Origin of the sequence: Bradyrhizobium sp. 45, assembly GCF_023073155.1 — a bacterium.
GTDB lineage: Bacteria > Pseudomonadota > Alphaproteobacteria > Rhizobiales > Xanthobacteraceae > Bradyrhizobium > Bradyrhizobium canariense_D.
In genome coordinates this window covers 1-54,984 of record NZ_JADPIX010000059.1, presented here as the reverse complement: position 1 = coordinate 54,984, position 54,984 = coordinate 1, and the positions used below count along the sequence as shown (strand labels likewise).

The window sequence follows — 54,984 nt, the reverse complement described above, 5'->3', positions numbered from 1 at the left end:
GGTACCGGCCGGAGCTGCGCGCAGGTAAACACGGCCCGCGCCATGACGGCCGGCGATGTCGTGATGCAGCGTGCGGCCCTCGCGCAACGACACGCGGGTCAGGTTGCGCTTGGCGGATTCGGTTGCCTTGCGGATCGCCTCGGGCACTTCGCGCGCCTTGCCGTGACCGAAGCCGGCGCGGCCCTTCTGGTCGCCGATCACGACCAGCGCTGCGAAACCGAAGCGCTTGCCGCCCTTGACGACCTTGGCGACGCGATTGATGTGGACGAGCTTGTCAACGAACTCGCTGTCGCGCTCTTCCCTGCGTTCACGTCCGCCGCCGCGTTGATCGCGTCCACCACGTTGTTCGCGTTCTGCCATGGTTTTTCCAGTCCTTCAGAGGCTTACGCCTCAATCCTCAAATTCTGTTAGAAGCTCAGCCCGCTTTCACGCGCCGCGTCGGCAAGAGCCTTGACGCGCCCGTGATAGAGATAGCTGCCGCGATCGAACACGACTTCCTTGACACCCTTCTCGGCGGCGCGCTCGGCCAGCAGCTTGCCGACCGCCTTCGCCGCATCGATGTCGGCGCCGGTCTTGCCGCCATCGCGCATCGACTTCTCGAGCGACGAGGCAGAGGCCAGCGTCTCGCCCTTCAGGTCGTCGATGACCTGGGCGTAGATGTGCTTGGACGAGCGGAACACCGACAGGCGCGGACGGCCGCCACCCGAGCGGCGCAGCTTCAGTCGTACACTGCGCTTGCGCCGGGCATTCGTAACCTTGGCTTTCGACATGACCGGCTCCGTTACTTCTTCTTGCCTTCCTTGCGGAAGATGAATTCGCCAACATACTTCACGCCCTTGCCCTTGTAGGGCTCCGGCGGACGATAGGAGCGAATCTCGGCGGCGACCTGGCCGACGCGCTGAATGTCGCTGCCGGTCACCGTGATCTCGGTCGGCTTCGGCACGGTGATCGTGATCCCCTCCGGGATCGCGTAGACCACATCGTGGCTGTAGCCGAGCGCGAGCTGCAGGTTCTTGCCCTGCAGCGCGGCGCGGTAACCGACGCCGGTGATTTCGAGCTTCTTCTCGAAACCCTTGGTGACACCCTCGACCAGATTCGCGACCTGGGCGCGAGCGGTCCCGTACAGGGCCCGCGCGCGGTTGGTCTCGACCCGCGGGTTCACCTTGACCTGGCCGTTGTCGAGCTTCACCTCGACGTCGTTATGGACGACGAACTGAAGCTGGCCCTTCGGCCCCTTCATCTTGACGGTCTGCCCGTCGACGGTCGCGGTCACACCCGACGGCACCGCTACCGGTCTTTTGCCAACACGTGACATGGATCAAAAATCCTTCTCAGAACACCGTGAAGAGAACTTCGCCGCCCACGTTCGCTTCACGCGCACTGTGGTCAGCCATGATTCCCTTCGGCGTCGACAACACCGAAATGCCGAGTCCGTTATTGACCCGCGGCAGGTTCTTCACCGAGGCGTACACGCGACGTCCGGGCTTGGAGACACGCTCGATCTCACGGATAACGGGCTCGCCGTCGAAATACTTCAGCTCGATCTCGATCTCGCTGCGGCCCGAGGAATGCTCGAGCGTCGCGTAACCGCGGATGTAGCCTTCGCTCTTCAGCACCTCGAGCACGTTCTCGCGCATCTTCGAGCCAGGCGTGGAGACCTTGTTCTTGGAGCGCATCTGCGCGTTACGGATGCGGGTGATCAGATCGCTGATTGGATCGTGCGTAGACATCTAAACGACCCTCCTTACCAGCTGGACTTCACGAGGCCCGGGACCATGCCCTTGGAGCCAAGGTCCCGCATTGCGATGCGGGACAGTTTGGTCAAGCGATAGTTCGAGCGCGAACGGCCCGACAGCTCGCAACGCAGACGGATGCGGGTCGCCGACGAGTTGCGCGGCATTTCCGCCAGCTTCAGGGTCGCAGCGAACCGCTCCTCCATCGGCAACGTCTTGTCGGCGATGATCGCCTTCAACCGCTCGCGCTTCGGGGCGGCGTTCTTCGTCATCCGCTTGCGCCGGTTGTTCTTCTCGATTGAACTCTTCTTTGCCATGCTTGGCTCCTGGGTATCCGCGTTTGAGAGGCTTTAGGTCAGCGTCTCACTGCCGGAACGGGAAATTGAATGCGGTCAACAAGGCCCTCGCCTCGTCGTCGGTCTTGGCCGTGGTGCAGACGGTGATGTCCATACCGCGGGATTCCGTGACCTTGTCGAAGTCGATCTCGGGGAAAATGATGTGTTCCTTGAGGCCGAGCGAGTAGTTGCCGCGGCCATCGAAGCTCTTCGGGTTCAAGCCGCGGAAGTCGCGGACGCGGGGCAGCGCGACCGTCACCAGACGATCGATGAACTCGTACATACGGGCCTTGCGCAGCGTGACCTTGCAGCCGATCGGCTGGTTCTCACGCAACTTGAAGGTCGCGATCGCGATCCGCGAATAGGTCACGATCGCCTTCTGGCCGGCGATCTGGGTCAATTCCGCAGCGGCGTTCTCGGCCTTCTTGCGGTCGTTGACGGAATCGCCAACGCCCATGTTCAGCACGACCTTGTCCAGGCGCGGAACCTGCATGACGTTCTCATAACCGAACTTCTCGGTCATTTCCGTCCGGATCTTCGCGTCGTATTCCGCGCGCAGGCGCGGTGTGTAAGCGGCCTCAGCCATCGATCTCAGCTCCCGAGCTCTTGGCGATGCGGACCTTCTTGCCGTCCGCCAGAATCTTGAATCCGACGCGGGTCGGCTTCCCGTCCTTGCCGACATACGCGATGTTGGACAGTTGGATCGGCGACTCTTTCGAGATGATGCCGCCCTCCTGGGCCTGCGTCTGCTTCTGGTGACGCTTGACCATGTTGATGCCGCGCACCAGCGCCGTACCGGCGTCGGGACGCACTTCGAACACCTCGCCGGTGCGGCCTTTGTCGCGGCCGGTCAGCACGACGACCTTGTCGCCCTTGCGGATCTTCGCAGCCATCACAGCACCTCCGGCGCGAGCGAGATGATCTTCATGTGGTTCTTGGCGCGCAGCTCGCGCGGCACGGGCCCGAAGATACGGGTACCGACCGGCTCGGACTGATTGTTGATCAGAACGGCGGCGTTGCGGTCGAAGCGGATGACCGAACCGTCGGCGCGGCGAATGTCCTTGCGGACGCGCACCACGACGGCCTTCATCACGTCGCCCTTCTTCACCTTGCCGCGCGGAATAGCTTCCTTGATCGAGACAACGATGATGTCGCCGATCGTGGCGTAGCGGCGCTTGGAGCCCCCGAGCACCTTGATACACATGACACGGCGTGCGCCAGAATTATCGGCCACGTCGAGGTTGGTCTGCATCTGAATCATTGATGCACCTCGTCCTCTTCTCTTTGCGCCAGCCCAGCCGGCGCTCAACATTAACCTGAAGTCAGTCGGCTAAAGCCAACAGATCAGGCGCTTTTCTTGTGTTCGCCCCGGATCACGACCCAGCGCTTCAACTTCGAAATCGGCTTCGATTCCTCGATCCACACCATGTCGCCCGGCTTGAACTCGTTGCTCTCGTCGTGCGCGTGGTAGTTCTTCGAACGGCGGATCGTCTTCTTGTAGATCGGGTGCGTAAAGCGGCGATCGACGCGCACCACGATGGTCTTGGCTTGCTTGTCGCTGACGACCACGCCCTGCAAAGTACGTTTCGGCATCTTCGTAAGCCTCTTACTTCTTCTTCGCGCGCGTCTGCGCGGCGACGGTCTTGATCCGGGCGATGTCACGGCGGGCTTCGCGCAGGCGCGAGGTGTTCTCGAGCTGCCCGGTGGCGCGCTGGAAGCGCAGGTTGAAGCGCTCCTTCTTCAGGTTCAGGATGGCGTCGTCCTGCTGATCGGGGCTCAACGCGCGGATGTCTTCGATTTTCATCTGGGCCATGGCCATTACTCCGCAATGCGCTCGACGAAGCGCGTCTTGATCGGCAGCTTGGCTGCCGCCAGGGTCAGCGCTTCACGCGCCGTCTGGGTGTTGACGCCGTCGATCTCGAACAGCACCCGGCCCGGCTTGACGCGCGCGACCCACAATTCCGGCGCGCCCTTGCCGGAACCCATGCGGACTTCGGCAGGCTTCTTCGACACGGGAACGTCGGGGAATATGCGGATCCAGACGCGGCCGGCGCGCTTCATGTGGCGGGTCAGCGCGCGGCGAGCGGCTTCGATCTGGCGCGCGGTGACGCGCTCAGGCTCGGTCGCCTTCAGACCGAACTGGCCGAACGCCAACGTCGCGCCCGAAGACGCAACGCCGTGGATACGGCCCTTATGCGCCTTCCGGAACTTCGTTTTCTTAGGTTGCATCATGGCTTCAAGCCCTCAAATTCTCTGTGCTGGCGTCAGGCTGCAGCGTTGTCCCGGCGCTGCCGGCCGCCGCGATCGCCGCCGCCACCAGTCTCACCTTCGGCCATTCTCTTGTCCTGGGCCATCGGATCGTGCTCGAGGATCTCGCCCTTGAAGATCCAGACCTTGACACCGCAGGTGCCGAAGGTCGTGAACGCGGTCGCAACCCCGTAGTCGATGTCTGCGCGCAGCGTGTGCAGCGGCACGCGACCTTCGCGGTACCACTCCATGCGCGCGATTTCCGCGCCGCCCAGACGTCCCGAGCAGTTGATGCGGATGCCTTCCGCACCGAGACGCATCGCTGACTGCACGGCGCGCTTCATGGCGCGGCGGAACGCCACGCGGCGCTCCAGCTGCTGCGCGATCGACTCGGCCACCAGCGTCGCATCGAGCTCCGGCTTGCGGATTTCGACGATGTTGATGACCACGTCGGACGCCGTGATGTCCGCGACCTTCTTGCGCAGCTTGTCGATGTCGGCGCCCTTCTTGCCGATCACCACGCCCGGACGAGCCGAGTGGATGGTGACGCGGCACTTCTTGTGCGGACGCTCGATCACGATGCGGGCAACGGCTGCCTGCTTGAGCTCCTTGTGCAGGATCTCACGAATCTTGACGTCCTCGTGCAGCAGCTTGCCGTATTCCTGCTTGCCGGCGTACCAGCGGGAATCCCAGGTCCGGTTGATGCCGAGACGCAGACCGATCGGATTGATCTTTTGACCCATCGTGTTCTCCTGCGTCCCTTAAGCCGCTGCTGCGGCTTCGACCTGACGAACGATGATCGTCAGCTGTGAAAATGGTTTGTAGACACGGCCCGAACGGCCACGGCCGCGGGCGGCAAAGCGCTTCATCACGAGGCCGTTGCCGACGAAGGCCTGCGCCACGACGAGATCGTCGACGTCGAGGTCGTGGTTGTTCTCGGCGTTGGCAATAGCCGATTCCAGGCACTTCTTCACGTCAACCGCGATCCGCTTGCGCGAAAACTGCAGGTCGGCGAGCGCAGCAGCCGCCTTCCGGCCGCGAATGAGCTGGGCGACCAGGTTGAGCTTCTGCGGGCTCACCCGCAGCATCCGGGCGACCGCCTTGGCCTCGTTCTCGGCGAGGCTCCGTTCGCGCTTAGGTTTGCTCATCGTTTAATCCTCAAGCCTTCTTGGCTTTCTTGTCCCCGGAGTGGCCATGGAAGGTGCGGGTCGGCGAGAACTCGCCGAACTTGTGACCGACCATTTCCTCGTTGACGGCCACCGGCACGTGCTTCTGACCGTTGTAGACGCCGAAGGTCAGGCCGACGAATTGCGGCAGGATCGTCGAGCGACGGCTCCAGATCTTGATGACGTCGTGACGGCCGGACGAGCGCGCGGCATCTGCCTTCTTGAGCAGAGAACCCTCGACGAACGGGCCTTTCCAGACTGAACGAACCATGTCCGGCGTTCCTTACTTCTTCCGCTTGTGGCGGCTTAGGAGAATGAATTTGTTGGTCGACTTGTTGGAGCGGGTCTTCTTGCCCTTGGTCGGCTTGCCCCACGGAGTAACCGGGTGGCGGCCGCCCGAGGTACGACCTTCACCACCGCCGTGCGGATGGTCGATCGGGTTCATCGAAACGCCGCGGTTGTGCGGCTTGCGGCCCAGCCAACGGTTGCGGCCGGCCTTGCCGATCGACGTGTTCATGTGATCCGGGTTCGACACCGCGCCGATCGTGCCGCGGCAACGGCCGTGCACCAGGCGCTGTTCGCCCGAGTTCAGGCGGATGATCACGTAGTCCTGGTCGCGACCGACGAGCTGGGCATAGGTGCCCGCGGAACGGGCGAGCTGGCCGCCCTTCCCGATCTTGACCTCGATGTTGTGGATGATCGTGCCGACCGGCATGTTGCCGAGCGGCATGACATTGCCCGGCTTCACGTCGACATAGTTGCCGGCGACGACGGAATCACCGACGGCCAAACGCTGCGGCGCCAGGATATAGGCCTGGGTGCCGTCTTCGTACTTGACCAACGCGATGAATGCGGTGCGGTTCGGATCGTACTCCAGCCGCTCGACCGTCGCGGGCGCATCGACCTTGTCGCGCTTGAAATCGACGGTACGCAACGTTCGCTTATGACCACCGCCGCGGAAGCGCACGGTGATGCGACCGGTGTTGTTACGGCCGCCGGAGGAGTGCTTGCCTTCGGTGAGCGCCTTGACCGGCTTGCCCTTGTAGAGGGCCGAACGATCGACCATGACCAGCTGGCGCTGGCCCGGCGTCGTGGGATTGAATGTCTTCAGTGCCATCGTCGTACGACCTTACAGACCGGTGGTCACGTCGATCCGGTGACCCTCTTCGAGAGTCACGATCGCGCGCTTGGAGTTCGACTGCGAGCCGAGATTGCCACGGAAGATCTTGGTCTTGCCCTTGCGGACCAGCGTGTTGACACTCTTGACCTTGACGTCGAACAGCTTCTCGATCGCTTCCTTGATCTGCGGCTTGGTCGCCTTCGCGGCCACCTTGAACAGCACCTTGTTGTGCTCCGAGGCGATCGTGGCCTTTTCGGTCACGACCGGCGACAGGATCACGTCGTAGTGGCGAGGCTCGATGTTCTTCGTCATTTGAAGCGCGCCTCCAGCGCATCGATGGCGGCCTTGGTCAGAACAAGCTTCCGACGGCGCAGGATGTCATAGACGTTGATGCCCTGGATCGGCAGCACGTCCATGTTCGGGATGTTGCGGGCCGCAGCGGCGAAGCCGTTGTTGAGCTCGGCGCCGTCGACGATCAGCGCGTTGGTCAAACCCAGACCGGAGAAATGACCGAGCAGCGCCTTGGTCTTGGCAGCTTCCAGCGCGGCCTTGTCGATCACGATGAGATCGCCGTCCTTGGCCTTGGCCGAGATCGCATGCTTGAGGGCGAGCGCACGGACCTTCTTCGGCAGGTCGGTGGCGTGCGAACGCACCACCGGACCGAAGGCACGGCCACCTCCGCGGAACTGCGGCACCCGGGCCGAGCCGTGACGAGCACCACCGGTACCCTTCTGCTTGTACATCTTCTTGCCGGTGCGCCAGATCTCGGCGCGGCCCTTGGCCTTGTGCGTACCGGCCTGGCGCTTGTTGAGCTGCCACTGCACGCAACGTGCAATGATGTCCTGGCGCGGCTCGAGGCCGAAAATGGTGTCGGAAAGCTGGACCGAGCCGGCTTCCTTACCTTCGAGGGTCGTGACCTTCAATTCCATCTCACGCCTCCTGCGCAGCCGGAGCAGCGTCCGCTTCGCCAGCAACCTTGAACTTGCCGGGCTTCGGAGCTTCCTTAGGCAGCGGCTTCTTGACGGCGTCGCGCACGCGGATCCAGCCGCCCTTGGAGCCGGGAACGGCGCCTTCGACGAGGATCAGACCGCGTTCGACATCGAGCTGGACGACCCGAAGGTTGAGCGTGGTGATGCGGTCGACGCCCATGTGACCGGGCATCTTCTTGTTCTTCCAGGTCTTGCCCGGGTCCTGACGGCCACCGGTCGAACCGATCGAACGGTGCGAGACCGAGACGCCGTGAGTGGCGCGCAGACCGCCGAAGTTCCAGCGCTTCATACCGCCGGCAAAACCCTTACCGACCGAAGTACCGGTGACGTCGACGAACTGACCGACGACAAAGTGGTCGGCCAGGATCTCGGCACCGACGGGGATCATCTGATCCGCGGAGACGCGGAATTCCTCGACCTGCCGCTTCGGCTCGACCTTCGCGACCGCGAACTGGCCGCGCTCCGCCTTGGGCATGTACACGGTCTTGCGGCTGCCAGAACCAAGCTGGAGCGCGACATAACCGTTTTTCTCTTCGGTGCGGTGGCCTACGACCTGGCAATTGCCGAGCTTCAGCACGGTCACGGGGATATGTTCGCCGGCCTCTGTAAAGACCCGCGTCATCCCGACCTTTTGTGCGATCACTCCGGAGCGCATCGGCGTGCTTCCTGTTCTTTCTGTCCGCTAGTGGCGAACGTGATCCAAAAATCTTAGAGCTTGATCTCGACGTCGACACCGGCGGCCAAGTCGAGCTTCATCAAAGCATCGACGGTCTGCGGGGTCGGATCGACGATGTCGAGCAGGCGCTTGTGAGTGCGCATCTCGAACTGCTCGCGGCTCTTCTTGTCGACGTGCGGCGAACGGTTGACGGTGAACTTCTCGATGCGGGTGGGCAGCGGAATGGGTCCGCGGACCTGCGCGCCGGTGCGCTTCGCCGTGTTCACGATCTCGCGGGTCGACGTATCGAGGATACGATGGTCGAACGCCTTGAGACGGATGCGAATGTTTTGGCCGTTCATTGCCGTGGTCTTTCTTCAATGGGGTGGCGAATAGCGAATAGCGAATGTCACATTCGCTATTCGCCGATCCCTATTCTCGTAATTACTCGATGATCGAGGCGACGACGCCGGCGCCGACGGTGCGGCCACCTTCGCGGATCGCGAAGCGGAGCTTCTCTTCCATCGCGATCGGCACGATCAGGTGCACTTCCATCGCGATGTTGTCGCCCGGCATCACCATCTCGGTGCCTTCCGGCAGATGCACGACACCGGTCACGTCGGTGGTGCGGAAGTAGAACTGCGGACGGTAGTTGGTGAAGAAGGGAGTGTGGCGGCCGCCCTCTTCCTTGGTGAGGATGTAGGCCTCAGCCTTGAACTTGGTGTGCGGCTTGACCGAACCCGGCTTGCACAGCACCTGGCCGCGCTCGACGTCCTCGCGCTTGGTACCGCGAAGCAGCGCACCGATGTTGTCGCCGGCCTGGCCTTGATCCAGCAGCTTGCGGAACATTTCGACACCGGTGACCGTGGTCTTCTGCGTGGCGCGCAGACCGACGATCTCGATTTCCTCGCCGACCTTGACGATACCGCGCTCGACACGGCCGGTCACGACGGTGCCGCGGCCCGAGATCGAGAACACGTCTTCAACCGGCATCAGGAACGGCAGATCGACCGGACGCTCCGGCTGCGGAATGTAAGCGTCGACCTGCTTCATCAGCTCGAGGATGGCGTCATGGCCGAGCGTCTTATCGGAATCTTCGAGGGCGGCAAGCGCCGAGCCCTTGATGATCGGGATGGTGTCGCCCGGGAATTCGTACTTCGAGAGCAGCTCGCGGACCTCGAGCTCGACGAGCTCGAGCAGTTCCGGATCGTCGACCATGTCGCACTTGTTGAGGAACACGACGAGCGCGGGAACGCCGACCTGGCGGGCGAGCAGGATGTGCTCGCGGGTCTGCGGCATCGGACCGTCGGCGGCCGACACGACCAGGATCGCACCGTCCATCTGGGCGGCGCCGGTGATCATGTTCTTCACGTAGTCGGCGTGGCCGGGGCAGTCGACGTGCGCGTAGTGGCGGTTCTTGGTCTCGTATTCGACGTGCGCCGTCGAGATCGTGATGCCGCGCGCCTTCTCTTCCGGCGCCTTGTCGATCTGGTCGTACGCGGTGAACGTCGCGCCGCCGGCTTCGGCGAGGACCTTGGTGATCGCCGCGGTCAGCGACGTCTTGCCATGGTCGACGTGACCGATGGTGCCGATGTTGCAGTGCGGCTTGTTACGTTCAAACTTTGCTTTGGCCATTTGACTCTCCGTTCAATCGTCAGTTCGAGACCGACGACAATCAGGCAAACTTCTTCTGGACTTCTGCCGACACGTTGGCCGGCGCTTCTGCGTAGTGGTCGAACTGCATGGTGAAGGTTGCGCGACCCTGGCTCATCGAGCGCAGGTTATTCACGTAACCGAACATGTTCATGAGCGGCACCATCGCGTTGATGACGTTGGCGTTGCCGCGCATGTCCTGACCCTGGATCTGACCGCGCCGCGAATTCAGGTCGCCGATGACGGAGCCGGTGTAATCTTCCGGGGTCACCACTTCGACCTTCATGATCGGCTCGAGCAGGACGGACTTGCCCTTCTGCAAGGCTTCGCGGAATGCAGCACGCGATGCGATTTCGAAGGCGAGCGCCGACGAATCGACGTCGTGATACTTGCCGTCGACGAGCTGAACCTTGACGTCGACCACGGGGAAGCCCGCGACCACGCCGGAACTCAGCACGCTGTTGATGCCCTTCTCGACGCCGGGGATGTATTCCTTCGGCACCGCACCGCCGACGACCTTGGACTCGAACTCGTAGCCCTTGCCGGGCTCGTTCGGCTCCACGATGATCGACACTTCCGCGAACTGTCCGGTACCGCCGGTCTGCTTCTTGTGGGTGTACTTGACTTCGGACCTCTTGGTGACGCGCTCACGGAACGCCACCTGCGGCGCGCCGATGTTGGCATCGACCTTGTAGGTGCGGCGGAGAATGTCGACCTTGATGTCGAGATGGAGCTCGCCCATGCCCTTGAGGATGGTCTGGCCGGACTCCTGATCGGTCGACACGCGGAAGGACGGATCCTCCGCGGCGAGCTTCGCCAGCGCCACGCCCAGCTTTTCCTGGTCGGCCTTGGACTTAGGCTCGATCGCGATCTCGATGACGGGCTCGGGGAATTCCATCTTTTCGAGGATCACCGCCTTGTCGGGATCGCACAGCGTGTCACCGGTGCGCGCTTCCTTCAGGCCAGCCAGTGCGACGATGTCGCCGGCATAGGCTTCCTTGATGTCTTCGCGGTTGTTCGCATGCATCAGCAACATGCGGCCGATGCGCTCCTTGCGGTCGCGCGTCGAATTGATGACGCCGGTGCCCGACAGCAGCGTGCCGGAATAGATGCGGCAGAAGGTGATGGTGCCGACGAACGGGTCGTCCATGATCTTGAAGGCCAACAGAGCCAGCGGCTCCTTATCGTCCGGCAGGCGAACGACCTCGTTGCCGTCTTCATCGACGCCCTTGATGGCGGGCACGTCAACCGGCGACGGCAGATAATCCACGACTGCGTCGAGCAGAGGCTGCACGCCCTTGTTCTTGAACGCCGAGCCGCACAATACCGGGAAGAACGCGCCAGTCAGCACGGCCTTGCGGATCAAGCGCTTCAACGTCGGCTCATCGGGCTCCTTGCCGTCGAGGTAAGCGGCGAGAACTTCGTCGTCGAGCTCGACGGCGGCTTCCAACAACTTCTCGCGATATTCCTTGGCCTTCTCGACCATGTCCTCGGGAATATCGATGTCCACGAACTTGGCGTCGAGCTTCTCTTCTTCCCAGACCACGCCCTTCATGCGAACGAGGTCGACCAGGCCCTTGAAGTTGTTCTCGGAGCCGATCGGAAGCTGGATCGCGATCGGCTTTGCGCCGAGGCGGTCGACGATGTCCTGCATGCACTTGTAGAAGTCAGCGCCGGTCTTATCCATCTTGTTGGCGAAGACGATGCGCGGAACTTTGTACTTGTCGCCCTGGCGCCAGACCGTCTCGGTCTGGGGCTCGACGCCCTGGTTCGAGTCGAGCACGCACACGGCGCCGTCGAGCACGCGCAGGCTGCGCTCGACTTCGATGGTGAAGTCGACGTGGCCGGGAGTGTCGATGATGTTGAGACGCTTGCCTTCCCAGAACGCGGTGGTCGCGGCCGACGTAATCGTAATGCCGCGCTCCTGCTCCTGCTCCATCCAGTCCATCGTCGCGGCACCTTCGTGCACTTCGCCGATTTTGTGGCTCTTGCCGGTGTAATAGAGAATGCGCTCGGTGGTCGTGGTCTTGCCGGCATCGATATGCGCCATGATACCGAAGTTGCGGTAATTCTCTATGGCATGAACGCGGGGCATGGAGTGTTCCTTAGATTCCGTGTGTCGCCGTTACCAGCGATAGTGCGAGAAGGCGCGGTTGGCTTCCGCCATCCGGTGCACGTCTTCGCGCTTCTTGACGGCGTTACCCCGGTTGTTCGACGCATCCAGGAGCTCCGCAGAGAGCCGCTCGGTCATCGTCTTCTCGTTGCGATCGCGCGCAGCCGAGATCAGCCAGCGAATGCCCAGCGCCTGACGGCGCACCGAGCGAACTTCGACCGGAACCTGATAGGTCGCGCCACCGACGCGGCGGGAGCGCACTTCAATCGTCGGCATGACGTTCTCGAGCGCCTGCTCGAACACGCCGAGCGGGTTCTGCTTTGTCTTGCTTTCAATGAGGCCGAACGCGCCGTAGACGATGCCTTCGGCGACCGACTTCTTTCCGGCGTACATTACCGAATTCATGAACTTCGTGACGATGATATTCCCGAACTTCGGATCGGGAAGGACTTCGCGCTTTTCGGCAGAATGGCGACGAGACATGGACCTGGTTCCCGCTTACTTCGGACGCTTGGCGCCGTACTTCGAACGGCGCTGCTTACGGTTCTTGACGCCCTGGGTATCCAGAACGCCGCGGAGGATGTGGTAGCGCACGCCGGGCAAGTCCTTGACGCGACCGCCGCGGATCATGACCACCGAGTGCTCCTGGAGGTTATGGCCCTCACCGGGGATGTAGCCGATCACCTCGAAGCCGTTGGTCAGGCGCACCTTGGCAACCTTACGAAGCGCCGAGTTCGGCTTCTTCGGGGTCGTGGTGTAAACGCGTGTGCAAACACCGCGCTTCTGCGGCGACTGCTGCAGCGCCGGCACCTTCTTGCGCGACTTCTGCACTTCCCGCGGTTGAGCGATCAGCTGGTTGATCGTCGGCATCCTGGCATTACCCTTTGTGTTCTGCCGCGGCCCGTCACCGGGTCCGCAAATTCTTTCGAGCTACCCGCCCGACGAGGCCGCCTTCCGCGGAACAATCCGCACAAAGCGAAATCGCGCCAACCACCCGTCAACGGGCGGAAAGCGCTTCGACGCCACAGAGGACCGCAGTAGTTGAACCGGTCAGCTTGAAGCTGCGGCCCGCGCACCGAGGTCATGCATCCGAATTCGATCTCGAGAGAACATGCTCAAGAGAACTAAAATCGCACTGGCATTGCCTAGCTATGATCGACAGCGTTTGAGCGGCATTCGTCGAGGTTGGTGCCTGTCTTGGTGATCCCAGGGGATCAAACAGGTGGCCCGTTCCGACGTTGGCGATGCTCACCGCCTGTCGTTAAGTGAGGGGGTTCTATAAGTGGGAGTCGGTCAAGTCAAGGCGAAACGTCAGTCAGAAGCGCTTCCCGCACCTGCCGAAATCGCTTCTTGGGCCGCTCGCTGCGCCTTCGTGAGATGGAAACGAAGAGCGCGTCGCGCCACCTCGAAACCTATTTATACCCGGGTTAAATATACTTTTATAACCATTGGCTAAGGCTTTCTTTCCTGTTGGAGCGCCAATGTGCCGCCTTGGGCAGAGATTAGCGCCATGCGGTACACCGACATTGCCATTATCGGCGGGGGATTGTCCGGCTCGACCGCCGCCGCGATGCTCGGCCGTAGCGGCATTTCGACCATCCTGATCGATCCGCATGAGAGCTATTCGGCGGACTTTCGGGTCGAAAAACTCAGCGGTCACGTGCAGGTTGGGCGATTCCTGCAGACGGGAATCGCCGAATCGGTGTTGCACCGCGCGACCTTTGTGGGTGAGAACTGGATCGCGCGCTTCGGCCGCCTTCTCGACAAGGCGCCGAGCCGGCAGTTCAACATCCTCTACGATTCCCTCGTCAACGCTGTCCGCGACGAAATTCCTGCCGGCGTCGAGCGCATCTGCGCCAAGGCTGTCTCGGTCGAGACGAGTGCGGAGCGGCAGAAGGTCACTCTCTCCAACGACGCGATGGTCTCCGCCCGGCTGGTCGTGCTCGCCAACGGACTCAATGTCGGCCTGCGCCACCAGCTGGGAATCGCCCGAAAAGTCGTCAGTGCCTGCCATTCGATTTCGATCGGGTTCGACGTGGTGCCCGCGGGACGGGACTCGTTCGACTTCCCTGCGCTGACCTATTTCTCGGAACGGCCGAGCGACCGCATCCCCTACCTCACGCTTTTTCCGATCGGGACGCGGATGCGCGCCAATCTGTTCGTCTATCGCAGCTTCGACGATCCCTGGCTGCGTGAGCTGCGCCGCGCGCCGGCCGAGACGTTGAACGCTGCGCTGCCACGGCTCAAGCACATCACCGGACCATTCGACATTCCCAGTGAGCTGAAAATCCGTCCGGTCGATCTCTATGTGAACGATGCCAGCGGCCAGCCGGGTCTCGTGCTGGTGGGCGATGCCTTCTCGACCTCCTGCCCGGCCGCCGGCACCGGGTGCGACAAGGTCTTCACCGACGTCGAGCGGCTCTGCAACGTCTATATCCCGCAGTGGCTGGCCTCCGACGGGATGGATACAAGCAAGATCGCCGCCTTCTACGCAGACCCGGTCAAGCGGGAGTGCGACGATTGGTCGGCCGCGAAGGCCTTCGATTTCCGCTCAGTCTCCATTGCGACAAGCCCTTATTGGACGGCGCAGCGCTGGGCACGCTTCATTGCCTGGTCGGTTCAGGGACTATTGCGGCCGCTTGGAGCAGCCTTCGATCTGGAGCCGAACTTCCTCGGTCACTCCTCCTCATCGTCCTCGTCGAGGTCGTCTTCATCCTCGTCGTCTTCGTCGCTGTCCTCGTCGACGTGAGCCGGCGCGCCATGCGGTTGGTGGATCTGGTCGTTCCACAGCTTGCGATAAGTGCCGTTCTTGGCGAGCAGCTCGGCATGTGAGCCGCGCTCGATCGCCCTGCCCCCTGAAATCACGATGATCTCGTCCATCTCGACCACCGAGGTCAGGCGGTGGGTTGACCAGATCATGGTGCGGCCCTTGGCGACCTTCAGCAGCGTGCGGTTGATCGCAGCTTCCGTGGTCTGGTCGAGCGCCGAAGTGGCTTCGTCGAGCAGCAGCACGGAAGGATTACGGATGACCGCGCGCGCGATCGCGATGCGCTGGCGCTGGCCGCCCGACAAGGTATCGCCGCGCTCGCCCACCGGCGTGTCGTATCGTTGCGGCAGGCTCATGATGTAACGGTGGATCTCGGCTTTCTTGGCCGCCTCCTCCACCTCCTCATCGGTCGCGCCCTCCTTGCCGAGCCGAATGTTCTCCCGGATCGACATGTTGAACAGCATATTCTCCTGGAACACCACCGCCATGCTCCGGCGCAGGGAGTCCAGCGTCACCTTGCGGACGTCGACGCCGTCGATGGTGACGCGCCCCTCGTCCGGCACATAGAGCCGCAGGATCAGATTCAGCAGCGTGCTCTTGCCGGAGCCGGACGGACCGACGATGGCAATGCGCTTGCCGACATTGAGCTTGAGGCTGAGATTGTCCAGCACTGGCGTCTGGCTGCCTTCGTACTGGAACGTCACGTGGTCGAAGGTGATGTCGTTGGTGATGCGGGGCAGATCGGGCGCGCCGGCACGATCGGCGCTGCGCGTGGGCTCGTCGAGCAACTCCTGCATATGACGGATCGCGGCTGCCGCGGAGATCGACACGGGGATGAAATGCATCACATGGGCGATGTTGTAGGACACCTCCCAGAACGCACTCTCGAAGGTGACGAAGGTGCCGATGGTAATCTGCCCCTTCGTCGCCAGATATGCGCCGATCGCGAGCACGACGAGATGCAAGAGCAGCACCGAGATGGTGACCGTCCGCTCCACCATGGTCGACAGGAACGCCGCCGAGGCCATCCTGTTTCGCGTCTCGTCGTTGCGGAATTTGAAGAAGCCGAACATCCGGCGTTGCAGGCTGAACGCCTTGATCACGGCCTGCGCCGCCACGTTCTCCTGCACCATGCCGAGCAGCGCAGATTCATTGAGCTTCTGCTCGTAATTCGCCTGGACAGCCTTCGGCGTCAGCATGCGGGGACCGATCAGCGTGATCGGGAACACCAGCAGCGCAACCGCCGCGAGCTGCCAGTTCAGGAACACCATCAGGATGATGCCCGCGATCAGCTCCAGGAACGGCAATGCCGCGCTGTTGGCGAAGGTCTTGACCGAACCCTCGAAGGCCGCGAGGTCGACTGAGAAGCGCGACAGGATCTCGCCGCGCTTGGTGCGGCCGAAATAGGCCGCCGGCAGGTCCTGGACGTGCTCGAACAGCCGTTTGCGGACGTCGGAAATGATGCACGCCGCGAGCCGCGCATCCCAGCGCTCGTACCAGACCGCGACGATCGAGGTGAATATGCCCGCGACCGCGAGCACGCCGAGGATCTTGTACAGCGCCTGAAAATCCTCCTCGCCGAGCGCGTCGTCGATCAGGTACTTCAGGCTGAGCGGCATGATGACGTTGAAGAGCGTCTCGACGAAGACGCCGAACGCCACGAAGGACAGCATCTGCTTGTAGTTGAACAGGAAGGGTTTGACGAAACCCAGGATGGTCGCGAGCGCGCCGGCGGCCTCGCGCGCGGTAAAGACGACGAGGTCCTCGTCCTCATCGTCGTCATCGAGCTCCAGCCCGCCATCCTCCTCGTCTTCATCGTCCTCGTCGTCTTCAAGGTCCGGCTTGGCGGTAGGGACAAGCTTGTCGTCGAGCTCGGCCGCCTCTTCCGCGGCGAGCTTCTGTTTGTCGGGCGGGAGGGGCTTGGACGCCATGAAACCAACCGATGCTGACGGCCGGCATGACCGCAGAGAAAGCAGGAAATAGCGCCAACCGCTACTGCATCGATTCTATGCGATCAAGATGAATTCGGCAAAACAATTGGCGAAGGCGCCCGCTTCAGGCGGCTAGTCGTCTTCCTCATCCTCGACCTTGTCGAAAAAGGAATAGCGCAAGGAATCGGCGTCGGCGTACCACTGGCCCGGTCCCTTGTTGGCGGCGAGCGTCGTCTCCCAGAGCGCGTCCGTGCAGTCCTTGCGGTGCATCGACAGCTCGAAGCCGTTGCCGAAGAACAGTTCGGACCATTCCCACCAGGTGCCGAGCTTCTTGACGCCGCGCAGAAGGTCGTAGCGGTCGATCAGTGCCGGCGCCATGTCCGAGGTGATCGAGCCGAACACGAGCCCGGTCTTGACCACACGGTTCAGCTCCCTGATCGCACGGACCACCTGCTTCGGGGAAACATGGCAGAGGCTGGTCTCGAACACGAAGTCGAACGCACCATCCTTGAACGGCATGTCGGTGATCGAACCGAGCTTGTTGTACTTCCTCAGCGCCTTCGGCGTTCTGGCGTGAATGGTGCGGTTGTTCTCGATACCGAAGGCATCGATGCCGCGATCACGTAGCGCGCCGACAAGCTCGCCGCTGGCCGAGCCCGCGATCAAGAGCTTCGTGCCTTTGGCCTTGCCCCAGACGATGCCGATCAGTTTTGTGAGATAGTCGGGATCCGTGAAGTGTTGCCACACCTCGCTGTAGGGGCCCTGGCCGCGATAATTGTCAAAATAGGCACGATCGATCTTGTCCGAGAGCGGCTTGTCGTCCTGGGAACGCTCGCGGCGCAAGCGCATCATCTCGGTCAAGATGATGTCGGTCGCCGCGTCCGAGGAATCGAGCAGGCCGTTCAGCGTCGAGTCGAACAGATAGTCGCCGACCACCACGATTCCGGGATGTTCCTTCGGCTCGGGCCGGTGGTTGGTCATGACGTCGCGCACGGGCAAGCCGCCCGGAATCGCGTTCACCGAGGACAGCCAGCGGTGGATCTTGCCTTCCATGAAATGCGCGCGTGCATCGCCGAGCGATGCCGGAAGCGATTTCAGCGCGGCATCGATCAGCTCCCGGTCGGAGAGATTCGCAAAGGCCAGCGCATCGGAGCCCGGAATCAGCCAGTTCAGCACGCCGTGCTTGCCCACATCATGGCGGGCGCCCTCGTTATAGACGCAGCAACCGCCAAAGGCTTCCGACATGAACCAGGCGCCGGCGATCTTGTCGCCCCAGAACGGCGTGTCGAACAGGATCGAGACACGCAAATAGTGCGCAGGACGGTCGAAGTACGCGACGTGCTTGACCATCGACTTGCGGAGCTGTTCGCCTTCCCAGCCGACGGTCCCAAGCCAGGAATGCGGCAGACAGACCAGCACAAGGTCGAAGTCGCGCGTCTCCGGCCCCTTGCCGTTCATCATCTTGAGTTGATAGCGGCCGGTCGGCGCCTTGCCGACCGTGAGGATTCGGTGATTGAGCTGGATGTCGGCATTGACCTCCGACTGGAGGCACTCGATGAGCTGCTCGTTGCCGTTCTGGATGGAATAGAGGCCGATATAGCCGTCGACATCCATCAGGTAGTTCTTGAGCGCGTTGAGCCCGTTGGTGTTGTGGCTCTCGGTCGCGAGGTCCGAGCGCGCCATCACCTTGAAGAATCGCTTTGCGGTCTCGTCCTCGACCTCCTCGTCGAGCACCTGTTCGGCGGTCTTGTAGGCCCAGGGATTCTCGTTGTCGTGCGCGCCGACACCCTCGTAGTACTCGATCGGCGTCATCGCCTCGGCGCAGCGCTTACGGAACGCCTCGATTGCGGCTGCGGTCTTGGCACCGTATTTGCGGCGCATGCCCGCGACGTCGTTGAGGAGCTCACCGCCGAACTGCACCTGCTCGGCATCCATCGGAATGGTCTGCAGGCCGAAATGCTGGATCAACTCGCGCAACGGATCCGGCCCGGTCATCGAGTAGTCGTAGATCTCGGCAACGCCGGCCTCGTACATCGCGGGCGCGGAATCGAATTTGCGCGTGACGATCTTGCCGCCGAGCCGGTCGGATGCCTCGTAGATGGTGACGCGGCAGAGGTCGCCAAGCTTGCGCTTCAGATACCAAGCGCTCATCAGCCCGCCGGGGCCGCCGCCTACGATTGCGAGATCAAGCATGAGAATTCCGTGGTCTCCGGCCCGCCCCCTTCACGGGACCACCGGTCTAAGCTCTCCTAGCAGAAGCGCTTTTGCGCCTGAAGGAAAGATGAACAAAGGTTGATCCTGCACCGCAACAGGGAAACAAAGCAGCAAAAAGGCCGGCTTTCGCCGGCCTTTTCAGTGTCCTCGGTATTCCTACGGATGAACGATCATTCCGCAGGTGGCAGCGCCATCGGCTCCACTTCCGGCGCCGGCGGCACGACCGCCGCCTGCTTCTCGCGCTCGTCGAGGATCATCTTGTCGCGCTTCACAGCGACTTCGCGGATCTTCGCCATGGAGGCGCCGGTGCCTGCCGGAATCAGCCGGCCGACGATGACGTTCTCCTTGAGGCCTTCGAGCGGATCGACCTTGCCGTTGACCGCCGCTTCCGTGAGGACTCGGGTGGTCTCCTGGAACGAGGCCGCCGAGAAGAAGGAGCGGGTCTGAAGGCTCGCCTTGGTGATGCCGAGCAGAACCGGCGTCCCCGTGGCGATCTTCTTGCCCTCTTCCTTGGCCTTCGCGTTGATCTGGTCGAACTCGATCTTGTCGATCTGCTCGCCCGAGATCATGTCCGTGTCGCCCTGGTCGGTGACTTCCACCTTCTGGAGCATCTGACGGACGATCACCTCGATGTGCTTATCGTTGATGAGCACGCCCTGGAGCCGATAGACCTCCTGGATCTCGTTGACCAGATAGGCCGCGAGTTCCTCGATGCCCTTGACCGCCAAAATGTCGTGCGGCGCCGGATTGCCTTCCACGATGAAGTCGCCCTTTTCGACGACGTCGCCGTCCTGAAGGTGGATGTGCTTGCCCTTCGGGATCAGGTACTCGCGCGCCTCTTCGGTCTTGTCCATCGGCTCGATCGAGATGCGACGCTTGTTCTTATAGTCGCGCCCAAACCGGATGGTGCCCGCGATTTCGGCGATGATCGCCGCATCCTTCGGACGCCGAGCCTCGAACAGTTCCGCCACCCGCGGCAGACCGCCGGTGATGTCGCGCGTCTTGGCGCTTTCGGTCGAGACACGGGCGAGAATGTCGCCCGCCTGGACCTTGGCGCCGACATCGACCGACAGAATGGCATCGACCGACAGCATGTAGCGGGCATCGCCGCCACGGGCGAGCTTGAGCACCTTGCCGTCCTTGCCCTTGATCACGATGGCGGGACGCAGGTCCCCGCCGCCGCGCATCGAGCGCCAGTCGATGACCACGCGCTTGGCAATACCGGTGGCCTCGTCGAGCGTTTCCGAGATCGACTGTCCCTCGACCAGATCCTCGAAGCCGATAGTACCTTCGACCTCGGTGAGGAGCGGACGGGTGTAGGGATCCCATTCCACGATACGCTGGCCACGCTTGACCATGTCGCCCTCGTCGACGTGCAGGCGCGAACCGTACTGAATACGGTGCGTCGCACGCTCGGTGCCGTCGGCATCGACGATCGCGATCACCATGTTGCGAACCATCGCGACCAGGTGGCCTTCGCTATTGCGGGCGATGGCCTTGTTCCTGATCACGATCTTGCCGTCGAAGTTGGATTCGACGAAAGATTGCTCGTTCAGCTGCGCCGCACCGCCGATGTGGAAGGTGCGCATGGTGAGCTGGGTGCCCGGCTCGCCGATCGACTGGGCCGCGATGACCCCGACCGCTTCGCCGTGGTTGACCGGCGTGCCGCGAGCGAGATCGCGGCCGTAGCACTTGCCGCAGATGCCGTTGACGAGCTCGCAGGTCAGCGCCGAGCGGATCTTCACCTCCTGGACGCCGCCCTGATGGATGGCATCCAGATGGCTCTCTTCCATCAGCGTACCGCGCTTGAAGATCACCTTGCCCGTGCTGTCACGCACGTCTTCGCAGGCCGTGCGTCCGAGGATGCGCGAGCCGAGCGAAGCGACCACGGTGCCGGCATCGACGATGGCGCGCATCTTGATGCCGAGCTTGGTGCCGCAATCGTCCTGCGTGATGATGCAATCCTGCGCGACGTCGACGAGACGACGGGTCAGATAGCCGGAGTTCGCGGTCTTCAACGCGGTGTCCGCGAGGCCCTTGCGGGCGCCGTGGGTCGAGTTGAAGTACTCGAGCACCGAGAGGCCTTCCTTGAAGTTCGAGATGATCGGCGTCTCGATGATCTCGCCCGACGGCTTGGCCATCAGGCCGCGCATGCCGGCGAGCTGGCGCATCTGGGCCGGCGAACCGCGGGCACCGGAGTGAGCCATCATGTAGATCGAGTTGATGTCGGCATCCGCCCCACTCGCCGTCTTCTTGGTCGAGGAGATCTCCTTCATCATCGCCTTGGCGATTTCTTCCGTGGCCTTCGACCAGGCGTCGACGACCTTGTTGTACTTCTCGCCATGGGTAATCAGACCGTCGTTGTACTGCTGCTCGAAATCCTTCGCCAGCGTACGGGTAGCGTCGACGATCTTCCACTTGGAGTGCGGCACGACCATGTCGTCCTTGCCGAACGAGATGCCGGCCTTGAACGCGTTGTAGAAGCCGAGCGCCATGATGCGGTCGCAGAAGATCACCGTCTCCTTCTGGCCGCAGTGGCGGTAGACCTGGTCGATGACGCCGGAGATCTCGCGCTTGGTCATCAGCTTGTTGATGATCTCGTACGGAACGCGCGGGTTCTTCGGCAGCAAATTGCCCAGCATGACGCGGCCGGCGGTGGTCTCGATCCAGCGCCTGGAGATCTTGCCGGTCTCGTCGATGCCTTCCCACCGGTACTTGATCTTGGTGTGGAGGTGGATGACCTTCGCGTGCAGCGCGTGCTCGAGCTCCGCCATCTCGCCGAAGATCTTGCCCTCGCCGGGCAGGCCTTCGCGCATGATGGAGACGTAGTAGAGACCGAGCACGATGTCCTGCGACGGCACGATGATCGGCTGGCCGTTCGCCGGATGCAGGATGTTGTTGGTCGACATCATCAGGACGCGCGCTTCCAGCTGCGCTTCCAGCGACAGCGGAACGTGCACGGCCATCTGGTCGCCGTCGAAGTCGGCGTTGAACGCGGCGCAGACCAGCGGGTGGAGCTGGATCGCCTTGCCCTCGATCAGCACGGGCTCGAACGCCTGGATGCCGAGGCGATGCAGCGTCGGTGCGCGGTTGAGCAGCACGGGATGCTCGCGGATGACCTCGTCCAGGATGTCCCAGACCTCGGGCCGCTCCTTCTCGACCAGCTTCTTGGCCTGCTTCACGGTGGTGGACAGGCCCTTGGCGTCAAGCCGCGAGTAGATGAACGGCTTGAACAGTTCGAGCGCCATCTTCTTCGGCAGACCGCACTGATGCAGGCGCAGCTCGGGACCGACCACGATCACCGAACGGCCCGAATAGTCGACGCGCTTGCCGAGCAGGTTCTGACGGAACCGGCCCTGCTTGCCCTTGAGCATGTCGGCGAGCGACTTCAGCGGACGCTTGTTGGCACCGGTGATGACGCGGCCACGGCGGCCGTTGTCGAACAGCGCGTCGACAGCCTCCTGAAGCATGCGCTTCTCGTTGCGGATGATGATGTCCGGCGCGCGCAGCTCCATCAGCCGCTTCAGGCGGTTGTTGCGGTTGATGACGCGGCGGTAGAGATCGTTGAGGTCCGAGGTCGCGAAGCGGCCGCCATCCAGCGGCACCAGCGGACGCAGGTCCGGCGGAATCACCGGAACCACCGTCATGATCATCCATTCCGGCTTGTTGCCGGAGTGGCGGAACGCTTCCACGATCTTCAGGCGCTTGGCGAGCTTCTTGTGCTTGATGTCGGAGTCGGTCTCCTGCATCTCCGCACGCAAGGTCAGCTCGAGCTTCTCGAGGTCCATGCCCTTGAGCAGCTCGCGAATCGCTTCCGCGCCGATCATGGCGGTAAAGGAATCCTGGCCGTATTCGTCCTGCGCCTTCAGATACTCGTCTTCCGACAAGAGCTGACGGTCCTTCAGCGCGGTGAGGCCCGGCTCGAGCACGACGTAATATTCGAAATAGAGGATCCGCTCGAGATCCTTCAACGTCATGTCGAGCAGGAGGCCGATGCGCGAGGGCAGCGACTTCAGGAACCAGATGTGGGCGACGGGGGCCGCGAGCTCGATATGGCCCATGCGCTCGCGCCGGACGCGCGACAGCGTGACCTCGACCGAGCACTTCTCGCAGATGATGCCCTTGTACTTCATGCGCTTGTACTTGCCGCACAAGCACTCGTAGTCCTTGATCGGCCCGAAGATGCGGGCGCAGAATAGGCCGTCGCGCTCGGGCTTGAAGGTACGGTAGTTGATGGTTTCCGGCTTCTTGATCTCGCCGTACGACCAGGACAGAATCTTCTCGGGGCTCGCGATCGAGATCCGGATCTGGTCGAAGACCTGAGCCGGCGTCGTCGGATTAAAGAGATTCATAATTTCTTGGTTCATCGTCTTCTCCTCGCGTGCCGGTCGCCTCCGGCAGCAAATTCGAAAATCACTATGCGGGGCGCCCTGCCCTCGCGATTCCAGGACTGGGCGCCGATGCCCGGCCATTCAGGCCGGGCATGAGGGTCGTATTACTCGGCCGCTTCCGCCGTCCCCGGTCCGACCTTGGAATTGTGCAGATCGACGTTGAGGCCGAGCGAGCGCATTTCCTTGACCAGCACGTTGAACGATTCCGGAATACCGGCCTCGAAGGTGTCGTCGCCACGCACGATCGCCTCGTACACCTTGGTACGGCCGGCGACGTCGTCCGACTTCACGGTCAGCATCTCCTGGAGCGTGTACGCCGCGCCGTAAGCCTCGAGCGCCCACACTTCCATTTCGCCGAAGCGCTGACCGCCGAACTGCGCCTTGCCGCCCAGCGGCTGCTGGGTAACGAGCGAGTACGGACCGATCGAACGCGCGTGGATCTTGTCGTCGACGAGATGGTGCAGCTTGAGCATGTAGATGTAGCCCACCGTCACCTTGCGGTCGAAGGCGTCGCCGGTGCGGCCGTCATAGACGGTCGACTGGCCCGAAGCGTCCAGACCGGCAAGCTTCAGCATCTCCTCGATGTCGGCTTCCTTGGCGCCGTCGAACACCGGCGTCGCGATCGGAACGCCGCGGCTCAGATTGTGGCCGAGCTCGATCAACTCGTTGTCGTTGAGCGACTTGATCGTCTCGTCCTCGCCGTAGACCTTCTTCAAGGTTTCCTTCAGCGGCCGGATGTCCTGCTTCGACAAATAGGCATCGACCGTCTGGCCGATACGCTTGCCGAGGCCGGCACAGGCCCAGCCGAGATGGGTCTCGAGGATCTGTCCGACGTTCATGCGCGATGGCACGCCGAGCGGATTGAGCACGATGTCGGCATGCGTACCGTCTTCGAGGAACGGCATGTCCTCGATCGGCACGATCTTCGACACCACGCCCTTGTTGCCGTGGCGGCCGGCCATCTTGTCGCCGGGCTGGATCTTGCGCTTCACCGCGACGAAGACCTTGACCATCTTCATCACGCCGGGCGGCAATTCGTCACCGCGCTGAAGCTTTTCGACCTTGTCGAGGAAGCGCTGTTCCAGCCCCTTCTTCGACTCGTCGTACTGCTTCCGCATGGCCTCGATCTCGGCCATCAGCTTGTCGTTCGGCGAAGCGAACAGCCACCACTGCGACTTCGGGTACTCCTCGAGCACCGCACGGGTGATCTTGGTGTCCTTCTTGAAGCCCTTCGGACCGGCGATGCCCTGCCGTCCTTCGAGCAGCTCGGCAAGACGGTTGTAGACGTTGCGGTCCAGGATCGCCTGCTCGTCGTCGCGGTCCTTGGCCAGACGCTCGATCTCTTCCCGCTCGATCGCCAGCGCACGCTCGTCCTTGTCGACGCCGTGCCGGTTGAACACGCGCACTTCGACGATGGTGCCCTGCACGCCCGGAGGAACGCGCAGCGAGGTGTCGCGGACGTCGGAAGCCTTCTCGCCGAAGATGGCGCGCAGGAGCTTTTCTTCCGGCGTCATCGGGCTTTCGCCCTTCGGCGTGATCTTGCCGACCAGGATGTCACCGGCGCGTACTTCCGCGCCGATGTACACGATGCCGGCTTCGTCGAGGTTCTTCAGCGCTTCTTCCGAGACGTTCGGAATGTCGCGGGTGATTTCCTCGGGTCCGAGCTTGGTGTCGCGGGCCATTACCTCGAATTCTTCGATATGAATTGAGGTAAACACGTCTTCCTTCACGATCCGCTCGGAGAGCAGGATCGAGTCTTCGAAGTTGTAGCCGTTCCACGGCATGAACGCGACGAGCACGTTCCGGCCGAGCGCGAGCTCGCCGAGATCGGTCGACGGACCGTCGGCGATGATGTCGCCCTTCTTGACAATGTCGCCGACCTTCACCAGCGGACGCTGGTTGATGCAGGTCGACTGGTTGGAGCGCTGGTACTTCATCAGCCGGTAGATATCGACGCCCGACTTGGTCGGATCGAGATCTTCCGTGGCGCGGATCACGACGCGGGTGGCGTCGATCTGGTCGATCACGCCCGAACGGCGCGCCGCGATCGCAGCACCCGAGTCACGCGCAACCACGCCTTCCATGCCGGTGCCGACGAACGGCGCTTCGGCGCGAACCAGCGGCACCGCCTGGCGCTGCATGTTCGAGCCCATCAGCGCGCGGTTGGCGTCGTCGTTCTCGAGGAACGGGATCAGCGCGGCCGCGACCGAAACGAGCTGCTTCGGCGACACGTCCATGTAGTCGACCTTGTCCGGGGTGACCGGCAAGACTTCGCCGGCGTGACGGCAGACCACGAGATCTTCGGTGAAGCGGCCCTTCGGATCGAGCGGCACGTTGGCCTGCGCGACCGTGTAGCGGCCCTCTTCCATCGCCGAGAGGTACACGACCTCGTCGGTGACGCGGCCGTCCTTGACCTTGCGGTAAGGCGTCTCGACGAAGCCGTACTTGTTCACGCGCGCGAAGGTCGCGAGCGAGTTGATCAGGCCGATGTTCGGACCTTCCGGCGTCTCGATCGGGCAGATGCGGCCGTAATGCGTCGGATGCACGTCGCGGACCTCGAAGCCGGCGCGCTCGCGGGTCAGACCGCCCGGTCCAAGTGCCGACAGGCGGCGCTTGTGGGTGATCTCCGACAGCGGGTTGGTCTGGTCCATGAACTGCGAGAGCTGCGAGGAGCCGAAGAACTCGCGCACGGCGGCGGCCGCCGGCTTGGCGTTGATCAGGTCCTGCGGCATGACCGTGTCGATGTCGACCGAAGACATGCGCTCCTTGATCGCGCGCTCCATGCGGAGCAAGCCGATGCGGTACTGGTTCTCCATGAGCTCGCCGACCGAACGCACACGGCGATTGCCGAGATGGTCGATGTCGTCGATCTCGCCCTTGCCGTCGCGCAAATCCACCAGCGTCTTGATGACGGAGAGGATGTCTTCCTTGCGGAGCGTGCGTTGGGTGTCGGGCGCATCGAGGTCGAGGCGCATGTTCATCTTGACGCGACCGACCGCCGAGAGGTCGTAGCGCTCGGCGTCGAAGAACAGTGACTGGAACATTGCCTGCGCCGAATCCAGCGTCGGCGGCTCGCCGGGACGCATCACGCGGTAGATGTCGAACAGCGCGTCCTCGCGCGTCATGTTCTTGTCGGCCGCGAGGGTGTTGCGGATGTAGGCGCCGACATTGACGTGGTCGATGTCGAGCAGCGGCAGCTCCTTGTAGCCGTGCTCGTTGAGAACCTTGATCGACTTGTCGGTGATCTCTTCACCGGCTTCCGCGTGGATCTCGCCGGTCTTGGGATTGACGAGGTCCTCGGCGATGTAGTTGCCGACGAGCTCAGCATCCGAGAGGCGCAGCGCCTTCAGCCCCTTCTCCTGCATCTGACGCGCACCGCGCACGGTGAGCTTCTTGCCGGCTTCGAGCACGACCTTGCCGGTATCGGCGTCGATCAGGTCGTTGATGGTCGAGTAGCCGCGGAAACGATTGGCGTCGAACGGAACGCGCCAGCCTTCCTTGATCCGCTTGTACTGGATCTTCTTGTAGAAGGTGCTGAGGATCGCCTCGCCGTCGAGACCAAGCGCGAACATCAGCGACGTCACCGGAAGCTTGCGGCGACGGTCGATACGCGCATAGACGATGTCCTTGGCGTCGAACTCGATGTCGAGCCAGGAGCCGCGATATGGGATCACGCGAGCGGCGAACAGCAGCTTGCCCGACGAATGGGTCTTGCCCTTGTCGTGGTCGAAGAACACGCCCGGCGAACGGTGCATCTGCGAGACGATGACGCGCTCGGTGCCGTTGACGATGAAGGTGCCGTTCATCGTCATGAGCGGGATGTCGCCCATGTAGACGTCCTGCTCCTTGATGTCCTTGACCGACTTCGCGCCGGTTTCCTCGTCGATATCGAACACGATGAGGCGTAGCGTCACCTTGAGGGGGGCCGCGAAGGTCATGCCGCGCTGGCGGCACTCGTCGACGTCGTATTTCGGCGGCTCGAACTCGTAGCGGACGAATTCCAGCATCGAGGTGCCCGAGAAGTCGGAGATCGGGAACACCGAGCGGAACACCGCCTGCAAGCCCTCGTCCGATCGACCGCCCTGGGGCTCGTCGACCATCAGGAACTGGTCATAGGACGCCTTCTGAACCTCGATGAGGTTCGGCATCTCGGCGACTTCCTTGATGTGTCCGAAGAACTTGCGAACGCGTTTGCGACCGGTGAATGTCTGCTGCGCCATCGTGGCCTCTCATTTTCGTCGCCCGATTTGGGCGCGCCCTCCGGAACGCGGCGACCGCCGCTCCCCGGGTTGAATTTTTCGAACCCGTCTTGGGGGCCGGAGACTCAGTTTCAGGTAGGAATGTCCTGAATCTGTTCTTCAGACCTTCAAAACGCAAAACGACGCGCGGGGCGCAGGAGCGCGCCCGCCCGTCACAACCAACCTCTTCACGGACTGCAAAAGCCCGAAATAGCTTGCTCTCCCAACGGCTTACAGGGAATGCGGCATCCCTGCCCACCGCGCTTTCGTGCTGCCGACCCGATATGGGGCGACATTAGTGCAGATTCGAGGGACAAACCCTCAAATCCCCACACTTTTTCGTGTTCGGCCTGCGTCGGGTCGTTCCGTCGCACGCCTTTTGCATCTGGCCCGCCCTTTCAGGGAGCGGACCGAGACCCCGGTTGCGATGATGCTCACCGGGATCTCGTGTCAGTAAGCGCTGCTTACTTGAGCTCGACCTTCGCGCCAGCCTTCTCGAGCTGGGCCTTGAGCTTCTCGGCTTCGTCCTTGTTCACGCCTTCCTTGACAGGCTTCGGCGCGCCCTCGACGAGGTCCTTTGCTTCCTTCAGGCCCAGGCCGGTGATGGCGCGGACTTCCTTGATGACCTCGATCTTCTTGTCGCCGGCAGCGGCAAGAACGACCGTGAACTCGGTTTTCTCTTCGGCCGGAGCGGCGGCAGCGCCACCACCAGCCGGGCCGGCCACGGCGACAGCCGCGGCAGCCGAAACGCCCCACTTCTCTTCGAGGAGCTTCGCGAGTTCGGCAGCTTCGAGCACGGTGAGGCTCGAGAGGTCGTCAACGATCTTCTGCAGGTCAGCCATTGTTCAGTTTCCTTGAATGTAAGTCTGGTTCGGGTTTGAGTTTTGCGAAGGGCGTCAGGCCGCTTCGCTCTTTGAGGCATAAGCCTGAATGACACGCGCGAGCTTGCCCGCGGGCGCGTTGGCGAGCTGAGCGATCTTGGTCGCCGGGGCCACAAGCAGGCCGACGATCTTGGCGCGCAGTTCGTCAAGCGACGGCAGCGAGGCAAGTGCCTTCACGCCGTCGACATTCAGGACGGTCGTTCCCATCGAGCCGCCAATGATGACGAACTTTTCGTTCGCCTTGGCGAATTCGACGGCGACCTTTGGCGCCGCTACCGGATCGTCCGAAGTGGCGATCACGGTCGGTCCCTTCAGCATGGGGCCGATGGCAACGACGTCAGTGCCTTCAAGAGCAATTTTGGCGAGACGGTTCTTCGAGACCTTCACCGAGGCGCCAGCCTGCTTCATCTGCGAGCGCAGCTTCTGCATCTGGGCAACGGTCAGGCCGGAATATTGGGCAACGACCGCGACGCTCGTGGTCTTGAAGACCCCATTGAGCTGTTCGACCGCTTCCTTTTTTGCCGCTCGTTCCACAGCAAGCTCTTTCCGGTTGGCGGTCATCGCGAAAGCGGGACCGCCGGGTTGCACCCATCGTCCCGCCCAAACCTGAACCTCAGGGCCAAACCCATCGGACACGCCGGGCAAGACGACAATTCAAAGCCTGCCCTCCGAGAGCCCGTTAGAGCCCACGGCGTGTCGAGGTCCGAACCAAACCCATTCCGCAACCGACCCTAAGGTGGCCACGAAGTGAAATCCGGTCTTCACCCGTCTATGCAGGCCATGCGATTAAGCCGTTGAGAAATCGGAATTCCCCGCGGGCGCCTGCAGTCTTGGACAGGACAAGGTCAGCCGGCGAACCGCCCGACCTCTGCCCGCACCCCACACCCGACGGTTTTCCCTCCCTTTCCAGCAAATCCTCACGGACGCCCTGAAAAGGAATGATCTCCATCGCTTGTTTTCGGAATGCGTGCACGAACGCGCCAGCCGAGGCCGGCACGTCCGGAAGCGGTTCTTTAACCGCTCGGGGCCTGCTTGCCAAGAGCAAAATTCACACCAGTTCCAATCCGTTGCCGCTCGCGCTTAACCATGGCCGAAAAGGGCCGGTTTCCGCTCATTTGACCGCGTAAGGCAACTTCTTGCCCTCGAAAAACGCGGTCAGGTTCGCCAGCACGCAGTTCTGCATGGCGACGTGCGATTCCAGGGTGTGGCCGCCAATATGGGGGGAGAACACGACGTTGGGCAGTGCCGTCAGCGCGTCAGGAGCGTGCGGTTCCTTGTCATAGACATCGAGACCGGCTCCAGCGATGGTCTTCTGGGTGAGCGCCAGCACCAGGGCTTTCTCATCGATCACCGAGCCGCGGGAGATGTTGACGACATAGCCGTCCGCCCCGAGGCGCTTGAGGATATCGGCGCTGACGGCATGCTGGGTCTCGGCTCCTGCCCGGACCGCGATCATCAGCACGCTGCACCAGTCGGCCAGCGCCTCCAAGGTCGGGAAATATTGATAGGGCAGATCGTACCTGCTGCGGCTGAAATAGCCGATCTCGCTCTCGAAGGACGCGCAGCGCGCTGCGATCTTGCGGCCGATCTCGCCCATGCCGTAGACCCCGATGCGGCGGCCCGGCATCCCGGCCTGCGGGCGCATCATCGGCGAGGGCTTTGACGCGGCCCAATCGCCGCTTCGGACGTACTGGTCGGCCACCAGGATTCGCCGCGTCGCCGCGAGCATCAGGGTCATCGCGATGTCGGCGACGGAGGCCGCATTGGCACCCGGGCTATGTCCGACCGCAATATTGCGGGCAGCAGCGGCCTTCAGGTCAACACCGTCATAGCCGGTGCCGTAGCAGACGATGGCACCGAGCTTGGGAAACAGGTCCATCGCCTCCGCGCCCAGCGGCGTTCCGCCGGCGGTGAGCACTGCACGGATATCGCCGAGCGCGTCGGCCGAAAACATCTCCCGCGCCGGCTTGCCGCCGGTGTCGAGCAGCTCGAACCGCTCGGCGAAGCGCGCCATCATCGTCTTGGGAAAGCGCGAGTAGATCAGGACCTTGTCAGTCATTGTTCTTGTTTCCGGTGAACGCCGTCACAAACGACGAGGGGCGGAATCGGTTGCCCAATTCCGCCCCTCGCCTCATGTCATTTGCAAACCTTAGCCGAGAATGGTGCCCGGCTCGACCTTCACGCCGGGGCCCATCGACGAGGACACCGCAACGCGCTGGATGTAGGTGCCCTTGGAACCGGCCGGCTTGGCCTTGGAGACAGCGTCAGCCAAGGCCTTGATGTTTTCGACCAGTTTTTCCTCGGTGAACGAGGCCTTGCCGACGCCAGCCTGCAGGATGCCGGCCTTCTCGACGCGGAACTCGACCGAGCCGCCCTTGGCGCCCTTCACGGCGCCGGTGACGTCCATGGTCACGGTGCCGATCTTCGGGTTCGGCATCAGGCCGCGCGGGCCCAGCACCTTACCGAGACGACCGACCAGCGGCATCATGTCGGGGGTCGCAATACAACGATCGAAATCGATCGTGCCGTTCTGCACCTTCTCGACCAGGTCCTCGGCGCCGACGACGTCGGCTCCGGCAGCCTTGGCCTCGTCGGCCTTGGCGCCGCGGGCGAACACGCCGACGCGGAGCGTACGGCCGGTGCCGTTCGGCAGGGTCACAACGCCGCGGACCATCTGGTCGGCGTGACGCGGATCGACGCCGAGATTGATCGCGACCTCGATGGTCTCGTCGAACTTCGCTTTCGCGCGTTCCTTGACCATCTTGATGGCGTCTGCGAGCGGGTAAAGCTTTTCGCGATCAATACCTTCGCGGGCTTTGTTCAAACGTTTTCCGATTGCCATGACCGCTTACCCTGCCACTTCCAGACCCATCGAGCGGGCAGAGCCCTCGACCATCTTCATGGCCGCTTCGATGGAATCGCAATTGAGATCCTTCATCTTCTTCTCGGCGATCTCGCGCACCTGCGCTTTGGTCACCGCACCCGCCTTGTCACGGCCCGGCGCCTTGGAGCCGGACTGGATCTTGGCAGCCTGCTTGAGGAAGAAGGACATCGGCGGCGTCTTCATCTCGAACGTGAAGGAACGATCGGCGTAGATCGTAATCACGACGGGAATCGGGGTGTTTTTCTCTTCCTTCTGGGTCTGGGCGTTGAACGCCTTGCAGAACTCCATGATGTTGAGACCGCGCTGACCGAGCGCGGGACCGATCGGGGGCGAAGGATTCGCCGCACCGGCCGGGACCTGAAGCTTCAGGTATCCGGTCACTTTCTTTGCCATGTATCACTCCTGTTGGGCCGGCCTGGGCCGGCGGTTTCAGGTTCGTGGTCTGGGTCGGAGGCGGCTGGCGACCGCCCTCTCCCTCCCACGGCCTCTTGTTACGCGAGACCGAAGCCTCACGCCTACCCGATCAGACCTTCTCGACCTGACCGAATTCCAGTTCGACCGGCGTGGCGCGGCCGAAGATCGACACCGCGACCTTCACGCGCGAGCGCGCCTCGTCGATTTCCTCGACCACACCCGAGAACGAGGCAAACGGGCCATCGGCCACGCGCACGTTCTCGCCGATCTCGAACGACACCGACGCCTTCGGCCGTTCCACGCCCTCCTGCACCTGGTGCAGAATGCGCATGGCCTCGGCTTCCGAGATCGGCATCGGCTTGTTTTCCGCGCCGAGGAAGCCGGTCACCTTCGGCGTGTTCTTGATCAGATGAAACGCCTCGTCGGTCAGCTTCATCTTCACCAGCACGTAGCCCGGGAAGAACTTGCGCTCGGCGTCGATCTTGCGGCCGCGGCGCACTTCCGTGACCTTCTCGGTCGGAACCAGCACCAGCTCGAACAGCTCCTCGAGCCCGCGCTGCTTGGCCTGCTCGCGGATCGATTCGGCGACCTTCTTCTCGAAGTTCGAATAGGCGTGGACGATGTACCAGCGCTTGTCAGACAATTGAGCCGTTGCTGTTGCCATCAGTGAATGCCCAGAAGGAAGGTGATGAGGACGCGGATGATCTGGTCGGCGGCGAAGAAGAAGATCGAGGCCACGGCGACCATGACGAACACCATGATGGTGGTGATCGTGGTCTCGCGGCGGGTCGGCCAGGTGACCTTGGCGGTCTCCGAGCGGACTTCCTGCAAGAACTTGAACGGGCTGACTGCCATCGTTTGATGTCCAACGTCCGTCGACAGACGCGAATGAATTTCAGGGATCCGAACAGCCGCCGTTGGCCCAGCCCTCTGTCGAAGGATGAGCCGGAAATCGGGCTCGATTGTTCGGGGATTCAAAGCCGCGCCGGAAATCCGCGTCTAACGGGCCGGCTGCGAGTGCGCGGTATCTACTTCGGATGGGACCAAAGGTCAAGATAGAGAGGGCCCGCGCGCCCAAAACGACCTCCGCGGGCGAACGACCAGAGATCAGGCCGATCAAGGGCTTATCTGCCGCCTGCAAAGCGCAGTCCCAGCGCCTCAGCCGGTTCCTCGCAGAACGAGACCACCGGGGCCCCCTCACCTGCAGCCCCTTTTGGCGACCCCCTCAAGGTCAGTCGGCCCGATCGATCGTCGAAATGCTCGGCAACGGCACAACGAACTTTCCGCCCTCGGCGAAATAGCCGCCTCCAGTCGGCCGCAGGGTCGCGGCATGGCTGAGGACAAGCTCTTCAACTAATACGAACGTCAGGACGTCTTGCCGACGTTCGGGAATTTCAATTCCGCCGCCGAACTGCCGGGCACGATGCGAGCCGGCTACGACACGTGTTCAGCCATATCATCAACCTCGCGCGCTACGTGCTCGGATCGCCGCCGGCAGTCGCCGAAAGCAACATCGAGAGCTCGGGCGCGGCGACCGTGACACTCGACTCGACGGCGTCGCCTGCGCGCTGCAGCTCGCGAATGGATCCAAAGGCGTCTGGCGCGAGGGGCTGAGCAACGCGTTCGAGCTGGGCGCGCTGACCATCGAATTGCCACCGCCTTTTGCCGAGCAGGAGGCGGAGGTCGTTCTCCATCAGCAAGGACAACCCACGGAATTGTCTCGCGGCAAGGTTGGGCGTTTCGGCGTCAGGCCGAGGCATTCGTCGCCGATATCGTGGAGCAGAGGACGCCGTGGCTTCCGGCGCAGATTCCGTGGCCGACATCGCCCTTCGGAGGCGATCTGGAAACGGCAGATCATCGCCTAGGGCTGCGCCATCCAGCAATATCCAGCCGACGGCTAATCGCCCACATCCCAGTTAAGTGTTTGATTGGTTGGCAGGAGTGGCAGGGCTCGAACCTGCGACCCCCGGTTTTGGAGACCGGTGCTCTACCAATTGAGCTACACTCCTACGGACCCTGCGTTGCCGCGCGGATCAGGCCGCTTTGAAGCACAAGGGGCGGCCGGATTGCAAGGCCGGATTGCAAGGGTGAAGCGCGCTGGCTTCGCTTGTTTGTGCCGCGCCTTCTGGGCCACAGTCCGCTCCGAACAATAATAAGCACCGGGAGTACCCATGACTGCCCAAGCGTCCGCGACAGCCGCCCCTCGCCCCTCGATCGCCGCGAAGACCCCGCCTCTGCCGGAATCCCGCCCCGAGACGCTCGGGCTGTCGCGCCCTCGCCTCGAGACCATGTCGGACGCCTTCAAGCGCGAGATCGACAAGGGAACCGTGCCGGGCGTCACCGTGCTGGTGGCACGGCACGGTCAGGTCGGATGGTTTGAGGCGCTCGGGAAACAGAGCCCGACGGGCGCGGCGCCGATGGCGCATGATTCGATCTTCCGCATTTTCTCGATGACCAAGCCGATCGTGTCGGTCGGCGTCATGACGCTGGTCGAGGACGGCCACCTGCTCCTTGCCGACCCCGTCGCGAAATTCATCCCGGAGTTCGCCAACCAGAAGGTCGGCGTGGTCAGCGGCGGCAAGCTGGAACTGGTTCCGCCGAAGCGCCCGATGACGGTGCAGGACCTGCTCCGCCACACCTCCGGCCTGACCTACGAGCACCAGGGCGACGGCCCCGTGCACAAGATCTATCAGGACTCGCGGGTGCGCAGCCGCAAGATCACCAATGCCGAGCACGCCGCCCTGGTCGCGAGCTTCCCGCTGGTCTGTCACCCCGGCGACGAGTTCAACTACAGCCGCTCCACCGACATCCTCGGGCGCATCATCGAGGTCGTCAGCGGCAAGTCGCTCGGCACGTACCTCACCGAGCGCATTCTCACGCCCTTGCAGATGGCCGAGACCGGCTTTGCGACAGCGGAGGTCAATGCCAACAGGCTCGCCGAGCCATTCGCGGCCGATCCCTGGACCGGCGACAAGGTCGCGCTGTTCAACATGCTCGAGCAGCCCATCATGGAGTCCGGCGGCGGCGGCCTCGTCTCCACCACGATGGACTATGCCCGCTTCGCGCTGATGCTGCGCAATGGCGGCACGCTCGACGGCAACAGGATCATCGGCCGCAAGACGCTGGAGCTGATGGCCTCCGATCATCTCGGCCCGAACGTCGTGACCAACGGCACGCTGCTGTCGCCTGGCCATGGTTTCGGCCTCGGGTTCGCGGTGCGGCGTGAAGCCGGCATCGCGCCCTTCCCCGGCAGCGTCGGCCAGTTTTTCTGGAGCGGCATCGCGGGGACGTTCTTCTGGATCGATCCGAAGGAGGATCTGTTCGTCGTGTTCATGAGCCAGGGCCCGGGGCAGCGCGATCATACGCGTACGCTGGTGCGGGATCTGGTGTACGCGGCGGTGGATTGAGGCGGCGCCGCTATGCGCGGCGCTGCATCACATTTTCGCTGTCATGCCCCGGCTTGACCGGGGCATCCAGTACTCCGGGGCGGATGTGGCGAGAGCGAGCTCTCCAACGAAGGCCGCGGAGTACTGGATCGCCCGCCTTCACGGGCGATGACACCTATTGGGGCCTCAACTGATCGTCGCGCCGCCGTCGATCACCATGGTCTGGCCGGTCATGAAGTCGCCGGCCTTCGAGCCCAGGAACACCGCGGCGCCCGCGATCTCGTCGGGGATGCCGATGCGCAGCAGCGGCGAACGCGCAGTCGAGGCTTTCAGGTTCTCCGGATTGTCCCACAACGCTTTCGCGAAATCGGTCTTGATCAGGCCGGGCGCGATGCAGTTCACGCGGATATTGTGCGGGCCATATTCGCAGGCCAAATTGCGCGCGAGCTGCATGTCGGCGGCTTTCGAGATCGCGTAGGCGCCGAGGATGGTCGAGCCTTTCAGGCCGCCGATCGAGGAGACGATGATGATCGAGCCATCCTTGCGCTCGATCATCTGCGGCACCACCATCGAGATCAGCCAGTTGTTGGCGACGATGTTGTTGTCCAGGATCTTCCTGAACTGATCGTCCGAGATGCCGGCGAGCGGGCCGTAATACGGGTTCGACGCGGCGTTGCAGACCAGCACGTCGATCTTGCCGAAGGCGCGGTTGCTCTCGTCGATGAGGTTCTGCAGATTTTCCTTCGACGAGATGTTGGCGGCGATCGCCACCGCCGTGCCCTTGCCGAACTTGTCGTTGATCCTCTTGGCGACCTGGTCGCAAACGTCGGCCTTGCGCGAGGAGATCACCACCTTGGCGCCGTGCTCGGCCATGCGCTCGGCGATCGCAAGCCCAATGCCGCGCGTCGAACCAGTGATGACGGCGACTTTCCCCTTCATGTCGAACAAGGTCATGTTTCTCTCCCAGAGTACGTTTTGATTGCTTGAAGCTTACGCCGCGTCCGCGCGACCGGGCAATTGCTCAGGCGAGCTTCTTGACTTCCGGTCCCGCGGGTTGATGCATCGCCGCATGCGCATCGTCCGCGATCCACGGCTGCTGGTTCACCATCGGCAGCCGCCAGACATTGCGTTCGGGGCTTGCGAAATAGTCGAGCCGCGTCACAGAGCAATTGTCGATATCGAACGCGAGCCCTCGCTCCGGCTGATTGTCGAGCGCCAGCCCCAGCGCTGCCTTGATGGTGCCGCCATGTGCGACCGCGATCACGTCCTGCCCGGCGGCCTCATTGTTGATCCGCTCGATGGTGCGGCGGGTGCGGTTGTAGAGGTCCATGAAGCTTTCGCCGCCGGGTGCAGGCTCGTTGATGTCGGCAAACCAGCTCGAGCCGACGGGACGGCTGGCGATGAACTCGGCGCGGTTCATGCCCTGCCAACGGCCGAGGTTTTGTTCGGCGAGGTCCGCCTCCCATTTCATCGATGCAGGCCTCGGGAATCCGGCCGCCCAGATCGCTTCGGCGGTCTGATGGGTGCGCATCAGATTGCTCGAATACCAGACCGCCTTGCGTGGCAGCACCTTGGCAACAGCATTGAAGACGTAGGTATCGCTGGTGTCGCAGGCGAGATCGGACTGACCGTAGATGTTGCCACCGTCATTGCGCACGGGCGCGTGACGGACCCACCACCAGCGTGTCGTGACCACTTTGGGCTTGTCTGCACCTGCCATCGAAACCCTTCCATCCCGTCTGATGTCGCTGTACGTCAGTAGCGAACGTGTCTCAAGACACTTTACCGTTTGAAATCTTGTTTGAAATTCCGTCGCGCGGCAAGCGTCGCGCGCGAACCAAAGGGAGAAACCGCATGGGCCGTCTGCAAGGCAAATCCGTCATCATCACCGGTGCCGGCAGCGGCATCGGCCGCGCGGCCGCGCTGCTGTTCACCAGGGAAGGCGCCAAGCTAATCGCGGTCGATCGCAGCGAGGCGGTGAAGGAGACGGTCGACGAGGTGAAGAAGGCCGGCGGTGTCGCGGAAGCCATGATGGCGGATGCGGGCTCCGAAAAGGACGTCATGGCCGTGATCGACAAGGCGGTGAAGACGCACGGCCGGCTCGACGTGATCTGGGCCAATGCCGGCGTCTCCGGCGGACTCGTTCCGCTCGGCGAGCAGACCGTCGAGCAATGGCAGGAAGTCTTGCGCATCAACCTGATCGGGCCGTTTCTCGCGGTGAAGCATGCGATGCCGCACATGGTGAAGCAGCAGTCCGGCGCGATCGTGCTCACCGCGTCCGTCGCGGGCCTCAAGGCCGGCGCCAGCGGACATCCCTATGCCGCGAGCAAGGCCGGCGTCATCTCCCTGGTGCAGACCACCGCCTATTCGCTCACCGGCACCGGTGTGCGCATCAACGCGGTGTGCCCGGGCCTGATCGAGACCGGCATGACCAAGCCGATCTTCGACCGCGCCAAGGAGCGCGGCACCGCCGACAAGATCGGCCAGCTCAATCCGCTCAAGCGCCCCGGCCAGCCGCACGAGCTCGCCGCGATGGGACTGTTCTTGGCCAGCGACGAGGCGTCGTACGTCAATGGCCAGGCCTTCCCGGTGGACGGCGGACTGACGGCGTCGATGCCGTATACGGGGAAGCCGGTTTAGTTCACGCACTCTCGCGTCCCGGAGGCGCTGCAGCTTTCTCACGCTGCTGCGCTGCGTCCGGGGCACGAGACAGAAGTTTTGGCGCGCAACTGCTTCAGCATCGTCATTGCGAGCACAGCGAAGCCATCCAGAGTCTTTCCGCGGCGTCAGCCTGGATTGCTTCGCTGTGCTCGCAATGACGGAGTCTGTGCTCGCAATGACGGAGTCTGTGGGTGGCAGGGTCGCGCTTCCATTCGCATTCCCGTTCGCAGACACACCTTCGCCCTCTCGCGGCTTGTTCGCCCGAGCTTTGCTTGGTCGCCTCACCCTCGAATGAAAGAGGGCGCAGGGAAGACCGGGCGCCGGCTGGCACCCGCGGTCCACTGTGCGAAGTTGCAGTAAAAAATCTGCACAGCGGCATACAGGTGAAGCCAAAACGTCCGGCCTTCGCTGCGCAGCGGTTTTACGGCTTATGCCGTGCTCTCCCCGGGGAGCGATGCACTATTGCGCCCGTCGCCTCATGGATGGCTGATGCGCGAACCCGGTCGGGCCGCCACATCACCACAAGACTTGACGCACAGACCCCGGGCGTCAGGACGACACGGTTTTGCCGTACGCTGTCAGCACCGGTCGTGTGCGCGACGCCTTCGCTCACGGTTGCCCGCCCTGCGAAACCATTCGCGCCGGTGTGGCCCAGCGTCCGCCGCTGTCCGGCCCGCGTTCGTGACGATCGCGATACGCCCCTCTTCCTTGGGCCGGGTTACGGCGACACATACGCCGTTTCCGAATTTCGGTAAAGTGGAATATTTTCAGCGGCGGGCGTTGACCTGCCGCTCGCGTGTTTTGCCCGTCGGCCAATGCAAGGGCTTGTAGCCCGGATGAGCGAAGCGACATCCGGGATTCCGACCACGAGCTGTCCCGGGTATCGCTTCGCTCACCCGGGCTACCGGTCTGTGTTGATTTGCTCTACCACAGCCGACGTTGGTATGGTTCGTGCAAGCACTTCAGCTTCCATCCCCCTGACAAGAACGTGACAATGCCAAGCTCAAGACCCGACCGTATTCGCAAGCTGCTCGCCGACCTCGTCGGCTTCGACACGATCAGCGATCGCTCCAACCTGCCCCTGATCGCGCATATCGAGAGCTATCTCGCCGCACACGGCGTCAAGAGTGAGCGCATCGTCGACGAGACCGGACAGAAAGCCGCGCTATGGGTCACCATTGGACCCGAGGACCGCCCCGGCCTGGTGCTGTCGGGACATACCGACGTGGTGCCTGTGGTCGGCCAGGACTGGAGCCACGATCCCTTCAAGCTGATCGAGCGCGACGGCAAGCTTTACGGCCGCGGCACCACCGACATGAAGGGATTCGTCGCGGTGTGCCTTGCCATGGTGCCGGAGATGCTGGAGGCGAAGCTGACAACGCCGATTCATCTCGCCATCTCCTATGACGAGGAGATCGGTTGCGTCGGCGTGCGGCCGATGCTGCGCGAGCTCGCGAAGAAACGGATCAAGCCGCTCGGCGCCTTCATCGGCGAGCCGACCGAGATGAAGGTCATCATCGGCCACAAGGGCAAGCACGGCGTGCGCGCCACGTTCCAGGGCCTCGCCCGCCACTCCTCGATCGCACCCGAGGGCGTCAACGCGATCGAATACGCCGCCGAGCTGATCGTCGAAATCCGCCGCCGCGCGTTGCAACTCGCAAGCACGAAAGCAACGAACAGCCTCTACGATGTCCCTCACTCGACGCTGCTCACCAGCATCGTGCATGGCGGCGCCGCGCTCAACATCGTGCCCGATACCTGCACGGTGGATTTCGAATGCCGCGGCATCGGCATAACCGAATCCAGGGAGGTGACGGATGCGATCGTCGCCTGGGCCAAGACCGAGATCGAGCCGGCGATGAGGGCGCGACACCCGGAGTGCGGCATCGACTTCGAAGAGATCCTCGATTATCCCGCCCTCGACACCGCCGCCGACGCCACCATCGTCACGCTGGCCAAGAGCCTCGCGGGGCGCAACGACCACGCCAAGGTCGCCTTCGGCACCGAGGCGAGCCTGTTCGCCAGCATGACCGATATCCCGTCAGTGGTGATCGGGCCCGGGTCGATCGCGCAGGCGCATACGCCGGACGAGTTCGTGGAGATGGCGGAGCTGGAGAAATGCGCAGGCTTCGTGGAGAAGCTGATCGCGCATTGCGTGAAGGGGTAAGGTGTTTCCGCGTCATTGCGAGGAGCTCTTGCGACGAAGCAATCCAGACTGCCACCGTGCGAAGATTCTGGATTGCTTCGCTTCGCTCGCAATGACGAGCGTCTGGAGACACCCGTAGTCCGCATGAGCATAGCGGCGACATGCGGGGCCGCTGTCCCGGATATCGCTGCGCTCATCCGGGCTACGAATGAGCGGTGCGCCTCATCGCTCCTGCAAAGCCAGCCGCACGCCGACGGCGCAGTAGATGGTCCCGACCACCTTGCCCTGCCATTTCACGACGGCTGGATGGCGGCGTAGCAAATTGCCGAGACGGCCGGCGCCGACGGCGAACACCACCGTGCTAAGGAGGCCGAGCAACACGAACACAGCACCGAGCAGCGCGAGCTGCAGCGTCGTCGAACCATGCTCGGGCCGGACGAACTGCGGCAGGAACGCGAGGAAGAACAGCGCGGTCTTCGGATTCAGCACCTCGGTCAGCACGGCCTGCCGGAATGCCCGCGCTGCGCTGATCGCGGGCGCACCGCCATTCACCTCGATCGGCGTCTTGTCGAGCATGGCGCGAATGCCGAGATAGATCAGAAAGCCCGCGCCCGCGTATTTGACGACGCTGAACAGGAGTGCCGAAGTCGCGATGATCGCAGAGAGGCCGACGATCGCCATGGTGGTGTGGACCACGTCACCAGCCGCAATTCCCGCGCCCGTCGCGATGCCGACCCTGGTTCCCGAGCTCGCGGCGCGCGCCATGGTGAGGAGTGTCGCCGGTCCGGGAATGAAGACGAAGCCGAGGACGATGAGGATGTAGGTGATGAGGGTGGTGTGATCAATCATGCGGGCATCTCTCTCGTCATTCTGTCCCGTGTCCAGACACGAGAGGAACGCAAGCAAAGGCGCGGCCGTCAGCCGCGCCTTCGGATTCCTTAAACCGCGCCCGCCTTCTGCGCGTACTCCCAAGACGCCTTCGACAGCGGAACGGTGCGCTTGGCTGACTCCAGCGCCTTGGCATTCGCCGCGGTGCCGTCGCGGACCCGGCCGGCGATGCCTTGCGTGATGCCGGCGAGACGGAACAGGTTGTAGGCGAAATACCAGTTGAGGTCAGGCACCGTCATCTTGGTGACGTTGCAATAGATCTGCGCGGCCTCCTCCACGCTCGGGATGTTGAGCGCCTTGAGGTCGGCGCCGTCCAGGCCGGGCATGACCCACTGCATCAGCAGATAGGTGAAGTCGGCCATGGGATCGCCGAGCGTCGACAATTCCCAATCGAGCACGGCCTGCACGCGTGGTTCCGTCGCGTGGAAAATCATGTTGTCGAGGCGATAGTCGCCGTGGACGATCGAGACGCGCGCCTGCTCCGGCACGGTCTTCGGCAACCATTCGGCGACCTTCTCGAACTCCGGAATGGTCTGGGTCTCGGACGCGCGGTACTGCTTGGTCCAGCGGTCGATCTGCCGGGCAAAGTAGTTGCCGGGTTTGCCGAAGTCGCCAAGACCGATCGCGACGGGATCGAACATGTGGAGTTTTGCCAGCGTCTCGATCTTGCTGGTGAAGATCTTTCGACGATCATCCCGCGTCTGGCTCGGCAGCGTCGGATCCCAGAACACCCGGCCGTCTTCCATCGACATGATGTAGAAGGCCGAACCGATGATGCTGTCGTCCTGGCACAGCGCATAGGCCTTCGCGACCGGAAAGCCCTGCTTTCCCAGCGCCGCGATCACGCGATATTCGCGATCGACCGCGTGCGCCGACGGCAACAATTTGCCGAACGGTTTTCGGCGCATCACATAGGAGCGGTTCGGCGTGTCGAGCCGATAGGTCGGGTTGGACTGGCCGCCCTTGAACTGGAGCACGACCAGCGGTCCCTCATAACCCTCGACGTTCTCGCGCAGCCAGGCTTCGAGCCGCATCTCGTCGATGCGATGACGCTCCTCGACCGGTTTGGTGCCCGAGAACTCTTCGTCTTTCCTGACGCCGTCAGCCACGATGACGCTCCCTCTTCAGTCCGAACATGATCCTAATCGGTAACCCCCAGCGCACTTGCGTCAAGCGGTCATCCGATCACGGATCATGCCCTGTCGTTTCTTCAAATCGGGAGCGCCAGCGTGCTCTCCCGCTTAATGACTGGAAGAGTTTGCATACTTCCGAACCTCGAGCCTGGCAATGGCGCGATTGTGCACCTCGTCCGGGCCGTCGGCGAGACGGAGCGTGCGGATGTGGGCGTAGTCCTTGGCGAGGCCGGCTTCGTCCGAGACGCCTGCACCGCCGAAGGCCTGGATCGCCTCGTCGATGATCTTCAGCGCCATGTTGGGGGCTGCGACCTTGATCATGGCGATCTCGGCCTGCGCGGTCTTGTTGCCGACCTTGTCCATCATGTCGGCGGCCTTGAGGCACAACAACCGCGTCATCTCGATGTTGGTGCGGGCCTCGCCGATGCGCTGCTCCCACACCGAATGCTCGACGATCCGCTTGCCGAAGGCAGTGCGCGAGGTAAGCCGCTTCACCATTTTCTCCAGCGCCTCCTCGGCCTTGCCGATGGTGCGCATGCAGTGATGGATACGGCCGGGACCGAGGCGGCCCTGCGCGATCTCGAAGCCGCGGCCTTCGCCGAGCAGGATGTTCTCCTTCGGCACCCGCACGTTCTCGAGCAGCACCTGGGCGTGGCCGTGCGGCGCGTCGTCGAAGCCGAACACGGGCAGCATCTTCTCGACCTTGATGCCGGGGGTGTCGAGCGGAACCAGGATCTGCGACTGCTGCTGGTGCTTGGCCGCCTTGAAGTCGGTCTTGCCCATCAGGATCGCGATCTTGCAGCGGGGATCGCCGACGCCGGACGACCACCATTTGCGGCCGTTGATGACGTAGTGGTCGCCGTCGCGCACAATGCTGGTCTCGATGTTGGTGGCGTCAGACGAGGCCACGGCCGGCTCCGTCATCAGGAAGGCGGAGCGGATTTCGCCGTCCATCAGCGGACGCAGCCATTTGCGCTTCTGCTCCTTGGAGCCGTAGCGCATGAATACTTCCATGTTGCCGGTGTCGGGCGCGGAACAATTGAAGACTTCCGAAGCCCAGGAGATGTGGCCCATCTGCTCGGAGAGCAGCGCGTATTCGAGATTGGTCAGTCCCGCGCCGCGGAATTCGTCGTCCTCATGCTCGTTGGGCGGCATGAACATGTTCCAGAGGCCTTCGGCTTTCGCCTTCTTCTTGAGATCCTCGAGCACCGGGATCACCTTCCAGCGTTCGCCGCTGCGATCCTGCTCATCATAGACCGGCACCGCCGGGCGCACGTGCTTGGCCATGAAGGACTGCACGCGGTCGAGCCATTCCTTCTGCTTCGGCGACAGATCGAAATCCATGGGACGCTCCTCGTCTTTGCCAACTCGTTTGGCGAACTTGTTTTGCGCCGGACTGTCCACCCGCATTGTGCGACCCGCAAGTGCGAATGCGCGGCTTGCGGATGCTCCGGAACCCATTCGCGCGTTTGCGAACGAGTCCCGATTGCGGATTGACTTTCCCGGCCTTCAAACGATAGTTTCATACAACCGTTTGAATTGCAACTCCCTCCCCGAGGGGCTCCCATGGCCAGCGATCATACCCGGACTGCCATTCTCGCCGCCGCCGAACGGCTCTATGCCGATCGCGGGTTCGGCGACGTGACGTTGCGCGACATCGTCGCTGAGGCCAATGTCAACCTCGCGGCGGTGAACTATCATTTCGGCTCGAAGGACGAGTTGATCGCGGAGCTGTTCGTGACACGCTCGATCGCCACCAATCGCGAGCGTCTGCGCGAATTGAAGGCGGCGGAAGAACAAGGCGGCGGCCGCGCGCCGATCGAGGTAATCCTGCATGCCTTGGTCGGCCCGACGCTGCGCGGCTGCCTCGGTCCCGAGAACCAGCGCTCGAGCGCGGCGCGCTTCATGATCCGCGCTTCGATCGAATCCGTGCCGCCGATCCGCCGCATCAAGAATCGCGAGATCGACCATTTGCGCAAATTCGCCGGCGCGATGCGAAGGTCCCTGCCCGACCGCAGCGACGTCGATATTTACTGGGGCCTGAACTTCGCGCTCGCCATGGCGCACCACACCATCCGCGAGAGCGAGCGGCTGACGAAACTGTCGGAGGGCAAATGCGACCTCGACGATGTCGAGGACGTGGTCGCGCGCGTCGTCAGCGTGGCGACGATGGCGCTGACGGCGGGACGGACGGAGGCGAAGGCGCCGTCAAAAATGGCGGCGCGCTAACCTTCACATCATCGCGATGCAGTCGATCTCGACGTCGAAGGGGCCGAACCATTCCGGCGTACAGACGAAGATCCGCGCCGGCGGATCGTGCGGGAAATAGCGCGCATAGACGTTGTTGAACGCGGCGAAGTGCTTGGTCGAGGTGCAGTAGACGTTGCACTTCATGACGTTGTCGAGGCTCGCGCCCGCCGTCTCAAGGCACAGCTTCATCTGCTCCATGATCAGCTCGCTCTGCCGTTCGATCGGCACGTCCGCGATCTCGCCCGTCTCGGGGTCGAATGGCGGCAGGCCGGCGACGAAGATCATGTTGCCGGCGCGCGTGACCGGCGAGACCGGCGCCTGCCGACGATCGAGGAAAGTCGAGATCGGTTCGACGCGGAGCGCTTCGCGTTTCATTTCGAGATTCATGGGCGGCCACCTTCGGTCCAAGCGAGATGACGGCTTGCTACAGCATGTTGCAGCCGTCATGCTTCGCTTCTGATCGAAGTTTGGTCGCCGAGCCGCCTAGGCGTGCTGCGGCATCTCCTCGGCCTCTTCCTTGGCGAGCAGCAGCAGCATCTCGATGCCCATGTCGCCTTCCTGCGGCGAGCGGATGAACTTTATTTCGTCGGCGCTTTGCCGCAACGCGGCAATGATCGCGACGGCCTGGTTGGCCGTTGCCGCCTCGGTCGCCAGAATTGCCTTCTGGTTCTTGGCCTGAAACCCGATCGTGTAGGACATGCGTTCCCTCCCGGACTGAGTGGACCGATCGAATCTGAGTCGCGCGCGGAGCGGAAGCCTGTGTGAGTACGGACCGGAATTATCTGGGGATTGCCCGCAAGGTTCGCGCAAGGCCGCAGGAGCGTCATGTTGACGTCCCTTTTTATCCAGTGGCGATCAGGCCAAACCGCGCGCGCCGCTTCGCCGAAGCTAGATAATCCCCTGCTGCTTCAGCGCCTCGATCTTGCCGGCATCGTAGCCGAGCTTGCCGGCGAGCACCTCCTGGGTGTGCTCACCGAGCAGCGGCGGGGCGCGGTAATCCTTGATCGGGGTTTCCGAGAGCGTCAGCGCGTTGCGGATCAGCGAGAGATCGGGCTGGAAGGGATGATCGACCTTCACCCGCATGCCGCGCGACTGGACGTGCGGATCGGAAAACACCTGCTCGAAATTGTTGATCGGGCCGGAGGGCACGCCGGCCTCCTCCAATCTGTCCAGCCAATAGGCCACCGGCTGCTTCAGGAACAGGCCGGCGAAGATCGCCATGATCTCCTTGCCGTGCACGACGCGGTCGTTGTTCCTGACGAAACGCTTGTCGCTCGCGAGTTCGGGCGCGCCGAGCACGGCGCAGGTGCGCTGGAACTGGCCGTCATTGCCGACCACCAGCATCAGCTCGCCGTCGGTGCAGCGGAACACGCCGGCCGGCATGCCGCCATTGCCCCAGGTGCCGCGGCGCGGCGGCGTCTTGCCGTTGACGAGGTAGATCTGCAGCCAGTGCGACAACGACGCGATGACGGTGTCGAACAGGCAGACGTCGATATGCTGCCCCACGCCATCATTGGCGTCGCGATGATAGAGCGCCGAGAGAATCCCGATCGAGGTGTTCATGCCGGTCATGTAGTCGACGATCGACGGGCCGACCTTCATCGGGCCCTCGCCGGGCTCGCCGTCGATATGGCCGGTGACGCTCATCAGGCCGCCCATCGCCTGCAGGATGGCGTCGTAGCCGGCGCGCGGCGCATAGGGGCCGGTCTGGCCGAAGCCGGTCACCGAGCAGTAGATAATGCCGGGATTGATCGCCTTGATGGTCTCGTAGTCGAGGCCGTAGCGCTTGAGATCGCCGACCTTGTAGTTCTCCATGAAGACGTCGACATCCTTGGCGAGCTCGCGGATAATCGCCTGCCCCTCGGGCTTGGCGATGTTGACCGTGACCGACTTCTTGTTGCGGTTGGCGCAGAGGTAGAATGAATTGTTGTTGTTGGCCTTGCCCTCGGGGTCAGTCAGGTAAGGCGGGCCGAAGGCGCGCGCGTCGTCACCGGTGCCCGGCCGCTCGATCTTGATAACCTCCGCGCCCAAATCGCCCAGCATCTGGGCCGACAGAGGCCCGGCAAGCACGCGGGTGAGGTCAAGGATCTTGATGCCTGAGAGCGGCAGGGCCGACATGTCGAATTCCTCCGGGAACTGGATCTTGGCGCGGCGGCGAGATCGCAGGCCGCGCTTCCTGCGGATACACTATTTTGGCGATCCGAGCACTGCACTGTGGGCATACGGCCATCCCCCAGCCCGCCCGGCGCAGGTCACCGCGCGGTGAATTTCCGCATGGCGAATATTCTCAGGTTGCAGCCGCTGCAGCCACCTGCGGCCGGCGGCGGCCGAGCAGGACCAGGATCAGCACCGTGGCGCAGGAGCAGACGAAGGTGAGACCGAGCGCGCCGCGGCTGCCGAACTGGGTGAGCAGGCCGACAAGGAGCGGCGGCGAGACCGCGGAGGCGAGATTGAGCGGCAACGCGATCATCGACATCGCCTTGGCGAACTCGGTCTGATCGTAGAACACGAGCGGGATCGTTGCCCGCGCCACCGCCATCGCGCCGCTGCCGGCGCCGTAGAGCAGGATGAAGGCCGCAACCGCCCAGGTCGCGCCCTCGCTCGTCATCAGCAGCAGCATGGCGATCGGCAGCGCCGTGCCGGCGACGAGCCCGGTCGTGATTCCATCCCACCGCCCTCCGCCGAGAAAATCGAGTCCGCGGGCGCTGACCTGGATCACGCCCAGCATCGAGCCAAACGCAAGCGCCTGCGCCGGGGGAAGCCCCTCCGCCCGGAGCAACTCGATCATGATGGCGCCGATGCCAAAATTGACGAAGGCATTCAGCGTGATCGCGGCAACGACGAGGCTGAAGGTGCTCCTGGGAATCGCAGGCGGCGGCGAAGATTTCACCGGCTCGCCGCCACGATCACCGACGATTTTCCGGCGCGGTGCAAAGAATGCATAGAGCGGAAGGTTGATGACGACCATCATGGCTGCATAGACGAGGCACGTCCCGCGCCAGCCGAGCAAACCGCTGAGGAACGACGTCGTCGGCCAGAAGATGCTGCTCGACAGGCCCGTCACCAGCATCAGCGCGCCGATGGCATTCTTGGCCTGCCGCCCGGCGACCTCGTTCAGCATGATATAGGCGCCGGTCGAAAGCGTGGCGCTGCCGGCGATGCCAAGGACGATCCAGGCCGCGAAATACAGCATCGGCTCGCGCGCGAGGGACAGCAGGATGAAGCCCGGCACGGTGAGGACCGTGCCTGAGATCATGACCTTTCGTGCGCCGTGCCGCGCAAACGACCTGGCGAGCCAGGGCGCGCATAGCCCCATCGACACATAGAGGACGGACGTCCCGGCGAACACCGCCGGCAGGCTCATGCCGAGATCGGCCGCGAGATCGCGTCCGACGATGGCGGGAAGACCTATCGTACCCCACCCGACAAGCTGGGAGACCGCAAGCACCAGCAGGACCCCGATGAGCCTGCTGTCAGATTTCAAGAACCGCATTCCAATCGTCGCCTGCCCGGCAGGCGCCGATCACGCCTGTGACACCTGTCTTACCCCCGGACTTAGCGCAGGGAAACGCCGGCCGTCGAATGGCAGCAGGCGGCCGGGAGCATGTCAGGTGGCGGCAGGAGCGCCCTACCCCGCGAGCCCGAGCAGGGATCGCGCCTCGGCCGCAGTCGCCACGCGCCGGCCGTGACGCGCGACAGCCTCACCGGCGACGGCCACGAGCTCGGCGTTGCTGGCCGCGAGGCGCGCCTTGTCGATCCTGATATTGTCCTCGAGGCCGGTGCGGACCGCATCGGCGCCCCGCGCGAGCGCCCAGCCCATGACCTCGGCCTGGTGGCGTCCGATCCCCGCTGCCGTCCATGTCGCCTCCGGGATCAGCCGCCTGAGCTCTCCCAGCAAGATGTCGAGGACATGCTCGTCCGCGGGCATGGCGTTCTTGACGCCCATGACGAACTGCACGTGCGGACGCTGGTCGATCAGCCCCGCCTCGATCAGGCGGCGGGCGCCATGCAGATGCGACAAATCGAAGATCTCGATTTCCGGCCGGATGCCATTCGCCTTCATCCCGGTGGCGAGGGTCTCGACCAGCGCGGCGCTGTTCTCGTAGACGATGGTCGGAAAGTTCACCGATCCCGTGGACAGCGAGGCCATGTCCGGCTTCAGGTAGAGCGACGATCCGCGCGCCGAGGGATCGCGGCCCCGCCCTCCGGTCGAGAACTGAACGATCATGTCCGGACAGTGCTTCTTGATCCCCGCCTGCACCAGGGCGAAACGCTCGGGATCGGAGGACGGCGTCTCGTCATCGTTGCGAACATGGATATGGGCGAGCGTGGCACCGGCTTCAAAGGCCTGGTGCGTCGACTCGATCTGCTCGGACGGCAGAATCGGGACCGCGGGATTGTCCTTCTTGCGCGGAACGGAGCCGGTGATTGCGACGGCAATGACGACGGGGTTCATCTTGCAACCTCATATTGATTGCGCTCGCGCGCACCAAATTCGAATCGGCGGCCTGACTATGCAGTGAGGCCCTGCCGCCGCGAACATCATCGATCGCGGCGGCAGTTGCCTCTACCATACCCGTCAGGTCCGAACCGTGGCAGCCCCGCTCACCGCATCGCCGGCGCGCTGACGGTCATAATCTGCCCGCAGCATTGGAACGGCATTGGGATTGCCGAGATCGTCGATCCTGATCCGATAGGTTTCCCGCGCGGTCAGGGCGGCCAGCGCGGCGATGACCGTGATAGCGAAGGCAATCGCCCCCACCGTCAACGGAATGTTGGTCGAGCCGGGAGGCGCGACGGTCGCAAACAGGGCGGGCAGCAATGCGGTGATGGTGGTTCCGATGTTCTGCGATATCGCCATCGCCGAGACGCGGGTGCGGGTCGGAAACAGCTCCGGGTAAAAGCTCGGGAAGATCGCGTTGTAGCCCTGATAGACGACGCCCCACATCAAGAGCGACACCAATATTGCCAGCGGCACATTCCTGATGCTGATGGCATAGAGATAGCAAAAGGCGAGCAAGCCGGAGAGAAGCGCGCCGACGATGATCGGGGGCTTGCGGCCGACCTTGTCGGAGAGATTGCCGACGAAGGGAATGACGAACACGGCCAGCATGTTTCCGAGCACGGGGATCCAGAGATAGACGTCCTTGGCAAAACCGATCCCGTAGGCCGGCTGCACCGCATAGGCCGCGCCGAAGATGGTCGCAACGACAGGAATGACATTCATCAGCGCCATGCAGATGACCCTGAGCATGTCGCGCCAGCTCAGCTTGATGGCCTGGACGATGGGCGCGCGCGGCGTTTCTCCCCGTTCGCCCTCGCGGGCAAAAGCAGGGGTCTCGTCGACTTCGCGACGAATGATGTAGCCCGCGACGATGACGAAGAAGCTGAGCAGGAAGGGAATCCGCCAGCCCCAGCTGTTGAAGGCGTCGGTCGGCATATAGGCCGCCAACGGCAGGAAGATTGCTGCGGCGAGGATCTGTCCGGCCTGCACCCCCTGAAGGGCGAAGCTGGCATAGAAGCCCCGTCGGCCGAACGGCGCGTGCTCCAGGATCATCGAGCTTGCGCCCGAGATTTCGCCGGCAACGGCAAATCCCTGCACGAGGCGCAGAATGACGAGCAGAATTGGCGCCAGGATGCCAACCTGCTGGTAGGTCGGCAGGATACCCACGGCCATCGTCGAGATGCCCATCAGGAACATGCAGACGATGAGAACCGTCTTGCGGCCATGGGTGTCGCCCCAGTGCCCGAGGACGAACGCGCCAATCGGCCGGGCCACATACCCGACGCCATAGGTCGCCAACGAGGCGACGATCGCGACGGTGGGATTCTCCGACGGGAAGAAGATTTGCGGGAAAATCAGTGACGCGGCGGTCGCGTAGATGAAGAAGTCATAATATTCGAGAGCCGACCCGATCCAGCCGCTGGCAGCGGCTTTCCTGGACTGACTCATCTGATGGATCGCGGTCATCTCAAGATTCCTCCCTTGGGTTTTGCTGACGTCCCGTTGACGGGCTTCGCTCAAAATTGGGCAGCACTCTCCGGCCGCTCTGCGGAGTTTCGCGAGCGCTTGTCATTGCCGATGGGTGTCTGCTTGGTGGCGACGATAAGCTTTCGCCGGGCTAACACAATTACCCAGTTATTCGACAAACCTAACATGATGTTATTTTGTACGGAGAGCCCACGTTCCGGCGAACACCGCCGGCAGGCTCATGCCGAGATCAACCGCGAGATCGCGTCCGGCGATGGTGGGGTGGGAGGTGGTTGACATTGGACCATTGCATGGTCCATTTTATGAAAACTGAGGAAGGACAATGAGATGCGGGTCTCCGTTACCGACGCAAAAGGACAATTGACCGATCTTGTCCGCCGCGCAGAGGCCGGCGACGAGGTGATCCTGACGCGACATGGGCATCCCGCGGTACGGCTCGTCCCGGTCAAGCTTTCGCCGGACCGCGCCACCCGCCGGACCGCGCTTGAGGCGGCGCGAAGGACCGGCGGGGCGAAAGCTATTCCCGGACCGAGCGCCGCGCGCAGTCAGGACTTTCTTTTCGGCGATGATGGACTGCCGGAATGATCGCAGTCGATACCTCCGCGCTGATGGCGATCGTGCTCGACGAACCCCAAGCCGATGCTTGCATCACCGCGCTGGACACCGCCGACGAAATCCTGATCTCGGCGGCCTCCGTTGCAGAAAGCCTGATCGTCGCGGCACGGCGGGGCGTCGACGAAGAGATGAACAAGCTGATTAACGATCTCGGTTTGAACGTGATCTCGGTGACCCTAGCTTCGGCCGAACGCGTGGCGCAAATCTACTCGCGTTGGGGCAAAGGCATTCGTCCTGCCGGTCTCAACTTTGGTGACTGCTTCGCCTACGATGTCGCCAAGGAGCATGGCTGCGCACTTCTTTATGTCGGCGACGACTTTGCCAAGACGGATATCGTTGCGGCGGCGTAAGTCGACGGCCGGGCGCCGACTTACCGGCCGAACAGAAAAGCCGCGGGGCAGCCGTCAGGCCGTGTGACCGGGATCGACGTGCTTCGGCGTTTTCTTGTCGCGTTGGGGTGTCATCTTGGCCGGATCCGGCGCACCCGGCACGCCGCGCGGCCCGAGCTGGTCTCGCTGAATGTCGTCTTCAGAGCGGGAGGGTTCAATGCCGTTCGGTTCACGGGGCTTGGTCATCGCAGCCTCCTGAAGTGTTCTGCTCGGAGTGTCCCATCAAATTCCCAGCGCGTTCTCGCCGGCTTCCCGGCCGGGCACGCTGACATGGACTTCGTGTCCCTCGCGAAGCGCCAGCGAGGCGGCAGCCACCGCCGATTCGAAGGCCGCTTCCTTGGTGGAGTATCTGTTCTTGACGTCGCCGTCATGCAGCACGCCCCATTCGTCCTGCACCGGCACGATCGTGTATTGAGCAAGGCCCATGGTGTAACTCCTCGAGATCTATCTATCGCTGCGTGAGCTGCGGGTGCGCCGCCGTCACGCGCCACACCGTGTTGCCGCTGTCATCGGCGACCAGCAGCGCGCCGGTCTTGTCGATGGCGACGCCGACGGGCCGCCCGCGCGCCTGGTTGTCGCTGTTGAGGAAGCCGGTGACGACGTCCTGCGGCGGACCGCTCGGCCTGCCATCCGTGAATGGCACGAACACCACCTTGTAGCCGTTCAAGACCTGCCTGTTCCAACTGCCGTGCTCGCCGACGAAGGCGCCGCCGCGATAGGCCGCCGGCAAACTCGCGCTCGTGTTGAAGGCCATGCCGAGCGGCGCGACATGCGAGCTCAGCGCATAGTCAGGCACGATCGCCTTGGCGACGAGATCAGGACGCTCCGGCTTGACGCGAGGATCGACGTGCTGGCCGTAATAGCTGTAGGGCCAGCCATAGAAGCCGCCGTCCCTCACCGACGTCATGTAGTCCGGCACGAGATCGGGACCGAGTTCGTCGCGCTCGTTCACCACCGTCCACAGCGTCCCGGTCTGCGGCTCGAAGCTGAGGCCGTTCGGGTTGCGCAAGCCGCTCGCGAAGATGCGCCAGCGGCCGCTGGCACGGTCGATCTCGAGGATCGCGGCGCGATTGTGCTCGGCCTCCATGCCGTTCTCGGTGATGTTGCTGTTGGAGCCGACGCCGGCATAGAGCTTTGAACCGTCGGGGCTCGCGACCAGGCTCTTGGTCCAGTGATGATCGATTGGTCCGCCCGGCAGCGGCGTCAGCACCGTGCCCGGCGCGGTGATCTTCGTATCACCCTCCGTGTAGGGATATCTGACGATCGCATCGGTGTTGGCGACATAGAGATCGTTGCCGACCAGCGCGACGCCGAACGGCGAGTTGAGATGGTCGAGGAAGACGCTCTGCACGTCCGGCACGCCGTCGCCGTTGCTGTCGCGCAGCAGCGTGATGCGGTTGCTCGCGCCGGTGTCGCCGCCTGATGTCGCCCAGGACTCGATGTATCCCATCACGATTTCCTTGGGCCGCTTGATCGGAGCGCCCTTCGGCGCCTTGGATTCCACCACCAGCACGTCGCCGTTGGGCAGCACGTAGAGGAATCGGGGGTGCTGCAAGCCGGTCGCGAAGGCCTTGGCCTGCAAGCCCTGCGCGACGGCCGGGGTCTCGTCCTTTTTCCAGCCGACGATACGGGCGATGTGCATCGGCGGCAGCAGGTATTGCTGGATGTCGGGCAGCGTCGGGTTGGCGCCGGTTTGCGCCTTCGGATCGCCACTGCCGTCATTGCAGCCGGCGAGACACAGCAGCGAGGCACACAACAGCACCCGAACGATTGCGGAGTTCATCGCGCAACTCCTACACCGTGGCGATACACCATCGCCCAGCCGAGCCAGCCGGTGACCGGCAGGATCAATACGGTGATGGCTGAAAGAATGAGCCCGGTCGGCCACACCGAGGTCCAGGCATCGCGCGTATGGATCAACGCATTGACGATCGCCAGGACCAACGCCACCGCGTTGCCGATCAGATGCGGCCAGGCCGGCGGTTGCGCCCGCACCAGACGGTTGCCGAGAAAATCGGTCAGGCCCGCGATCGCCGCCAGTACGCCGAAGATGACGCCGACGACCAGAAGCCAGGCGGAAAAATCCGCCCACATGATCTCGGCACTGACGACATAGGCGATATCGGTCAACAGCGCTCCGATGAAACAAGCGATCGGTATCGGCACCAGCATCGGATGAATCGGATGGCCCGCGATCTGCGCGGTTGAGCGCACACGCAAATTGTCTTGCACGGTTGGCCTCTTGTCAGATCGCCACCCGCCCCGGTAGAAAACACCCGCTTTCCACGAAGGTTCCGGATGGTCGACCACGGCGCCGCCGCTGTGCCTCAACAATGCTGCGGCGTGCGAGCACTTACCAGGAACCCCTTGCCGCTCCGAGCCTTGATCCCGGCATTGAGATGAACCTGCCCTTCAGGAGACCGCGGAGTGGACCAGCCTGGCGACGGCGCCTCCTTCAATCCAGCCTCAAAGCTCGACGGCGTCTCGCGGCGCCAGACGAAACAGATCGAATCCCAGAGCCGGCCTAGCGCAGCGCTGATCCATGAGACAATCCGCGCCGAGGGTGAGCAGGAACTGGAACGGCGATGGTGGGCCATCGTGCTGTCCGGCCTCGCCGCCGGCCTTTCGATGGGATTGTCCCTGATTGTCCAGGGCGAGTTTCACGCGCTGATTTCCGACGAGGCCACCCGACGGCTGGTGGCTCCGCTCGGCTACACGGTCGGTTTCCTGGTCGTGGTGCTGGGACGGCAGCAGCTCTTCACCGAGAACACCCTGACGCCGATGCTGCCGCTGTTGCACAACAGGGATCTCGGCACGCTTGGGAGCGTGATCAAGCTTTGGGGCCTGGTCCTCGCCTCCAACATCGCAGGAACCTGGGCCGTTGGATCCGTGCTCGCGCACACCAGCATCTTCGAACCCCGCATCGTGGGCGCCTTCGTCGATCTCAGCCGCCACACCATCGAGGGTACGTTCGCGACGACCCTTGTCCGGGCGATCTTTGCCGGCTGGCTGATCGCCTTGATGGCGTGGCTACTGCCTGCCGTGAAGGGATCGCGCCCGCACCTCGTCGTCGTGATGACCTATGTGGTCGCGCTCGGCCAGTTCGCGCACATCATCGCGGGCTCGGTCGAGTGCGCCTTCCTGGTGCAGAGCGGCCTGGCGTCGCTCTCGCAATATGCCTCGGACTTCTTCGTACCGACACTCCTCGGCAATATTCTGGGCGGAACGACCCTCGTGGCCCTGCTGAACTACGGACAGGTCGCCCCCGAAATCCGCGACCACAGGGAGTAAAGAGCCTGCACAAAAGCTGCCGCCTCGACAGGAACGATGGGCCCGAGCCGAGCTTGCCTCGGCAAATCAACGCGCGCCGACGAGCAGGATCAATCATGAGCACCGATACCAAGAGCCCATTCGACAAGGACCCGGCCGAAGGATCACGCGACATCATCGATCGTGAATTGCAGCGTGCCGAAGATACCGCCAACAACAAGGTCGATCATCTCCCCGGCGTGAAGGTCAGCGGGCAGCCCCAGGGCGGCGCAGTCGATCGTGCCCGGAAGCAGCGCGAGGAGAAGGACAGCAAACAGGAATAGAGCCGCTCTGCCGACCCGAAACGCACCCGGTTATCGCAAGGCCGCCCGCTCCAAGCTCCAGCCGTCACCGGGACCGACTTGACGGTCAAAGTCGGTCAATCGTAAGCGCGAATTTCCCTGCACCTTTTGCTTTTGAGTGCTCTGATGCATGAGGTGTCCACCAAAATAGGTGGACACCTTGTGATGGCAGACGATGATCA

The 54,984-nt window shown here is 63.0% G+C and carries 59 protein-coding genes and 1 tRNA gene (1 of these 60 only partly in view); 9 read left to right on the top strand and 51 right to left on the bottom strand.

Annotated features, from left to right (window positions below):
* The 23 genes from rpsE to rpsL form a co-directional block, all read right to left on the bottom strand.
* On the bottom strand, positions 1 to 360 hold the 5' portion of the coding sequence (gene rpsE / locus IVB42_RS10260) for a 30S ribosomal protein S5 (RefSeq protein ID WP_007603037.1). The gene continues 228 nt to the left of window position 1, outside the view; 360 of the gene's 588 nt are visible here — the first part of the coding sequence; it begins with the start codon at positions 358 to 360; its stop codon lies off the left edge, out of view.
* Between the two features lie 47 nt (positions 361 to 407).
* Positions 408 to 770: a 50S ribosomal protein L18 gene (rplR, locus tag IVB42_RS10255; RefSeq protein WP_007603036.1), complete on the bottom strand. Its 363-nt coding sequence runs from the start codon at positions 768 to 770 to the stop codon at positions 408 to 410.
* A gap of 11 nt (positions 771 to 781) precedes the next feature.
* Positions 782 to 1,315 (bottom strand): 50S ribosomal protein L6, encoded by a 534-nt coding sequence (rplF, locus tag IVB42_RS10250; RefSeq protein WP_007603035.1) that lies wholly within the window; start codon positions 1,313 to 1,315, stop codon positions 782 to 784.
* A gap of 16 nt (positions 1,316 to 1,331) precedes the next feature.
* On the bottom strand, positions 1,332 to 1,730 hold the full coding sequence (gene rpsH / locus IVB42_RS10245; protein ID WP_007603034.1) for a 30S ribosomal protein S8: 399 nt from the start codon (positions 1,728 to 1,730) through the stop codon (positions 1,332 to 1,334).
* A gap of 14 nt (positions 1,731 to 1,744) precedes the next feature.
* A complete protein-coding gene (gene rpsN, locus IVB42_RS10240; protein ID WP_007611604.1) occupies positions 1,745 to 2,050 on the bottom strand; it encodes a 30S ribosomal protein S14 in 306 nt (101 codons plus the stop codon).
* A gap of 46 nt (positions 2,051 to 2,096) precedes the next feature.
* The gene (rplE, locus tag IVB42_RS10235; protein ID WP_007603032.1) at positions 2,097 to 2,654 is read right to left on the bottom strand and encodes a 50S ribosomal protein L5; all 558 of its coding nucleotides are present in this window, start codon (positions 2,652 to 2,654) and stop codon (positions 2,097 to 2,099) included.
* On the bottom strand, positions 2,647 to 2,961 hold the full coding sequence (gene rplX / locus IVB42_RS10230; protein ID WP_007603031.1) for a 50S ribosomal protein L24: 315 nt from the start codon (positions 2,959 to 2,961) through the stop codon (positions 2,647 to 2,649). Before rplX ends, rplE begins: the two co-directional genes overlap by 8 nt.
* On the bottom strand, positions 2,961 to 3,329 hold the full coding sequence (gene rplN, locus IVB42_RS10225; RefSeq protein ID WP_007603030.1) for a 50S ribosomal protein L14: 369 nt from the start codon (positions 3,327 to 3,329) through the stop codon (positions 2,961 to 2,963). The genes rplX and rplN overlap by 1 nt, the downstream gene beginning before the upstream one ends.
* An 83-nt stretch (positions 3,330 to 3,412) precedes the next feature.
* Positions 3,413 to 3,661 (bottom strand): 30S ribosomal protein S17, encoded by a 249-nt coding sequence (gene rpsQ, locus IVB42_RS10220; RefSeq protein WP_007603028.1) that lies wholly within the window; start codon positions 3,659 to 3,661, stop codon positions 3,413 to 3,415.
* 13 nt (positions 3,662 to 3,674) lie between these two features.
* The gene (gene rpmC, locus IVB42_RS10215; protein ID WP_007603026.1) at positions 3,675 to 3,881 is read right to left on the bottom strand and encodes a 50S ribosomal protein L29; all 207 of its coding nucleotides are present in this window, start codon (positions 3,879 to 3,881) and stop codon (positions 3,675 to 3,677) included.
* A gap of 5 nt (positions 3,882 to 3,886) precedes the next feature.
* Positions 3,887 to 4,300, bottom strand: coding sequence for a 50S ribosomal protein L16 (rplP, locus tag IVB42_RS10210; RefSeq protein ID WP_007603024.1), 414 nt, complete (start codon positions 4,298 to 4,300; stop codon positions 3,887 to 3,889).
* 32 nt (positions 4,301 to 4,332) lie between these two features.
* Entirely contained in the window at positions 4,333 to 5,058 is a 726-nt protein-coding gene (gene rpsC, locus IVB42_RS10205; RefSeq protein WP_007603023.1) for a 30S ribosomal protein S3, read from the bottom strand.
* An 18-nt stretch (positions 5,059 to 5,076) separates the two neighbouring features.
* Positions 5,077 to 5,463, bottom strand: a complete 387-nt coding sequence (rplV, locus tag IVB42_RS10200; protein ID WP_007603022.1) for a 50S ribosomal protein L22 — start codon at positions 5,461 to 5,463, stop codon at positions 5,077 to 5,079.
* A 10-nt stretch (positions 5,464 to 5,473) separates the two neighbouring features.
* Positions 5,474 to 5,752, bottom strand: coding sequence for a 30S ribosomal protein S19 (gene rpsS, locus IVB42_RS10195; RefSeq protein WP_007603021.1), 279 nt, complete (start codon positions 5,750 to 5,752; stop codon positions 5,474 to 5,476).
* 12 nt (positions 5,753 to 5,764) lie between these two features.
* Entirely contained in the window at positions 5,765 to 6,598 is an 834-nt protein-coding gene (gene rplB / locus IVB42_RS10190; RefSeq protein WP_007611609.1) for a 50S ribosomal protein L2, read from the bottom strand.
* Between the two features lie 12 nt (positions 6,599 to 6,610).
* Positions 6,611 to 6,913: a 50S ribosomal protein L23 gene (locus tag IVB42_RS10185; RefSeq protein WP_007603019.1), complete on the bottom strand. Its 303-nt coding sequence runs from the start codon at positions 6,911 to 6,913 to the stop codon at positions 6,611 to 6,613.
* Entirely contained in the window at positions 6,910 to 7,530 is a 621-nt protein-coding gene (rplD, locus tag IVB42_RS10180; RefSeq protein WP_247394766.1) for a 50S ribosomal protein L4, read from the bottom strand. Before rplD ends, IVB42_RS10185 begins: the two co-directional genes overlap by 4 nt.
* A 1-nt stretch (position 7,531) precedes the next feature.
* Positions 7,532 to 8,245, bottom strand: a complete 714-nt coding sequence (gene rplC / locus IVB42_RS10175) for a 50S ribosomal protein L3 (RefSeq protein WP_007603016.1) — start codon at positions 8,243 to 8,245, stop codon at positions 7,532 to 7,534.
* Between the two features lie 53 nt (positions 8,246 to 8,298).
* A complete protein-coding gene (gene rpsJ, locus IVB42_RS10170) occupies positions 8,299 to 8,607 on the bottom strand; it encodes a 30S ribosomal protein S10 (protein WP_002712302.1) in 309 nt (102 codons plus the stop codon).
* A gap of 82 nt (positions 8,608 to 8,689) precedes the next feature.
* Positions 8,690 to 9,880 carry an elongation factor Tu gene (gene tuf, locus IVB42_RS10165; protein ID WP_018456453.1) on the bottom strand — a complete coding sequence of 397 codons (1,191 nt, stop codon included), beginning with the start codon at positions 9,878 to 9,880 and terminating at the stop codon, positions 8,690 to 8,692.
* Positions 9,881 to 9,920: 40 nt separating this feature from the next.
* Positions 9,921 to 11,993 (bottom strand): elongation factor G, encoded by a 2,073-nt coding sequence (fusA, locus tag IVB42_RS10160; RefSeq protein ID WP_026233180.1) that lies wholly within the window; start codon positions 11,991 to 11,993, stop codon positions 9,921 to 9,923.
* 30 nt (positions 11,994 to 12,023) lie between these two features.
* Positions 12,024 to 12,494, bottom strand: a complete 471-nt coding sequence (rpsG, locus tag IVB42_RS10155) for a 30S ribosomal protein S7 (protein WP_007603009.1) — start codon at positions 12,492 to 12,494, stop codon at positions 12,024 to 12,026.
* Between the two features lie 15 nt (positions 12,495 to 12,509).
* On the bottom strand, positions 12,510 to 12,881 hold the full coding sequence (rpsL, locus tag IVB42_RS10150; RefSeq protein WP_007603006.1) for a 30S ribosomal protein S12: 372 nt from the start codon (positions 12,879 to 12,881) through the stop codon (positions 12,510 to 12,512).
* A 640-nt stretch (positions 12,882 to 13,521) separates the two neighbouring features.
* On the opposite strand from rpsL, the gene IVB42_RS10145 reads away from it, so the two are divergent.
* Complete coding sequence (locus IVB42_RS10145; RefSeq protein WP_085351283.1) at positions 13,522 to 14,760, top strand: NAD(P)/FAD-dependent oxidoreductase; 1,239 nt, start codon at positions 13,522 to 13,524, stop codon at positions 14,758 to 14,760.
* Here IVB42_RS10145 and IVB42_RS10140 read toward each other — a convergent pair.
* From IVB42_RS10140 to IVB42_RS10080, 13 genes are all read right to left on the bottom strand, one after another.
* Positions 14,688 to 16,709, bottom strand: coding sequence for an ABC transporter ATP-binding protein (locus IVB42_RS10140; RefSeq protein WP_018456450.1), 2,022 nt, complete (start codon positions 16,707 to 16,709; stop codon positions 14,688 to 14,690). The genes IVB42_RS10145 and IVB42_RS10140 overlap by 73 nt on opposite strands.
* Before the next feature lie 132 nt (positions 16,710 to 16,841).
* The gene (locus tag IVB42_RS10135; protein WP_018456449.1) at positions 16,842 to 18,902 is read right to left on the bottom strand and encodes an FAD-dependent oxidoreductase; all 2,061 of its coding nucleotides are present in this window, start codon (positions 18,900 to 18,902) and stop codon (positions 16,842 to 16,844) included.
* A gap of 191 nt (positions 18,903 to 19,093) precedes the next feature.
* Positions 19,094 to 23,290, bottom strand: coding sequence for a DNA-directed RNA polymerase subunit beta' (rpoC, locus tag IVB42_RS10130; RefSeq protein ID WP_026233179.1), 4,197 nt, complete (start codon positions 23,288 to 23,290; stop codon positions 19,094 to 19,096).
* 128 nt (positions 23,291 to 23,418) lie between these two features.
* Positions 23,419 to 27,534, bottom strand: coding sequence for a DNA-directed RNA polymerase subunit beta (rpoB, locus tag IVB42_RS10125; protein WP_018456447.1), 4,116 nt, complete (start codon positions 27,532 to 27,534; stop codon positions 23,419 to 23,421).
* Positions 27,535 to 28,016: 482 nt separating this feature from the next.
* Positions 28,017 to 28,394, bottom strand: coding sequence for a 50S ribosomal protein L7/L12 (gene rplL / locus IVB42_RS10120; RefSeq protein WP_007602994.1), 378 nt, complete (start codon positions 28,392 to 28,394; stop codon positions 28,017 to 28,019).
* A gap of 54 nt (positions 28,395 to 28,448) precedes the next feature.
* Positions 28,449 to 28,967, bottom strand: a complete 519-nt coding sequence (rplJ, locus tag IVB42_RS10115; RefSeq protein ID WP_026233178.1) for a 50S ribosomal protein L10 — start codon at positions 28,965 to 28,967, stop codon at positions 28,449 to 28,451.
* 577 nt (positions 28,968 to 29,544) lie between these two features.
* Positions 29,545 to 30,492 (bottom strand): 2-hydroxyacid dehydrogenase, encoded by a 948-nt coding sequence (locus tag IVB42_RS10110; protein WP_018456445.1) that lies wholly within the window; start codon positions 30,490 to 30,492, stop codon positions 29,545 to 29,547.
* Between the two features lie 90 nt (positions 30,493 to 30,582).
* Entirely contained in the window at positions 30,583 to 31,275 is a 693-nt protein-coding gene (gene rplA / locus IVB42_RS10105) for a 50S ribosomal protein L1 (RefSeq protein ID WP_007602988.1), read from the bottom strand.
* A 6-nt stretch (positions 31,276 to 31,281) separates the two neighbouring features.
* Positions 31,282 to 31,710 (bottom strand): 50S ribosomal protein L11, encoded by a 429-nt coding sequence (rplK, locus tag IVB42_RS10100; RefSeq protein ID WP_018456444.1) that lies wholly within the window; start codon positions 31,708 to 31,710, stop codon positions 31,282 to 31,284.
* Between the two features lie 130 nt (positions 31,711 to 31,840).
* Entirely contained in the window at positions 31,841 to 32,395 is a 555-nt protein-coding gene (gene nusG, locus IVB42_RS10095) for a transcription termination/antitermination protein NusG (protein ID WP_007602985.1), read from the bottom strand.
* Positions 32,395 to 32,586 (bottom strand): preprotein translocase subunit SecE, encoded by a 192-nt coding sequence (gene secE / locus IVB42_RS10090; protein WP_007602984.1) that lies wholly within the window; start codon positions 32,584 to 32,586, stop codon positions 32,395 to 32,397. Before secE ends, nusG begins: the two co-directional genes overlap by 1 nt.
* A 617-nt stretch (positions 32,587 to 33,203) precedes the next feature.
* Entirely contained in the window at positions 33,204 to 33,431 is a 228-nt protein-coding gene (locus IVB42_RS10085) for a hypothetical protein (RefSeq protein WP_198293367.1), read from the bottom strand.
* A gap of 233 nt (positions 33,432 to 33,664) precedes the next feature.
* A tRNA-Trp gene (locus IVB42_RS10080) sits at positions 33,665 to 33,740 on the bottom strand.
* Positions 33,741 to 33,902: 162 nt separating this feature from the next.
* On the opposite strand from IVB42_RS10080, the gene IVB42_RS10075 reads away from it, so the two are divergent.
* The gene (locus IVB42_RS10075) at positions 33,903 to 35,138 is read left to right on the top strand and encodes a serine hydrolase domain-containing protein (RefSeq protein WP_018456441.1); all 1,236 of its coding nucleotides are present in this window, start codon (positions 33,903 to 33,905) and stop codon (positions 35,136 to 35,138) included.
* A gap of 165 nt (positions 35,139 to 35,303) precedes the next feature.
* Here IVB42_RS10075 and IVB42_RS10070 read toward each other — a convergent pair whose 3' ends face one another.
* Together IVB42_RS10070 and IVB42_RS10065 are read right to left on the bottom strand one after the other, a co-directional pair.
* Positions 35,304 to 36,071 (bottom strand): SDR family oxidoreductase, encoded by a 768-nt coding sequence (locus tag IVB42_RS10070; RefSeq protein ID WP_018456440.1) that lies wholly within the window; start codon positions 36,069 to 36,071, stop codon positions 35,304 to 35,306.
* A 67-nt stretch (positions 36,072 to 36,138) separates the two neighbouring features.
* Positions 36,139 to 36,837: a histidine phosphatase family protein gene (locus tag IVB42_RS10065; RefSeq protein WP_018456439.1), complete on the bottom strand. Its 699-nt coding sequence runs from the start codon at positions 36,835 to 36,837 to the stop codon at positions 36,139 to 36,141.
* A 134-nt stretch (positions 36,838 to 36,971) separates the two neighbouring features.
* Here IVB42_RS10065 and IVB42_RS10060 point away from each other — a divergent pair, with 134 nt between their 5' ends.
* The gene (locus tag IVB42_RS10060) at positions 36,972 to 37,757 is read left to right on the top strand and encodes an SDR family oxidoreductase (protein ID WP_018456438.1); all 786 of its coding nucleotides are present in this window, start codon (positions 36,972 to 36,974) and stop codon (positions 37,755 to 37,757) included.
* A gap of 1,015 nt (positions 37,758 to 38,772) precedes the next feature.
* Positions 38,773 to 39,945 (top strand): acetylornithine deacetylase, encoded by a 1,173-nt coding sequence (gene argE / locus IVB42_RS10055; protein ID WP_247362358.1) that lies wholly within the window; start codon positions 38,773 to 38,775, stop codon positions 39,943 to 39,945.
* 201 nt (positions 39,946 to 40,146) lie between these two features.
* Here the strand turns inward: argE and IVB42_RS10050 are convergent, their stop codons facing one another.
* The 3 genes from IVB42_RS10050 to IVB42_RS10040 form a co-directional block, all read right to left on the bottom strand.
* Positions 40,147 to 40,773, bottom strand: coding sequence for a LysE family translocator (locus IVB42_RS10050; RefSeq protein WP_247362356.1), 627 nt, complete (start codon positions 40,771 to 40,773; stop codon positions 40,147 to 40,149).
* Positions 40,774 to 40,862: 89 nt separating this feature from the next.
* Positions 40,863 to 41,921: a phosphotransferase family protein gene (locus IVB42_RS10045; RefSeq protein WP_085351268.1), complete on the bottom strand. Its 1,059-nt coding sequence runs from the start codon at positions 41,919 to 41,921 to the stop codon at positions 40,863 to 40,865.
* Positions 41,922 to 42,053: 132 nt separating this feature from the next.
* Positions 42,054 to 43,289: an acyl-CoA dehydrogenase family protein gene (locus tag IVB42_RS10040; RefSeq protein WP_007611657.1), complete on the bottom strand. Its 1,236-nt coding sequence runs from the start codon at positions 43,287 to 43,289 to the stop codon at positions 42,054 to 42,056.
* A 222-nt stretch (positions 43,290 to 43,511) separates the two neighbouring features.
* Here IVB42_RS10040 and IVB42_RS10035 point away from each other — a divergent pair, with 222 nt between their 5' ends.
* Positions 43,512 to 44,174, top strand: coding sequence for a TetR/AcrR family transcriptional regulator (locus IVB42_RS10035; RefSeq protein ID WP_247362355.1), 663 nt, complete (start codon positions 43,512 to 43,514; stop codon positions 44,172 to 44,174).
* Between the two features lie 3 nt (positions 44,175 to 44,177).
* On the opposite strand, the gene IVB42_RS10030 is transcribed toward IVB42_RS10035, so the two are convergent.
* From IVB42_RS10030 to IVB42_RS10005, 6 genes are all read right to left on the bottom strand, one after another.
* Complete coding sequence (locus tag IVB42_RS10030) at positions 44,178 to 44,570, bottom strand: RidA family protein (protein WP_162847229.1); 393 nt, start codon at positions 44,568 to 44,570, stop codon at positions 44,178 to 44,180.
* A gap of 108 nt (positions 44,571 to 44,678) precedes the next feature.
* Entirely contained in the window at positions 44,679 to 44,894 is a 216-nt protein-coding gene (locus IVB42_RS10025) for a hypothetical protein (protein WP_018457601.1), read from the bottom strand.
* Between the two features lie 189 nt (positions 44,895 to 45,083).
* Positions 45,084 to 46,313, bottom strand: coding sequence for a CaiB/BaiF CoA-transferase family protein (locus IVB42_RS10020; RefSeq protein ID WP_247362353.1), 1,230 nt, complete (start codon positions 46,311 to 46,313; stop codon positions 45,084 to 45,086).
* A 169-nt stretch (positions 46,314 to 46,482) separates the two neighbouring features.
* On the bottom strand, positions 46,483 to 47,688 hold the full coding sequence (locus tag IVB42_RS10015; protein ID WP_247377499.1) for an MFS transporter: 1,206 nt from the start codon (positions 47,686 to 47,688) through the stop codon (positions 46,483 to 46,485).
* Positions 47,689 to 47,823: 135 nt separating this feature from the next.
* Positions 47,824 to 48,651, bottom strand: coding sequence for a 3-keto-5-aminohexanoate cleavage protein (locus IVB42_RS10010; protein ID WP_247362349.1), 828 nt, complete (start codon positions 48,649 to 48,651; stop codon positions 47,824 to 47,826).
* Between the two features lie 123 nt (positions 48,652 to 48,774).
* A complete protein-coding gene (locus IVB42_RS10005; protein WP_247362347.1) occupies positions 48,775 to 50,166 on the bottom strand; it encodes an MFS transporter in 1,392 nt (463 codons plus the stop codon).
* A 348-nt stretch (positions 50,167 to 50,514) separates the two neighbouring features.
* Between IVB42_RS10005 and IVB42_RS10000 the strand changes: the two genes are divergently transcribed.
* Entirely contained in the window at positions 50,515 to 50,772 is a 258-nt protein-coding gene (locus IVB42_RS10000) for a type II toxin-antitoxin system prevent-host-death family antitoxin (RefSeq protein ID WP_018457607.1), read from the top strand.
* Positions 50,769 to 51,152, top strand: a complete 384-nt coding sequence (locus IVB42_RS09995; RefSeq protein ID WP_247377497.1) for a type II toxin-antitoxin system VapC family toxin — start codon at positions 50,769 to 50,771, stop codon at positions 51,150 to 51,152. Before IVB42_RS10000 ends, IVB42_RS09995 begins: the two co-directional genes overlap by 4 nt.
* Positions 51,153 to 51,206: 54 nt before the next feature.
* Here the strand turns inward: IVB42_RS09995 and IVB42_RS09990 are convergent, their stop codons facing one another.
* The 4 genes from IVB42_RS09990 to IVB42_RS09975 are packed head-to-tail and all read right to left on the bottom strand — an operon-like array spanning position 51,207 to position 53,423.
* Positions 51,207 to 51,377 (bottom strand): hypothetical protein, encoded by a 171-nt coding sequence (locus IVB42_RS09990; RefSeq protein WP_166520788.1) that lies wholly within the window; start codon positions 51,375 to 51,377, stop codon positions 51,207 to 51,209.
* 36 nt (positions 51,378 to 51,413) lie between these two features.
* Positions 51,414 to 51,617, bottom strand: a complete 204-nt coding sequence (locus IVB42_RS09985) for a hypothetical protein (RefSeq protein WP_007611681.1) — start codon at positions 51,615 to 51,617, stop codon at positions 51,414 to 51,416.
* 22 nt (positions 51,618 to 51,639) lie between these two features.
* Positions 51,640 to 52,974 (bottom strand): sorbosone dehydrogenase family protein, encoded by a 1,335-nt coding sequence (locus IVB42_RS09980; RefSeq protein ID WP_247362342.1) that lies wholly within the window; start codon positions 52,972 to 52,974, stop codon positions 51,640 to 51,642.
* Positions 52,971 to 53,423 carry a DUF2231 domain-containing protein gene (locus IVB42_RS09975; protein WP_085357988.1) on the bottom strand — a complete coding sequence of 151 codons (453 nt, stop codon included), beginning with the start codon at positions 53,421 to 53,423 and terminating at the stop codon, positions 52,971 to 52,973. The genes IVB42_RS09980 and IVB42_RS09975 overlap by 4 nt, the downstream gene beginning before the upstream one ends.
* A 195-nt stretch (positions 53,424 to 53,618) precedes the next feature.
* Between IVB42_RS09975 and IVB42_RS09970 the strand changes: the two genes are divergently transcribed.
* Together IVB42_RS09970 and IVB42_RS09965 are read left to right on the top strand one after the other, a co-directional pair.
* A complete protein-coding gene (locus tag IVB42_RS09970) occupies positions 53,619 to 54,482 on the top strand; it encodes a formate/nitrite transporter family protein (RefSeq protein WP_204511540.1) in 864 nt (287 codons plus the stop codon).
* 95 nt (positions 54,483 to 54,577) lie between these two features.
* On the top strand, positions 54,578 to 54,784 hold the full coding sequence (locus tag IVB42_RS09965; RefSeq protein ID WP_018457613.1) for a hypothetical protein: 207 nt from the start codon (positions 54,578 to 54,580) through the stop codon (positions 54,782 to 54,784).
* Positions 54,785 to 54,984: the final 200 nt, after the last annotated feature.

What these genes read in the sequence shown, in the direction of transcription:
- IVB42_RS09965 (WP_018457613.1), top strand. Translation starts at nt 54,578, where the DNA reads ATGAGCACCGATACCAAGAGCCCATTCGACAAGGACCCGGCCGAAGGA.
- rpsH (WP_007603034.1), bottom strand. Translation starts at nt 1,730, where the DNA reads ATGTCTACGCACGATCCAATCAGCGATCTGATCACCCGCATCCGTAAC.
- rplA (WP_007602988.1), bottom strand. Translation starts at nt 31,275, where the DNA reads ATGGCAATCGGAAAACGTTTGAACAAAGCCCGCGAAGGTATTGATCGC.
- rplE (WP_007603032.1), bottom strand. Translation starts at nt 2,654, where the DNA reads ATGGCTGAGGCCGCTTACACACCGCGCCTGCGCGCGGAATACGACGCG.
- IVB42_RS10000 (WP_018457607.1), top strand. Translation starts at nt 50,515, where the DNA reads ATGCGGGTCTCCGTTACCGACGCAAAAGGACAATTGACCGATCTTGTC.
- IVB42_RS10070 (WP_018456440.1), bottom strand. Translation starts at nt 36,071, where the DNA reads ATGACCTTGTTCGACATGAAGGGGAAAGTCGCCGTCATCACTGGTTCG.
- IVB42_RS10065 (WP_018456439.1), bottom strand. Translation starts at nt 36,837, where the DNA reads ATGGCAGGTGCAGACAAGCCCAAAGTGGTCACGACACGCTGGTGGTGG.
- rplV (WP_007603022.1), bottom strand. Translation starts at nt 5,463, where the DNA reads ATGAGCAAACCTAAGCGCGAACGGAGCCTCGCCGAGAACGAGGCCAAG.
- rpsS (WP_007603021.1), bottom strand. Translation starts at nt 5,752, where the DNA reads ATGGTTCGTTCAGTCTGGAAAGGCCCGTTCGTCGAGGGTTCTCTGCTC.
- IVB42_RS10060 (WP_018456438.1), top strand. Translation starts at nt 36,972, where the DNA reads ATGGGCCGTCTGCAAGGCAAATCCGTCATCATCACCGGTGCCGGCAGC.
- tuf (WP_018456453.1), bottom strand. Translation starts at nt 9,880, where the DNA reads ATGGCCAAAGCAAAGTTTGAACGTAACAAGCCGCACTGCAACATCGGC.
- rplB (WP_007611609.1), bottom strand. Translation starts at nt 6,598, where the DNA reads ATGGCACTGAAGACATTCAATCCCACGACGCCGGGCCAGCGCCAGCTG.
- IVB42_RS09985 (WP_007611681.1), bottom strand. Translation starts at nt 51,617, where the DNA reads ATGGGCCTTGCTCAATACACGATCGTGCCGGTGCAGGACGAATGGGGC.
- IVB42_RS10020 (WP_247362353.1), bottom strand. Translation starts at nt 46,313, where the DNA reads ATGTCGGCCCTGCCGCTCTCAGGCATCAAGATCCTTGACCTCACCCGC.
- rpsJ (WP_002712302.1), bottom strand. Translation starts at nt 8,607, where the DNA reads ATGAACGGCCAAAACATTCGCATCCGTCTCAAGGCGTTCGACCATCGT.
- rplP (WP_007603024.1), bottom strand. Translation starts at nt 4,300, where the DNA reads ATGATGCAACCTAAGAAAACGAAGTTCCGGAAGGCGCATAAGGGCCGT.
- IVB42_RS10025 (WP_018457601.1), bottom strand. Translation starts at nt 44,894, where the DNA reads ATGTCCTACACGATCGGGTTTCAGGCCAAGAACCAGAAGGCAATTCTG.
- rplK (WP_018456444.1), bottom strand. Translation starts at nt 31,710, where the DNA reads ATGGCAAAGAAAGTGACCGGATACCTGAAGCTTCAGGTCCCGGCCGGT.
- IVB42_RS10040 (WP_007611657.1), bottom strand. Translation starts at nt 43,289, where the DNA reads ATGGATTTCGATCTGTCGCCGAAGCAGAAGGAATGGCTCGACCGCGTG.
- nusG (WP_007602985.1), bottom strand. Translation starts at nt 32,395, where the DNA reads ATGGCAACAGCAACGGCTCAATTGTCTGACAAGCGCTGGTACATCGTC.
- IVB42_RS10140 (WP_018456450.1), bottom strand. Translation starts at nt 16,709, where the DNA reads ATGGCGTCCAAGCCCCTCCCGCCCGACAAACAGAAGCTCGCCGCGGAA.
- IVB42_RS10015 (WP_247377499.1), bottom strand. Translation starts at nt 47,688, where the DNA reads ATGCGGTTCTTGAAATCTGACAGCAGGCTCATCGGGGTCCTGCTGGTG.
- IVB42_RS10135 (WP_018456449.1), bottom strand. Translation starts at nt 18,902, where the DNA reads ATGCTTGATCTCGCAATCGTAGGCGGCGGCCCCGGCGGGCTGATGAGC.
- rplC (WP_007603016.1), bottom strand. Translation starts at nt 8,245, where the DNA reads ATGCGCTCCGGAGTGATCGCACAAAAGGTCGGGATGACGCGGGTCTTT.
- rplF (WP_007603035.1), bottom strand. Translation starts at nt 1,315, where the DNA reads ATGTCACGTGTTGGCAAAAGACCGGTAGCGGTGCCGTCGGGTGTGACC.
- IVB42_RS10110 (WP_018456445.1), bottom strand. Translation starts at nt 30,492, where the DNA reads ATGACTGACAAGGTCCTGATCTACTCGCGCTTTCCCAAGACGATGATG.
- IVB42_RS10005 (WP_247362347.1), bottom strand. Translation starts at nt 50,166, where the DNA reads ATGACCGCGATCCATCAGATGAGTCAGTCCAGGAAAGCCGCTGCCAGC.
- fusA (WP_026233180.1), bottom strand. Translation starts at nt 11,993, where the DNA reads ATGCCCCGCGTTCATGCCATAGAGAATTACCGCAACTTCGGTATCATG.
- rpsC (WP_007603023.1), bottom strand. Translation starts at nt 5,058, where the DNA reads ATGGGTCAAAAGATCAATCCGATCGGTCTGCGTCTCGGCATCAACCGG.
- IVB42_RS09995 (WP_247377497.1), top strand. Translation starts at nt 50,769, where the DNA reads ATGATCGCAGTCGATACCTCCGCGCTGATGGCGATCGTGCTCGACGAA.
- argE (WP_247362358.1), top strand. Translation starts at nt 38,773, where the DNA reads ATGCCAAGCTCAAGACCCGACCGTATTCGCAAGCTGCTCGCCGACCTC.
- rpsQ (WP_007603028.1), bottom strand. Translation starts at nt 3,661, where the DNA reads ATGCCGAAACGTACTTTGCAGGGCGTGGTCGTCAGCGACAAGCAAGCC.
- rplD (WP_247394766.1), bottom strand. Translation starts at nt 7,530, where the DNA reads ATGGAATTGAAGGTCACGACCCTCGAAGGTAAGGAAGCCGGCTCGGTC.
- IVB42_RS10010 (WP_247362349.1), bottom strand. Translation starts at nt 48,651, where the DNA reads ATGAACCCCGTCGTCATTGCCGTCGCAATCACCGGCTCCGTTCCGCGC.
- IVB42_RS10075 (WP_018456441.1), top strand. Translation starts at nt 33,903, where the DNA reads ATGACTGCCCAAGCGTCCGCGACAGCCGCCCCTCGCCCCTCGATCGCC.
- rpsL (WP_007603006.1), bottom strand. Translation starts at nt 12,881, where the DNA reads ATGCCGACGATCAACCAGCTGATCGCTCAACCGCGGGAAGTGCAGAAG.
- rplX (WP_007603031.1), bottom strand. Translation starts at nt 2,961, where the DNA reads ATGGCTGCGAAGATCCGCAAGGGCGACAAGGTCGTCGTGCTGACCGGC.
- IVB42_RS10035 (WP_247362355.1), top strand. Translation starts at nt 43,512, where the DNA reads ATGGCCAGCGATCATACCCGGACTGCCATTCTCGCCGCCGCCGAACGG.
- IVB42_RS10030 (WP_162847229.1), bottom strand. Translation starts at nt 44,570, where the DNA reads ATGAAACGCGAAGCGCTCCGCGTCGAACCGATCTCGACTTTCCTCGAT.
- rplN (WP_007603030.1), bottom strand. Translation starts at nt 3,329, where the DNA reads ATGATTCAGATGCAGACCAACCTCGACGTGGCCGATAATTCTGGCGCA.
- rpmC (WP_007603026.1), bottom strand. Translation starts at nt 3,881, where the DNA reads ATGGCCCAGATGAAAATCGAAGACATCCGCGCGTTGAGCCCCGATCAG.
- rpoB (WP_018456447.1), bottom strand. Translation starts at nt 27,534, where the DNA reads ATGGCGCAGCAGACATTCACCGGTCGCAAACGCGTTCGCAAGTTCTTC.
- IVB42_RS10185 (WP_007603019.1), bottom strand. Translation starts at nt 6,913, where the DNA reads ATGACGAAGAACATCGAGCCTCGCCACTACGACGTGATCCTGTCGCCG.
- rpsN (WP_007611604.1), bottom strand. Translation starts at nt 2,050, where the DNA reads ATGGCAAAGAAGAGTTCAATCGAGAAGAACAACCGGCGCAAGCGGATG.
- rpoC (WP_026233179.1), bottom strand. Translation starts at nt 23,290, where the DNA reads ATGAACCAAGAAATTATGAATCTCTTTAATCCGACGACGCCGGCTCAG.
- IVB42_RS10050 (WP_247362356.1), bottom strand. Translation starts at nt 40,773, where the DNA reads ATGATTGATCACACCACCCTCATCACCTACATCCTCATCGTCCTCGGC.
- IVB42_RS10145 (WP_085351283.1), top strand. Translation starts at nt 13,522, where the DNA reads ATGCGGTACACCGACATTGCCATTATCGGCGGGGGATTGTCCGGCTCG.
- rplR (WP_007603036.1), bottom strand. Translation starts at nt 770, where the DNA reads ATGTCGAAAGCCAAGGTTACGAATGCCCGGCGCAAGCGCAGTGTACGA.
- IVB42_RS09980 (WP_247362342.1), bottom strand. Translation starts at nt 52,974, where the DNA reads ATGAACTCCGCAATCGTTCGGGTGCTGTTGTGTGCCTCGCTGCTGTGT.
- rplL (WP_007602994.1), bottom strand. Translation starts at nt 28,394, where the DNA reads ATGGCTGACCTGCAGAAGATCGTTGACGACCTCTCGAGCCTCACCGTG.
- secE (WP_007602984.1), bottom strand. Translation starts at nt 32,586, where the DNA reads ATGGCAGTCAGCCCGTTCAAGTTCTTGCAGGAAGTCCGCTCGGAGACC.
- IVB42_RS09990 (WP_166520788.1), bottom strand. Translation starts at nt 51,377, where the DNA reads ATGACCAAGCCCCGTGAACCGAACGGCATTGAACCCTCCCGCTCTGAA.
- rpsG (WP_007603009.1), bottom strand. Translation starts at nt 12,494, where the DNA reads ATGTCTCGTCGCCATTCTGCCGAAAAGCGCGAAGTCCTTCCCGATCCG.